Below are 44,670 nucleotides of genomic sequence, written 5' to 3'. Positions count from 1 at the left end.
ACAAGCACCCACACGAATTGCTTGATTCAGTTGTTAAAGAGCGGTTGGTTAAGATCTTTCGTCTCAACCGAGGCGCGCATTCTACAGCAGCCTCATTTGCTGTCAAGTGATTATTTTCAGAAGTTTTCGAAGATTTCTTCAACAACTTCAACCACTTGCGCTTCCGATCTCTCGTTAGCGGGAGGCGAATTCTACAGCGTTACACGCTGCTGTCAACACCTCTTTTTCTCCGCTTTCGACCGAGAAGATCGAAACGTTAATAGAGCCAAACAACACTGCTCTACCAACTCCTTCTGGGCTTCGATGAACTGAAGCGACCCACTGTCGAATCTCGCGTAACTCTTTGTTTACCAAGGAGTTTTCCGTTTCGACTGCGCCGGAAGTGGGGCGAATTATAGACTTCTGGAATCTGCCGTCAAGCGTTAATTTGCGTTTTCTATTAACCCCCATGAAAGAAGCCAAAAACACTCTATGTAGATAAGCGCCTCACTATTGTTGAGCAATATATTGCTCATCCGTATCTACTTGAGCATCATACCGTCCTCGCCTATCCAATATGATCTCGGACGACAACAAATGACCTCCTCTCCCCGCAGCCTGGCATCAACACTGTTTCCGGTCGGCCTGCTCTTGATTGCCATGGCATCCATCCAATCCGGCGCATCGCTCGCTAAGAGCATGTTCCAGGTCGTCGGGGCACAAGGTACTACTGCTTTGCGCTTGATTTTCGCCAGCGTGATCATGCTGGTTCTGTTACGTCCGTGGCGCGCCAGGCTGACTGCAAAGTCTCTGCGTACAGTGGTCGTCTACGGCATGGCACTGGGCGGCATGAATTTTCTCTTCTATATGTCATTACGCAGTGTCCCTTTGGGTATTGCCGTAGCACTCGAATTCACAGGGCCGCTGGCCGTAGCTATCTATGCCTCCCGGCGAGCGGTTGATTTTCTGTGGATTGCCTTGGCGATCGTCGGCCTACTCCTTTTGATTCCGATGGGAGAAGCCAGCAATGGCATCGACTTGTTGGGAGGTGCCTATGCGCTGGGTGCCGGTATCTGTTGGGCGCTTTACATAGTGTTCGGGCAGAAGGCTGGGAACGATAACGGCGTGCAAACCGCGGCCCTGGGCGTGATGATCGCTGCATTGTTCGTGGCACCTATCGGCATCGTTCATGCGGGAACGGCATTGCTGACACCCGCCTTGATTCCGGTCGCCATCGGTGTGGCTATCCTCTCTACCGCGCTGCCCTACACTCTTGAGATGGTTGCACTCACACGTCTGCCGGCCCGTACTTTCGGCACGCTCATGAGCATCGAACCTGCATTCGGTGCACTCTCTGGTTTGTTGTTCCTACAAGAACACCTCTCCATCCCCCAATGGCTGGCCATAACCTGCATTATCCTGGCTTCGGTAGGTGCAACACTGACGATGCGCAATGAGTCCAAGCCGTTGGTTCCGGCGGATTGATGCATCGTTGAACGTAGCTCTGGTATTTGCCGCTCATTTAAGCCATGTTTAGCCCTCAACGAATGTCACTCATGGAGTTTTTCGACAAGGACAGCGCGAACGCCAAGCTCGGCAGCGAGCACAGCCTGCTTCAACTCTTACGAGGCGGCTTTTTAAGGATAGGAATGAGAAGAATATTGATACTGTTGATGGTCGTGGCGATTGCAGGCTGTGCCGCGACCACAAAAACAGAAGTAAAACGGGGCAAGAAAGGGCTGCATATCAACTGTTCCGGCCTGTCCTCCTCTTGGGAGCAGTGCTACACCAGCGCAACAAATTCATGCGGCACTAAGGGCTATCGGGTGATCGCGAAGTCCGGTGACAATTCCGAAGAACCTGGCGATTACCCCTTCGGCCTCAACCCGGCGGGTTACACCAGCCGGAGCATGATTGTCATTTGTAAGTAGCCGACTTTCAAAACGTGGGTCGATTTTATAGCCGCCCACGCTTTGAGAACCACAACCTTTAAATGGCCGACGTGCGTACCAGCAACCACTCAAGACCAGCGCCACTGAGCAATGGACTCAAACGTTCACGCACCTGTTCGTGATAGGCATTGAGCCACTCGCGCTCATCCGTTGTCAGCAGCGAAGGCTCCAGACAACGGGTATCGATGGGACAGAGGGTCAACGTTTCGAATTTGAGAAACTCGCCAAACTCGGTCTTGCCGGCCTCACGGTTCAACACCAGGTTTTCGATGCGCACCCCCCAACGACCAGGCCGGTAGGTAGCCGGCTCGATAGAGGTGATCATCCCCGGCTGCATCGCTGTTTGCGGCGCGGTAGCCGCCTGATAGGCAATCACTTGCGGGCCCTCATGCACATTGAGGAAATAACCTACGCCGTGCCCCGTGCCATGACCATAATCCACGCCTTCGGCCCAGATAGGAGCGCGGGCAATGGCATCCAACAGCGGTGACAGGATCCCTTTGGGGAAGTGCGCGCGCGACAGTGCGATCACACCCTTAAGAACACGAGTGCAGTCACGTTTCTGCTCGTCGCTTGGCGTGCCGATAGGCACCATGCGCGTAATATCCGTGGTGCCGCCCAAGTACTGACCGCCAGAGTCAATCAACAGCAAGCCGTCGCCCTCGATAACCGCATGCTCTTCTTCAGTGGCGTGGTAGTGGGGCATCGCGCCATTGGCGTTGAATGCCGCGATAGTGTTGAAGCTCAGCGAAACATAATCGGGACGACGGGCACGAGCTGCCGTCAGGTGTTCGTCGATCGTCAGTTCAGTGACGCGCTCGCGCCCAAGCGCGCCGTCCAGCCAAGCGAAGAATTCGCACAACGCGGCGCCATCCTGTTCCATCGCGCGACGGATATGTTCGGCGTCCGCCAGACTTTTGCGGGATTTGGCCAGCGTCGTCGGGTTTAGCCCCTCAATCAGCTTGACGCCGGCATCCAGGTTTTCCAGCAAACCGGCCGTCACGCGCGCGGGATCAACTTGCAGGCTGGCACCCGACGGCACCGCACGCAGCGCCTGCGTTACCTCGCTGTAGTCGCGTAATGTCACACCGTCCTGCTGCAGCACCGCACGCAACTCAGCATCGACTTTAGTCAACGCCACGAACAATGTGGCCTGCTGCTGGCTGATCAGCGCAAAGGACACAAACACCGGATTGAACGACACATCACCGCCGCGCAGGTTAAACAACCAGGCGATGTCATCCAGGGTGGCGATAAAATGCCAATCAGCACCCTTCTCTTTCAGACTGGCGCGCAATGCGGCGAGTTTCTCGCCACGGCCAAGGGTCGCTTGGGGCGGCAGGTGCTGATAGATCGGTTGATCGGGTAAATTCGGCCGGTCTTTCCAAACCTCATTGAGCAAATCGATATCCGTGCGCAACCGTGCGCCGCGCTCTGCGAGCTTGGCGCTCAAGGTTCGCGCCGAAGCAACCGCCATCACCGCACCGTCCACTGCCACTACACCCCCTTCGGGTGTTTGCTCGGCCAGCCACTCCAATGGCCCAGGCTGACCTGGCTGCAGCTTGACCAGCTCGATACCACTGCCTTTAAGTTCCTTGGTGGCTTGCTCCCAGTAACGGCTGTCAGCCCATACACCGGCGAAATCCGCCGTAACGATCAACGTTCCCACTGACCCATGAAAACCAGACAGCCACTGGCGCCCCTGCCAGTAACCCGGCAGGTATTCGGATAGATGCGGGTCGGCCGACGGCACCAGCAAGGCATCGATCCCCTCGCGGCTCATCAGTTCACGGGTATGCGCCAGGCGCTGGGGAACCGTTCCATGGGTCAAAGGCTGCATGCTCATTGTGTCTCCTGCTAACCACAAATAATTGTTATGCGTTGCGAATAAATATTCAGATGGCCCAGAAGGCCGGCGCACTGGCGAGTGCGGCCTTGATCAACTGTGCCGCCCGATCGATGTCCTGCTCAGAGGTAAACCGTCCCAGGCTCAAGCGAATCGTGCGACCGGCGCTACGGGCATCATGTCCCAATGCAAGAAGCACATGAGAAGGCGTATTACTGGCCGAGTTACACGCCGAAGTCGCGGAAAACGCAATGTCCGCACTCAGCGCAGCCGAATTGAATTCACCTTCGCCAAACGTAAGGCTCAGAGTATGGGGAATACGTTGGGTTGGGCTGCCATTGAGGCGCATCCCAGGAACACTGTCCAACTGATCCAACAAGCGTTGACGCAAGGCCGCGATCTTAACCTGTTCTTCGGCGAACGATTCGGCGGCCAGGGCAAACGCCATCCCCATGCCGGCAATCTGATGGGTTGCCAGGGTGCCGGAACGCAAGCCGCCTTCATGCCCACCGCCGTGGATCTGCGCCAATACCTTCTGCTGCGCACGTGGGCCGACGTACAACGCGCCGATGCCCTTGGGCCCATACAACTTGTGCGCGGAAAACGACATCAGATCCACTGGCCACTGTGCCAGGTCAATCGCCACCTTGCCTGCCCCCTGCGCCGCGTCAACATGCAGCAATGCGCCATGCTTGCGCACGCGCGCGCCGATGGTGGGGATGTCATTGAGGGTGCCCAGTTCGTTATTCACCAGCATCAGCGACACCAGGAAGGTGTCTTCACGCAGCGCCTCACTGACCGCATCGGCGCTGATCAACCCGCCGGCGTCCGGTACCAAGTAAGTCACGGCCACGCCGGACTCCTGCAATTGCCGCGCGGTATCCAGAGTGGCCTTGTGCTCAATCTGGCTGGTGATGATATGCCCACCGGCCACTCCCCGCGCCTGGGTCACGCCCTTGATCGCCAGGTTGTTGGATTCCGTAGCGCCGGAGGTCCAGACGATCTGTTCGGGCCGTGCGCCGACCAACGCGGCGACCTGCTCGCGCGCCTGCTCCACTGTCTGCCTGGCGGCTTGGCCGAAGGCATGGGAGCTGGACGCAGGGTTACCGAAATTGGCATTAAAGCCCAGGCATTCGACCATCACCTGGATGACCCGCTCATCCACCGGCGTGGTGGCGGCGTAGTCGAAATACAACGGACGTTTCGTCATAACGTTCAAACACTCGCAGAGCAGGTTCCCGAGAACAGCGTCTCAGGGGCATCGACCAGAACAAGAGGTCGTCAGGTTTACCCAATCGGATGCCATTGAAAAAGGACCACGTTATTTAAATGTGCGTAGGAACGCTCCTGAAATTGAGCTTAACAGGCTCGGGCGGCGCCAAGGCAAACAAAAAGCCCGAGGTCCTTAAAGGAAACCTCGGGCTTTTTGCTACTGGACGCAGGCTCAACTGGGACGACCGTGCAGCGTGACGCTACGCTCGGCGTTCATTTCACCCTGGCGATCGAAGCCGAACGGTTGCTGTGGCTGCCCCATCAAAGCGGCGCGCTGGCGTTGGTACTCATCAAAGGACAGCCCGCGACGACTGAGGGTTTCCAGCGCCAACTGCTTGGTTTCTTCCGCCGTGTAGGGACGCAATTCGGGCGAAGGATGGCTCGCACAACCGCCCAACACAGAGGCTACAAGTAATAAAGAAACAGCGAGAAATCGGTTCATGGCGACGGTCCTGTTGGTGGGCTCAAGGCAATGAACACAGGCTACTCCCGCCAATTCACAGTGAAAAATCACCGTCTTCGATAGTTGCTATCAACCGCTCAGGCACCTTCGATAGCTACATCGTCTAATATTCTATTTTGATCTATCAATATGGAAATTGATTAATTTACGGAATAACAACAACCCTCTATAACAAGCCACAACATGTGCCCGCGCTCCCACCATCGACGACATAAACCAGTCCTGACGCGCACTGACAAGAGAGGTATCCATGCAGCTTCTGACCTTGCCCTCCTCCCCAGCCCTGGCGACCTCTATCCGCGCCACGGCCCAGGTTTTCGAGGACCCGAAGTCTCAGGCCCTGCTCGCCCATATCCATCAAGTAGCGCCCAGCGAAGCCAGCGTGCTGATTATCGGTGAAACCGGTACTGGCAAGGAGCTGGTGGCGCGCCACATCCATAACCTCAGCGCACGGCGTCACCGACCGTTCGTGGCAGTGAACTGCGGGGCGTTCTCTGAATCACTGGTGGAAGCCGAATTGTTCGGGCATGAAAAAGGCGCCTTCACCGGCGCCCTCACTGCCAAGGCCGGCTGGTTTGAGGAGGCCGATGGCGGCACGCTGTTTCTGGATGAAATCGGCGATTTGCCCATGGCGATCCAGGTCAAATTGTTGCGGGTGCTGCAGGAGCGAGAAGTGGTGCGCCTCGGTTCGCGTAAGAGCATTCCGATTGATGTGCGCGTAGTGGCTGCTACTAATGTTCAGTTAGAGAAAGCCATCAACGCCGGACATTTCCGCGAGGACCTCTATTACCGCCTGGATGTAGTCAGCCTTGAACTCAGCCCGCTTCGCGAGCGGCCCGGCGATATCCTGCCGTTGGTGCGCCACTTTATCCAAACCTACAGCCAGCGCCTGGGCTACGGGTCGGTCACTATCAACCACGAGGCGCAGCTCAAGCTGAAAAGTTACAGCTGGCCGGGCAATATCCGCGAGCTGGAAAACGTTATCCATCACACCCTGCTGATCTGCCGAAATGGCTTGATCGAGCGCGAGGATTTGCGCCTGTCGAATCTGCGCATCGAACGCCAGGACGACTCCGCGCACGCGCTCGACAACAGCGCCGAAGCCCTGCTGGAGCGCGCATTCCAGAAGCTGTTCGAAGAACAGGCCGGTGCCCTGCATGAAAAGGTTGAAGACGCCCTGCTGCGCGCCGCCTACCGATTCAGCCATTACAACCAGGTACACACCGCCAACCTGCTGGGCCTGAGCCGGAATGTGGCCCGCAGCCGCCTGATCAAAATAGGTGAATTGGCGGTGAATAAACGTCGGCCAGGGGAAACCCTTCAAGGTGGGCGGATGCTGCACCTATCCGTTTAGACGACAGTGCAAAGCGTTATCGGGGCCACGTTCGAAACTCTGCAACACTTGGAAAGAACCAAAGGTCACCGCAGTGGCGCGATGGGTGCGAATCAGCATCCAGAAGTCCTCATCGCCCTGCTCGAAACGCTGGAACGCCGCCTCGCCCTCCTCACGCGATTGCCATTGCAGGTAATTAAGCACGCGTCGCCCGTCAGCACTGATCTGGACGCTGGCGCTCAGAAAACCCTCCTGGCTCTGGGCCAGGCGCTCACTCTGGGTAGACAAGGCCGCCACCAGTGCCAATTGTTGCGGGGGCTCGACGTGGAATTCGATCAGTTGAGTGAAGCTGCGACTTTTCTCTATTACCTGCATGGACTGTCTCCTTTCTATGTAGGCAGAATCTTGCGATTAGATGCCACGCAGGGTAAAACCTCGAGTTAAGTCAAGGTCAAGCACTGATTCGGAGTTTTCATGCTCAATAAAGAACTGACCGTCGGCCAATTGGCCGCGCGCAGCGGTGTGGCCGTCACAGCCCTGCACTTTTACGAAACCAAAGGGCTTATCAAAAGTCATCGCAACGCCGGCAATCAACGGCGCTACCCGCGGGACGTATTGCGTCGCGTGGTGGTGATCAAAATCGCGCAACGCCTGGGGATTCCGTTGGCGACGATCGGCGAGGCGTTGCAGGCCTTGCCAGATGGCCGTACTCCTACGGCGCAGGATTGGGAGCGCTTGTCGGCGCAATGGCGCGAAGACTTGGATGAGCGCATCCATAAACTGCAATTGCTGCGCGACAAGCTCAACGGCTGCATTGGGTGCGGATGCCTGTCATTGGAGGCGTGCCCGTTACGCAATCAGGGCGATCAGCTCGGCGAGCGCGGGCCAGGCGCGCACTTGCTCGAACCCGATTGACTGTCCTGGTCCACATCGCCGCCTCCCTGATTGGCGTGACCTATAGTGAAGTGGTCGGTAAACACCGGCGTCTTCCAACCCACCTGATCAAGGAGAGCGATATGAGCGTCAAACCTATCCCGGAAGGCTATCACCGCATCACGCCGTATCTGGGAATCAAAGAAGCCGCTGAGGCCATCGAGTTTTACAAGACAGCCTTCGGCGCCCAGCAAATCATGCGCTTGGACATGCCCGACGGCAGGGTCGGTCACGCCGAGCTGCGCATCGGCGATTCGGCATTCATGCTGGGCTCGCCCTGCGAAGAAAGCGCTCTACACAGCCCAAACAACGGTCATACCAGTGTTGGCCTGCATTTATATGTAGAGGATGTCGATGCGCAGTATCAAAAAGCCATCGACGCCGGCGCTAAAATCATCTCCAGACCAAGCGACCAATTCTACGGCGATCGTTCCGGCACACTGCGAGATCCTTTCGGCCATGTGTGGTTCGTAGCGACGCAAAAAGAGTCTTTGTCCGAAGATCAAATTAAAAAGCGCGCGAAGGCGTTGTTCCAGCAAAGCTGAGACCCTCGAGCTGTGTAGCACCAGGCTTGCTCGCCATGGAAGCCCGTTCGGCCATAGACGTCGCAGACCTGACTAGAGCAAGCCCCTCCCCCCATTTGTTGGGCGATATCAAGCAAGCGAAAAGGCACGACTGAAAGCTTGAAACATTTTCTTTCATTTGTGCCTTAGGGATTTCTCATTCTCATCCGTCTTAACTTAGATACAGCCTGTCGCGTCAGCAAAAGCTACGACTGGCCTTTTCCGGGCCCGCATTGCCCCTCCGATCAAGACCCTCATTCACATGTCGAAGAAGTCACGCTCCAAACTCTGGTTTCTCGTACACAGCTGGCTGGCGTTGCCCATCTGGTTTTTTGTACTGATCGTCTGCGTCACCGGCACCCTGGCGGTGGTCAGCCAGGAAATCGTCTGGCTGGCCAACCCTGACATCCGCGCGAGCAAACCGTCCGACGATGCCGAACCGCTGAGCTTTGACCAGGTGATCGCCGCCATCAAGCGCGACGATCCGCACGTCATCGTGCGCTCCATCATTCGCCCCGATGAATCGCACTTCGCCTTGAGTGTGGGCCTGAGCTATCCCGACGGACGTTCGGTGGAGGCGTATGCCAATCCTTACACCGGCGCGATCCAGGGCATCAGCCCTGCTTTCGATTTCCAGCAATTCACCCGCGCGCTGCACGGCTGGTGGCTGGTGCCGTTTACCAACGGCTACAGTTGGGGTTGGTACCTGGTTTCATTGCTCGGCTTGCCGTTGCTGGCGTCACTGATCACCGGCCTGGTGGTGTACAAGCGCTTCTGGAAAGGTTTCCTGCGCCCGACCTTGCGTATCCGCCACGGTGCGCGGATCTTCTGGGGCGACTTCCACCGCCTGAGCGGAATCTGGTCGATCTGGTTCATTGCGGTTATTTCCATCACCGGCACCTGGTTCTTGATCCAAGCGTTCCTGGGGGACAACCAGATCTCCATTTCCAGCGAACCCATCGTGCCGGTAATCGCCCGAGAGAAAGTACCGACATCCGCCCCTGGCGTACCGGCACCGATGATTCCCTTGGACGATGCCATCAAGATCGCCACCCAGCGCATTCCAGGGCTGGAAGCCAGCTTCGTATTCCTGCCGCTCAACGCTTACAGCCATCTGCAGATCGGCGGCCGCGGCTGGTACCCGCTGATGTTCCAGACCGCGCAACTGAACCCTTATGACGGCGATATCGCCGTTTCGCACCTGTTGTCCGACCGCACTGCCCTGGAGTTCGTCACCGAATCCATGCGCCCGCTGCACACCGGAGACTTCGGTGGCCTGTGGATCAAGCTGATCTGGGCGTTCTTCGGTCTGGTGCTGAGCATGATGGTATTGAGTGGCCTGCTGATCTGGACCAAGCGCACCGCCCTGGCCACCGCCAATGCCCTCAAACGCAGCCACAAAGCGCCGCGCCAGGCCGCGTCCATCCCGGCCATGCAGGCTGAAACTCCGGAGGCCAACCGATGAGCAAAGTCGCTGCCGCTGCACCGCCGTCGCCGCTGCGGGCGTTCTGGCTGAAATGGCGTTTCCATATCAACATCCTCCTCGTGCTGGTGCCGTTGGGCTTTATGCCCAAGTACTTCGCCGACGCCGCACTGTTTCGCGGGGACACCGGTATCGGCGAACGGGTAGCCGGTGAAGTGCAGGTCGGCCCCTGGAGCCTGACCCTCGCCGAGTTCCGTAACGAGGGCCCGCGCCCCGACCCGGCGGGCCCGATGAAATTCTTCAATGCTGCCCTGTGTGACGTCTGCGCCGATCAGGTCAAGGCCACCTATCTGCGTATCGGCAAACCCCGCAGCCTGCGCGCCGCCGGCGTGATCTTCTTTGGCACGCCGTATCGCATGGGGGCCGGTCTGCCGGTGCCGGAGCGCACGCCGGTAGACGCCGAACTGTGGGTCACCATGGAAGGCTGGGACGGCACGATGCACCAGGGTTCCATCCCGCTGAGCCAGGCCTCCCCTGCCACCATTGCCTGGCTGAACAAGCAAGGAGTCAAACCATGAACTCGTTCCTGCGCACCTATATCGCGCTGCTGTGTGTGGGCTTCAGCGCCACCGCCGTGGCCCACAATCCCATGTGCGAATGCAAGGAAATACCCGGCGAGCAAATCCAGTGCAAGGGCGGATTCTCCGATGGCAGCGGTGCACCCGGCGTGACCCTGGACGTGATCGGCTACGACGAGACCATCCTTATCCCCGGCAAACTCGGCGGGGATTCGACCCTGACTTTCAAGAAACCCGACGCCGAGTTCTACGTGCTGTTCGATGCCGGCCCCGGCCATGTGGTGGAAATCGACCAAGCGGATATCCAACCTCAATGAGTACCACACAGGTTGTACGCCCCGCCGGTGCCGGCCACGAAACCCTCTACGTGCTGCTGCTATGCCTGATCATCCTGGCGGTCGCCGGCACGGTGGTGGCCCTGCACGGCGAGTCCCAGCAGGTCGCGACTCTGCCCAGCCATCAATTGGACGCGCGGCGCGACCTGAGCGCCGCCGAGCAAGGCATCTACGCCGACCTGCGCGTGACCCTGGATGAAATCCATCTGTTGCAACAAGAGCAGAGCGCCCTGCCGACGCCCGAGCAACTGGCCGAGGAAGGCTTCGCTCCATTTGCTCAGGATGCCAGCTCGGTCAGCCGTGGCGATCACCGCTGGCAGTTGCTGGCACCGGCGGCTTATCTGGGAGTGAGCCAGGCACCTGGCGTGAGCGGCTCATTGCTGATGCGCGTGCAAGGCAGCGAACCGGATATCTGGCTCAACCGCTCCAACGACATCGCCTCCCCTTCCGACCTCACTGACCAGGCGCTGATCGCAGCCGGCTGGCAACAGGTGGTCGCGCAATTCGATGCCGGCGTGACCCGCCAGCACCGTCACTGAACGAGAAGACCGATTACCCATGTCTATTTCATCTCCCCTGTTGCGCCTGCTGCTGGTTGGCCTGCTCAGCCTGATGCTCACCCCTTTCGCCAACGCCGAAGCGGCCAAGCGCCTGCGCATCGGCATCACGCTGCACCCTTATTACAGTTACGTGGCCAATATCGTCGGCGACAAGGCCGAGGTGGTGCCGCTGATTCCGGCCGGGTTCAACCCCCACGCCTACGAGCCGCGCGCCGAGGACATCAAGCGCATCGGCACGCTGGACGTGATCGTGCTCAATGGTGTCGGCCATGACGATTTCGCCGACCGCATGATCGCCACCAGCGAACGCCCGGACATCCCGGTGATCGAGGCCAACGCCAACGTGCCGTTGCTGGCCGCCACCGGCAACGCCGCGCGCGGCGCGGGCAAGGTGGTCAACCCACATACCTTCCTGTCGATCAGCGCGTCGATTGCCCAGGTCAACAACATCGCCCGCGAACTGGGCAAGCTCGACCCCGACAACGCCAAGACCTACACCCAGAACGCCCGCGCCTACGGCAAGCGCCTGCGCCAGATGCGCGCCGACGCCCTGGCCAAGCTCACCAGCGCACCCAACCCTGACCTGCGTGTCGCCACGGTGCACGCGGCCTACGACTACCTGCTGCGTGAGTTTGGCCTGGAAGTCACCGCAGTGGTCGAGCCAGCCCACGGTATCGAACCCAGCCCAAGCCAGTTGAAGAAAACCATCGATGAACTGCGCGCCTTGGATGTGAAGGTGATTTTCTCGGAGATGGATTTCCCGTCCACCTACGTCGATACCATCCAGCGCGAATCCGGGGTCAAGCTGTACCCGCTTTCGCATATTTCCTACGGTGAATACAGCGCAGAGAAGTATGAGGTGGAAATGACCGGCAACCTCAACACCGTGGTCCGTGCCATTCAGGAGTCGGGCGCATGACCGCCGCCGAACAGCTGAATGTCGCCAGCATCGGGCCGACCCTCGACTTCGACAAGGTGTCGCTGACCCTGGGCCGTACCGCGATCCTGGCCGAGGTGAGTTTTCAGGTCCAGCCGGGCAGCATCCACGCGCTGGTGGGACCAAACGGCGGCGGGAAAAGCTCGCTGATCAAGACCTTGCTGGGGCAGACACCGCACCAGGGCCGCTTGAGTCTGGCGTGGCCGTCCTCACCCGGCACCATCGGCTATGTCCCCCAGGCCTTGGAGTTCGACCGAGGTTTGCCGATGACCGTCGACGATTTCATGGCTGCAATGTGCCAGCGGCGCCCGGCGTTTCTTGGCCTGTCCCGGCATTACGCGGCAGCCATCGGCGAAGCGCTGGAGCGAGTGGGCATGCAGGATAAGCGCAAGCGCCGCATGGGGGCGTTATCCGGCGGCGAACGCCAGCGCGTGCTGCTGGCCCAGGGCCTGATCCCGGCCCCCCAATTGCTGGTGTTGGATGAACCGATGTCGGCCCTCGATGAGGCCGGTATCCAGGTGTTCGAACGCCTGCTCAACGACTGGCGCCTGGCTGGCATCACCGTCCTGTGGATCGAACACGACCTGGAAGCGGTTGGCCGCCTGGCCGATCGGGTAACTGGTCTGAACCGCCGCGTGCTGTTCGATGCCACGCCCAAAGAAGCGCTGACGCCCGACCGCCTGCTGACCCTGTTCTCTACTCACCCTCGGAGCACGGCGCCATGAGTTATGAAGCATTTCGCCTGATGGTCCAGGGCTGGGCTTCTTCGGGTTACCTGCCGGAAGCCTTGGCCTACGGCTTTGTAGTCAACGCATTGCTCGCGGGCCTGCTGATCGGCCCGGTACTGGGTGGACTGGGCACCCTGGTGGTAGTCAAACGCTTTGCGTTCTTCTCCGAAGCGGTCGGCCACGCCGCGCTGACCGGCGTAGCCGTGGGCATTTTGCTCGGCGAGCCCTACACCGGGCCGTACGGCAGCCTGTTCGGCTACTGCCTGTTGTTCGGCATCCTGCTCAACTACTTGCGCAACCGCACCGGGCTGGCGCCGGACACCTTGATCGGCGTGTTCCTGTCGGTTTCCCTGGCATTGGGCGCGAGCCTGCTGTTGATCCTGGCGGGCAAGATCAATGTGCACATCCTGGAGAACGTGTTGTTCGGTTCGGTGCTGACGGTTAACGGCAACGATCTGCTGGTGCTGGCGATTGTCGGTTCCCTGGTGATGGCCCTGGCATTGCCGCTGTACAACCGCATCATGCTCGCCAGCTTCAATCCCCAACTGGCGGCCGTGCGTGGCGTGGCAGTGAAGACTTTGGATTATCTGTTCGTGATCCTGGTGACACTGATCACCGTGGCGGCGGTCAAGGTCATCGGCGCGATCCTGGTGGGCGCGCTGCTGGTGATTCCGGCGGCGGCGGCGCGGCTGTTGAGCCAGTCGCTCAAAGGGTTTTTCTGGATCTCGGTGGTGATCGCCACCGTCAGCACCCTCTGCGGCATTCTGCTACCAATCATATTTGACCTGCCCATCCCCTCCGGCGCCGCGATCATCCTCGTCGCCGGTATCGCCTTCGCCTGCGCGGCCATCGCGCGCGGCGTCGTCCCCAGCCTGAAAGGGAACCTTGGATAATGCGCTTCGTTCTACACCCTCTGACTCTGGCCTTCGCCTGCCTGATCGCCACACCGCTGATGGCGACCGAATCGGTGAAACCGGCGGTGCATGCCGCCAAACCTGTGAAAGTGCTGGCCTCGCTACCCATCACCTATGGCCTGGCGGACGTGTTGCTCAAAGGCACCGACGTGCAGCTGGAACGTGCCGCGCCGGCCAACCTACCCGGCACGCGACAGGTCTCGTATTTCACGGGGCGTGGCGCATCGGCGCTCAGCACATTGGCCCAAGACGCCGACGCCGCCATCGGCCTGCGCTCGCTATGGCCGGATGACCCGCTGTACCCGGTGGCGCGACGCAGCAATATCCGTATCGTCGAAGTGGATGCCGCGCGTCCAGTGGACGGGGGGTTGCCGGGGATCGCCGTGCAACCCGGCGCCTCCGACGGTTTGAATAGCCAGCCCTGGCAATCGAGTAACAACCTGGGCCGCATGGCCGATGTAGTGGCCGCCGACCTGAGCCGTCTGGCGCCGGGGGCCAAAACGAAGATCGACGCCAATCTCGCCGCCCTCAAGCAACGCCTGCTTAAATTCAGCGCCGACAGCGAGGCACGCCTGGCCAAGGCGGACAACCTGAGCGTGGTCAGCCTGAGCGATCATTTCGCCTACCTGATCAGCAGCCTGAACCTGGAAGCGCTCAGCACGGACGCCCGCCCCGACGCCGAGTGGACGCCCGACGCGTTGCGCAAACTCACCGCTGACCTGAAGGACAATGACGTCGCCGTGGTGCTGCATCATCGTCAGCCGAGTGAGGCGGTAAAAGCCGCAGTGACAGCAGGTGGCGCGCAGCTTCTGGTACTCAACGTCGACGGAGCGGATCCGGTGACGGAGTTGGAAAACAATGTGGATCAGGTGATCAAAAGCCTTACGCCGCGCGGCTAAATGACAGCGGTCTTAAGGGGACTTGGATTGGCCGCTGTTCACTCAGACGACATCCACCCCCACGTGAATCGCGTCATGCCGCCAAAACTCCAGATCGCAGTCGATCAGGCGCTGGTGCTGGTCATAGTTGACCCGGGCAATGCGCAGGCCGGGGCTGCCCACCGAGACGCGCAACGCAGCGGCCGCCTCCACGGGCAGTGAGGTCGGGACGATCTCGAAACGCACCCGCCCGTAATGCACGTCGTACTTGCGTGCGTACAGCTCAGTCATCGACTGGGTCAAATCACACGCCAGGATTCCGGGAAAATACTGCGGGTTCAGGTAGTGCTCTACATACAACACCAAGCGCCCATCGATCCGCCGGCCCCGGCAAATCTGGATCACGCTGGACAACGCCGGCAACTGCAGCCAGGCGCACACCGCCGCCGAGGCCGGTTGCAAGCGTGCGCTGAGTACTTCGGTGGACGCCACCCGGCCCTGGTCACTGACCATCGCGTGAAAGTGGCTGCGCTGCATCAGGTTGTAGGCCAGTCGCGGCGGCGATACAAACCAGCCACGGCGTTCCTCGCGATAGATCTGCCCTTGAGCCTCCAGTTGTAACAAGGCTTCCCGCACGGTTATGCGAGTGGTACCAAACAACTCGCTGAGCTTGCGTTCGGCAGGCAATTTGTGGCCGGGGGGCAATAGACCGTGATCGATCTGCTCCTGCAGCGCCAGGCCGATGGAAGTCACCGCCTTGATTGCTTCATCACGCATCAACGTTACCTATCTGGACTAGACCAGCACCGTTCAGGTGCATAAAGCGCTCGATAAATGGGCCCTTGTTACTGCGTGTCAGCCTAGGCATTACAAATGACCGAGAGATGACAGCACCTGCCGCGGTGGCATACCACACTCTGCAATACATCGGCCAAGTCCAGTCAATGCGGGCCCTGGGGCATGGTCTACGCTAAGTTTGCGCTGACCGACATCAGCGCTTTAAAAACGACATCGACATGAAACTGTCATCCATCGAGCCTAGATTGGCTCAGGTATTGCTGACCTAGACCAAACCACCGCAATCGTTCGTAAAAACGCAGCGTTGTTAACGCCCATAGGAGCTTCGGATGAAACAGCTTTTCCTGGCATCACTGTTAGGCTCGACCATTGCCATGTGCACCGCCGCCATGGCTGCCGATACCGATCTAAAAACCCTGGAAGCCGCCGCGAAAGCGGAAGGCGCCGTCAACAGCGTCGGCATGCCCGATGACTGGGCCAACTGGAAAGGCACCTGGGACGATCTGGCCAAGACCTACGGCCTCAAGCACATCGACACCGACATGAGTTCCGCCCAGGAAATCGCCAAGTTCAAAGCCGAGAAGGACAACGCCAGCGCCGATATCGGCGACGTCGGCGCTGCCTTCGGCCCGATTGCGGTGAAGCAGGAAGTGACCCAGCCTTACAAACCGTCCACCTGGGCACAGGTGCCGGATTGGGCAAAAGACAAGGACGGCCACTGGGCGCTGGCGTACACCGGCACTATCGCGTTTATCGTCAACAAAAAGCTGCTGCACGGCTCTGAAGTCCCCCACAGCTGGGCCGACCTGCTAACCGGCAAGTATAAGGTTTCCGTGGGTGACGTCAGCACAGCGGCACAGGCGGCCAACGGCGTATTGGCAGCAGCCATCGCCAACAAAGGCGACGAGAAGAACATTGCCCCCGGCCTGCAGTTTTTCACCAAGATCGCCCAGCAAGGGCGCCTCTCACTGTCCAACCCGACCATCGCCACCATGGAAAAAGGCGAAGTCGAAGTGGGCATCGTCTGGGACTTCAACGGCCTGAGCTACAAAGCCAAAATGGCCAACCCGGATGACTACGTGGTGCTGATCCCATCGGACGGCTCGGTGAAATCCGGCTACACCACCATCATCAACAAATACGCCAAGCACCCGAACGCGGCCAAGCTGACCCGCGAGTACATCTTCAGCGATGCCGGCCAGCTCAACATGGCCCGTGGCAATGCGCGCCCGATCCGTGCCGAAACCGACCTGAAACTGCCGGCCGATATCGCCAAGAACCTGATCCCGGGCGAGCAGTACACCAAGGCCAACCCGCAGCCGATCAAGGATGCCGATGCCTGGGAAAAAACGTCCAAAAAGTTGCCTCAGCTGTGGAACGAGCAGGTCATCGTAGAGATGAAATAAGCCTGTCGCCCACATTGGAAATCCACTGGAGATCCAATATGAGAGGGGGCTAGCCCCCTCCCATACTTTTGACCTCGTTCCTCCTGAGGAATTGAGTCAAGTCTATTGCTGCGGAGCGCTCTCCCCCATGAAGCACAACGTCATCCTTGTCGTGCTCGACGGCCTGAACTTCGAGGTTGCAAGGCACGCCATGGGACATTTGCAAGCGTATGTCAGCGCAGGACGCGCAGCCCTCTACAAACTGGATTGTGAACTGCCCGCGCTGTCCCGCCCGTTGTACGAATGCATCCTCACCGGCGTACCGCCGATCCAGAGCGGTATCGTCCACAACAACGTCTCGCGCCTGTCCAACCAGCGCAGCCTGTTCCATTACGCCACCGACGCCGGCCTTAGTACCGCAGCGGCGGCTTATCACTGGGTCAGCGAGCTGTACAACCGCACGCCGTTCATGCCCGCGCGGGACCGTCATACCCACGACCCGGCGCTGGCGATCCAACACGGGCATTTCTACTGGAATGACCACTACCCGGACTCCCACCTGTTCGCCGATGCCGAAAGCTTGCGGCTCAAGCACACGCCGAACTTTCTGCTGGTGCACCCGATGAACATCGACGACGCCGGCCACAAACATGGCCTCGACACCGCGCAATATCGCAACAGCGCGCGCTCGGCCGACATCATCCTGGCCGACTACCTGCAAGGCTGGCTCGATGCCGGCTACCAGGTGCTGGTGACCGCCGACCACGGCATGAACAACGACCGCTCCCACAACGGCCTGCTGCCGGAAGAGCGCGAAGTACCACTGTTTGTGCTGGGCGATGCCTTCAGCCTGGATGCCGGCGCAGCGCCGAAACAAACCGAGCTGTGCGGCACTGTCTGCGAACTATTGGGCGTGCCCCACGACAAACCTGTCTGCCGGGAGTTGCTCAAGTGAATGCCATGACCCGCGGCAAATGGCTGGCCCTGCTGTGCCTGATGCCTTTTGCACTGTTCTTTATCGTGTTCGAAATCGCGCCGTTGGTATGGGTGCTGATCAACAGCCTGCAAACCGAAGAGTCCGGCTGGGGCGTGGACAACTTCACGCGGATCTTCAGTTCGAAGTTCTACCTGCAGGCCATCCAGTACAGCCTGGAGATCAGTTTCTACTCCAGCGTGTTCGGGATCATCATTTCCGTGCTGGGCAGCTACTCGTTGCGCCGGGTGGACTCGCCCCTGCGCAATTTCGTCACCGCCTTCGCCAACATGACCAGCAACTTCGCCGGCGTCCCCCTGGCCTTCGCCTTCATCATCCTGTTGGGGTTCAACGGCAGTATCACGATCATGCTCAAGCAGGCGGGCATCATCGAAGACTTCAACCTGTACTCGAAAACCGGGTTGATCATCCTCTATACCTATTTCCAGATTCCCCTCGGCGTGTTGCTGCTTTACCCGGCCTTCGATGCCTTGCGCGAGGACTGGCGTGAGTCGGCAGCGCTGCTGGGCGCCAGTGGCTGGCAGTTCTGGCGACACATTGGCCTGCCGGTGCTCACGCCCGCGCTGCTCGGCACCTTCGTGATCCTGCTGGCCAATGCCCTGGGCGCCTATGCCACGGTGTACGCATTGACCACCGGCAATTTCAACGTCTTGCCGATCCGCATCGCCGCGATGGTGTCCGGGGATATCTCCCTGGACCCGAACATGGCCAGCGCCCTCGCCGTGGTACTGGTGGCGTTGATGACCGTGATCACCGTGGTCCATCAATTGCTGCTCAAGAGGAGCTACCATGTCTCGCGCTGAAGCCGGCCCGGCCTCCCTCTACCATCGCGTGATGGTGTACCTGCTGTTTGCCATTCTGGTACTGCCGTTGGTGGGCACGTTTGTCTATTCGATTGCCAGCAGTTGGTCGGCGACCATTCTGCCGGCCGGATTTACCGTTAAATGGTATGTGCAGCTGTGGAGCGACCCGCGCTTTCTGATGGCCTTCGGCCAATCATTGGTAGTGTGCGTGGGCGCGCTGATCCTGTCGGTGGTGTTGATCCTGCCGCTGCTGTTCGTGGTGCATTACCACTTTCCCAAACTCGACGCGCTGATGAATATCCTGATCCTGCTGCCGTTTGCGGTGCCGCCGGTGGTGTCGTCGGTAGGCTTGCTGCAGCTTTACGGCTCCGGGCCGATGGCGATGGTGGGCACGCCGTGGATCCTGATCGGCTGCTACTTCACGGTCGCGCTGCCGTTTATGTATCGGGCGATCACCAACAACCTGCAGGCCATCAACCTGCGCGACCTGATGGACGCCTCGCAACTGCTCGGCGCCAGCACCTGGCAAGCCGCGATCCTGGTGGTGCTGCCCAACCTGCGCAAAGGCCTGATGGTGGCGCTGTTGCTGTCGTTCTCGTTCCTGTTCGGTGAATTCGTGTTCGCCAACATCCTGGTGGGCACCCGCTACGAAACCCTGCAGGTGTACCTCAACAATATGCGCAACAGCAGCGGCCACTTCACCAGTGCCGTGGTCATTTCCTACTTCTTCTTTGTGCTGGTACTGACCTGGGCCGCCACCTTCTTGAACAAGGACAAAAGCCAATGAGCTTCGTCAGCGTGCAACACCTGCAGAAAAGCTACGCCGGCACGCCGGTGTTCAGCGACATCAATTGCGAAATCGCCAAGGGCGAATTCGTCACCCTGCTCGGCCCGTCCGGTTGCGGCAAATCGACCCTGCTGCGCTGCATCGCCGGCCTGACCGCCGTGGACAGCGGGCAAATCCTGCTGGATGGCCAGGACATCGTTCCGCTGAGCCCACAGAAGCGCCACATCGGCATGGTGTTCCAGAGCTATGCGCTGTTCCCCAACATGACCGTCGAGCAAAACGTCGCGTTTGGCCTGCGCATGCAAAAGGTCAACGCCGCTGACAGCCACAAGCGCGTGCAGGAAGTACTGCAACTGGTGGAACTCAAAGACCTGGCCGGCCGGTATCCGCACCAGATGTCCGGCGGCCAGTGCCAGCGTGTCGCCCTGGCCCGCTCTCTGGTGACCCGCCCACGCCTGTTGCTGCTGGATGAACCGCTGTCGGCGCTTGATGCCCGGATTCGCAAGCACCTGCGCGAACAGATCCGCGAGATTCAGCGCGAGCTGGGGCTGACCACGATTTTCGTGACCCATGACCAGGAGGAAGCGCTGACCATGTCCGACCGCATCTTCCTGATGAACCAGGGCAAGATCGTGCAGAGCGGCGATGCGGAGACGCTCTATACGGCGCCGGTGGACGTATTCGCCGCCGGTTTTATCGGCAACTACAACCTGCTGGACGCCGACAAGGCTAGCCGCTTGCTGCAACGCCCGATCAGCGGCCGCATTGCGATTCGCCCGGAATCCATCGAACTGAGCCGCAGCGGCGAACTCGACGCACTGGTGCGCAGCCACAGTCTGCTGGGCAACGTGATCCGCTATCGTATCGAAGCCCGCGGCGTAGAGCTGGTGGTGGATGTGCTCAACCGCTCGGCGCAGGATCTGCACCCTGACGGCCAGCGCCTGGCACTTTCCATCGACCCCAGCGCGCTATGTGAAGTAGCCTGAGCAGTGATTTATTGAGAGAGCGTAACGGATGGCATTGGTAATTTTTGATTTGGACGACACCCTGATCCACGGCGACTGCGCCACCTTATGGAGCGAGCAGATGGGCCGTCTGGGCTGGGTCGACCCCGAGTCGTTCATGCGCAGGAACAACGAACTGATGGACGCCTACAGCCAGGGCAAACTGGCGATGGAAGACTTTATGGACTTCAGCCTGGAGCCGATGATCGGCCGCACGCCGGAGGAAATCGAGCACTTGGTGGAGCCGTGGGTCGAAGACGTGATCGAACCGCTGATCTACAGCGACGCCACCAAAACCATTGCCCGCCACCGAGCTCAGGGCGACCGGATTCTGGTGATCTCCGCGTCGGGCACGCATTTGGTCAAGCCGATTGCCGCGCGCATCGGTATCGATGAGGTGCTTGGCATCGAGCTGGATGTCAGCCATGGCGTTTACAGCGGCAAAACCGTAGGGGTCCTCACCTACCGTGAGGGTAAGATCACGCGCTTGCTGGATTGGTTGGCGCAGGAAGAGCAAACCTTGGACGGCGCGTACTTCTATTCGGATTCGCGCAATGATTTGCCCTTGCTGTTGAAGGTCGATCATCCCCAGGTGGTGAACCCCGACCCAGTGTTAAGGGCCCATGCCGAACAGGCGGGTTGGCCGATTCATCATTGGGATTGATGCGTGTGGAACGCGCGCCGATCGAAGTGCAAGCGTCACTGTCAGACAATGGCAAAAAGAGCCGCCCATGCTGTCATACATCGGCGCGATCAAGGTTCGAAGTCATCATTGAAATGCGAAACGAGCCTACATCGTATGTAGGACTCGAGACGCCAAGCACATCACATGATCTTCAACGCCTTGCAATGCTTTCACAGTGCCTCCATAGTGAGTCTGGACTGAGCCCGTAGCAGTAGCGTCGGGCTTTTTGCATTATGCGACCGGCCCACACGGAACCGGCGACTTCAAAGACGGCCTAATATGCGTTATCAATTGCCCCCGCGTCGAACCAGCATGAAGCATCTGTTCCCCAGCACCGCCCTCGCTCTTTTCATTGGTCTCGGCTTTGCGTCGATGTCGACCCATACGTTCGCAGCCAACAGCTGGGACAACCTTCAGCCGGATCGCGATGAGGTGATCGCCAGCCTAAACGTCGTCGAGTTGCTCAAGCGCCATCACTACAGCAAGCCGCCGCTGGACGACGCGCGCTCGGTGATCATCTACGACAGCTACCTCAAGCTGCTGGATCCGTCGCGCAGCTACTTCCTGGCCAGCGATATCGCTGAGTTCGACAAGTGGAAGACCCAGTTCGACGACTTCCTCAAGAGCGGCGACCTGCAACCCGGTTTCACCATCTACAAGCGCTACCTGGACCGCGTCAAAGCGCGTCTGGACTTCGCGCTGGCTGAACTGGACAAAGGCGTCGACAAACTTGACTTCACCCAGAAAGAAACTCTTCTGGTGGACCGCAAGGACGCCCCTTGGCTGACCAGCACCGCTGCCCTCGACGATCTGTGGCGCAAACGCGTCAAAGACGAAGTGCTGCGCCTGAAGATTGCCGGCAAAGAGCCCAAGGCCATCCAAGAGCTGTTGACCAAGCGTTACAAGAATCAGCTGGCGCGTCTGGACCAGACCCGCGCCGAAGATATCTTCCAGGCGTACATCAACACCTTCGCGATGTCCTACGACCCGCACACCAATTATCTGTCGCCAGATAACGCGGAAAATTTCGATATCAATATGAGTCTGTCGTTGGAAGGCATCGGTGCCGTCCTGCAAAGCGACAACGACCAAGTCAAGATCGTGCGTCTGGTGCCAGCAGGTCCGGCCGACAAGACCAAGCAGGTCGCACCGGCCGACAAGATCATCGGCGTGGCCCAGGCCGACAAAGAGATGGTCGATGTGGTCGGTTGGCGCTTGGACGAAGTGGTCAAGCTGATCCGTGGTCCGAAAGGCAGCGTGGTGCGCCTGGAAGTGATTCCACACACCAATGCCCCCAACGACCAGACCAGCAAGATTGTGTCGATCACCCGTGAAGCGGTGAAGCTCGAAGACCAGGCCGTGCAGAAGAAAGTCCTTAACCTCAAGCAGGATGGCAAGGATTACAAACTGGGCGTCATTGAGATCCCGGCTTTCTACCTGGACTTCAAAGCCTTCCGTGCTGGCGACCCGAACTACAAGAGCACCACCCGCGACGTTAAGAAAATCCTGACAGAATTGCAGAAGGAAAAAGTCGACGGCGTGGTCATCGACCTGCGCAACAACGGCGGCGGTTCCTTGCAAGAAGCCACCGAGCTGACAAGCCTGTTTATCGACAAAGGTCCGACCGTGTTGGTACGCAACGCCGACGGCCGTGTCGACGTGCTGGAAGACGAAAACCCGGGCGCGTTCTACAAAGGGCCGATGGCGTTGTTGGTCAACCGCCTCTCGGCGTCGGCTTCGGAGATTTTCGCCGGTGCCATGCAGGACTATCACCGCGCGTTGATCATCGGTGGCCAGACCTTCGGCAAAGGCACCGTGCAGACCATCCAGCCGCTCAACCATGGCGAGCTGAAGCTGACATTGGCCAAGTTCTACCGGGTGTCCGGGCAGAGCACCCAGCATCAGGGCGTGCTGCCGGATATCGATTTCCCATCGGTCATCGATACCAAGGAAATCGGCGAAAGCGCTCTACCGGAAGCCATGCCGTGGGACACCATCCGCCCGGCGATCAAACCGGCGTCCGATCCGTTCAAGCCGTTCCTGGCGCAGCTCAAGGCTGATCACGACACCCGCTCCGCCAAGGACGCCGAGTTCGTGTTTATCCGCGACAAGCTGGCCCTGGCCAAGAAGTTGATGGAAGAAAAAACCGTCAGCCTCAACGAAGCGGACCGCCGCGCTCAGCATACCGATATCGAAAACAAGCAACTTGTACTGGAAAACATCCGCCGTAAAGCCAAGGGTGAAGATCCGCTCAAAGAGCTGAAGAAAGAAGACGAGGACGCCTTGCCAACCGAGGCGGATAAAACCAAGCCTGAAGATGACGCTTACCTGGCCGAAACGGGCCGGATCCTGTTGGACTACCTCAAGATCAGCAAGCAGGTAGCCAAGCAGTAAATGATGGCGATTTAATGTGAACGCTCTCCGGAGTGTCATCAAATAGACATCATTCTGTCGTGAAATAAAGGACCCCAGGCATCATGCCTGGAGTCCTTTTTTTTCGATCGAGATCGCCATGACCATGACCGAACAGCTGAACGCATTGGGCTCAATCCTGGCTCAAGGCAGTTTGCACAGCCTGTTCCAGCCGATCCTCTGCTTATCCGAACGCCGTATTCTGGGCTACGAAGCGCTCAGCCGCGGCCCCTCCAACAGCCCCCTGCACTCCCCCGTCGCACTGTTCGCCGTGGCCAGCCAGGCTGGACGCCTGAGCGACCTGGAAATGGCATGTCGCGAAAGTGCCTGCCGACGCTTCAGCGAACAGCAACTGCCGGGCAAGCTGTTCCTCAACATCTCGCCGGAATCCTTGATGGAAACGGCGCACCAGCCGGGCCGCACCCTGCAATTGCTGCACGACTTCGGTATTCCGCCGAGCCAGGTGGTGATCGAACTCACCGAGCAAACCCCCACTGACGATTTCGATCTACTGCAGACCGCCCTGCACCACTATCGCAACATGGGTTTTTCCATTGCCCTGGATGATCTGGGCGCCGGGTACTCCAGCCTGCGCCTGTGGTCGGAACTGCGTCCCGACTACGTGAAAATCGATCGACACTTTATCGACGGCATCCACCAGGATGCGCTCAAGCGTGAGTTTGTCGGCTCGATCCTGCAAATCGCCAGGGCATCGCGCGCGCAAGTGATCGCCGAAGGTATCGAGTTGCCGGAAGAGCTGGCGGTATTGACGGAAATGGGCGTCGACCTGGTCCAGGGCTATCTGCTCTGTCGGCCACAGGAACAGCCACCGCAGGAAGCGCGGTTGATGCTGCCCAAACCTGAGAGCGCCAACGTGTCCCTCAACGAAGAAGGCAGCGACCTCAGTGCCCTGCTGAGCGAACAACCAGCGGTGGATCAAGACACCGCCACCGCCCAGGTCCTGGAGGCCTTTCGCCGCCAGGCCAATCTCAATTCACTGGCGGTGCTCGATGGCCGCGGCCATCCGGTGGGCATCGTGCACCGGCATTCGCTGTCCGACGCGCTGCTCAAGCCGTTCGCTACCGATCTGTTTGCGCGCAAGCCCATCAGCCGCCTGATGAGCAGCGACTTCCTGGCGGTGGAACTGAGCCAATCACTGCAACAGGTCAGCCGTCTGCTGACCAGCCGTGCACGGCAGCGGATCGAGGAAGATTTCATCATCACGCTCAATGGCGACTACCTGGGCCTGGGCCGAGTGATCGACGTGCTGAAGTTGATCACCGAGCTGAAAATCCAACAGGCGCGCTACGCCAATCCACTGACCTTGCTGCCGGGCAACGTGCCGATTCAGCAATGCCTCACGCGCCTGTTACAACAGCAACGGGAGTCGGTGATCTGTTACGTGGACATCGACAGCTTCAAGCCCTTCAACGATATCTATGGCTACGGACGGGGGGATGAGGTGTTGCTGTGCCTGGCACAGTGCCTGAACGACCGAGTTGACCCAAGCCGCGACTTCGTCGGGCATATCGGCGGCGATGATTTTTTGCTGGTGCTGGGGCCGCAGGATTGGCGCAAGCGGCTCAACCAGTTGCTGGATGATTTTCACACCCAATGCCGGCGCTTCTACCGCGCCGAACACCTGGATGCCGGCTGCTTCGTCGCATTGAACCGCCAGGGTGTGCGCCAGGAGTTTGCCCTGCTTTCGCTGTCGATCGGCGTTGTCCATCTACATCCACAGGCCTGTGAACAGCTCGACGCCAGCCAGTTGGCAGAGCTGGCGTCGCAGGCCAAGCATCATGCCAAGGACATGGAGGGCTATAGCGTCCATGTGATCAACAGCATGGACATGCTCTCGGCAGCGGTTTAAGCCTCGGCGGATTCCGGATACTCGTATTCGAACACCCGTACCACTTCGGAAGCATGCCAGGAGGCAGCGGCCACACCGTCGGACGGTCCGCTGAAACGTCCCAGACGCTCCACGCATTCAAAAAAACCAGTACGCGGCAGGCGACTGGCGCCCTGGCTGATCACCAAGGAGCTACGCAGCGGCTGATCGGCCTTGGCATCCAAGGCCGCCAGGTGCTCCAGGGCGGCGGCCAAGGTCTGCATGGCCGGTGAGGGAAACTGCAAACGCTCCAGCAGCGCCCGATACGTCAGTAGATGGCGCTGGCGGCGCGCCTGGTCCAGCTCGTTGAGCAACCCATCCCAGTGTTGACGGCTGATACGTAGGCTCAAGATTCATCCCTCCAACCTGCCACACCCAATTCCCAGGCCAGGCTGCGGCGGATCGCAGCATCCGGCTGACGCTCGCTACTCTCGATCAATCCAAGATACGAGGGGCTGATACCCACGGTGCGGGCCAGCACTTCAATAGCAAGGCCCTTGGCTTCACGTAGGCCGCGCAGGTCGGCGAGCGGACGCAGATCCTGATCGACCGTGCTCTGGGCAGGAGAGGAAACAACTGACGGAGGCTGTTGCTGACCGGCCGCTTTAAGCAGCGCCTGGTACTGCTCCCATGGCAACACCGCGTATTCGGGTGCGCCGTCGCGTGAAATTATCTGAATATCCATGACTGCCCCGTAGGATAACAACACTTACAACGTAAGCACTTTCCTTAGGAGTGTAATCCTAACAGCCATAGAGGTCGCAGGGGGATAGCGATGCCATCAGTTTTTTTGCGGGTTTTCCTGGGCGAGCAGCGCCGGTGTGGCAGGCAGGCGCTCGACTACGGCGAGCTTCTCCGGGCGCTGCGCCTCACGCCAAGCGCGGAAGGCGTTAAGTTCGCCGTCCAGCGTCTTCATGATCCATGCTAGTACGGCGATATCATCGAACATACCAAACATCGGGATAAAGTCCGGGATCGCGTCGACCGGGCTCAGGAAGTACATCAGCCCCGCCACGATCGAGATCAGTGCCTTGGGGCTGATGGCGCGGTATTCGCCGCGCCAGTAAGCCAGGCAAAGGGCCTGAAGCAGCTTGAGGTCATCTTTGAGTTTGCCCAGGCGGCCGCCTTGGCTGGAACCCTTGGCAGCGACGGCAAACAACAGGGTCGGCAAGCGCCCACGCCCTAGCAAGCGTGCCGCCATGGGCAGAAAGCGGGTGAAATTGAAGGGTGGTTTCATCGGTCACTCCAGTTCCAGTCGACACACAAGGTTATCCACACAAATTGTGGATAACCTTGTGAACAGAGCCTGTTTTGCGGCCTGAAAGCCACGGGTTACAAGGCTTGCAGTCAGATCGGGCGTTTTTTGCGCACCTCAAAAAAACCCAAGATTTCATTGACTTGGCGTTGCTGTGCGGTTACCCGTGCTCGAGTGTTATATCAGACTGTTACAGGTTGCGGACGTTCGTTTGGATGTACGCGAACCGCAGAAACAACAACGCCCCGTCGAGACGGGGCGTTGTGTGTTCAGGCGCCGATTACTTCTTGGCGGCCGGTGCGGCAGGAGCTTCAGCCTTGGCTGGGTCCTTGATGCCCAGCAGCTCCAGGTCAAATACCAGCACGGAGTTGGCTGGAATCGCCGGGCTCGGGCTCTGAGCGCCGTAGGCCAGGTCGGACGGTATATACAGCTCGACCTTTTCGCCAACGTGCATCAGTTGCAGGCCTTCGACCCAACCCGGAATCACGCCGCTGACCGGCAGGTCAATCGGGCTGCCGCGATCCACGGAGCTGTCAAAAGTGGTGCCGTTGGTGAGTTTACCGGTGTAATGCACGGTCACCACGTCGGTTGGCTTAGGCTGCGGGCCGTCGGCCTTCTTCACGATTTTGTACTGCAGGCCGGACGCAGTGGTGACGACGCCGTCTTTCTTGGCATTGTCTTCGAGGAATTTCTTGCCGGCGGCTGCCGACTCTTCGCTCATCTTGGCCATGCGTTCTTCAGCACGTTTTTGCAGTGCGGCGAACGCTTCAACCAGTTCGTCGTCTTTGAGCTTCTGCTCTTTCTTGCCGACGGCATCTTCGATGCCTTGGGCTACTGCTTTTGAATCCAGATCATCCATGCCTTCCTGGGCAAGGCTTTTGCCCATGTTCAGGCCGATGCCGTAGGAAGCTTTTTGCGCCGGGGTTTTCAGCTCTACGCTGGTCTGCGAATCACAACCCGCAAGTACCAGGCTAACCAGGGCCACCGCCGCCGCCAACCGATGCTGTTTCATGCTATTTCCTTGTTCATGCGCCAATAGGGCATTTGAATAAAGTCGCGAGCTTATCAGGCGGCCACGACCAATGGCTACCGGCATGTGAGCAGGAAACTTCCGATAAGTTCACGTGTTTAAAAGCATTTTCATTCATTATGAGGGCCCGCGACGGACTGCGGGACCGCCTTTATCCAGGCTCATGGCCACTTGCCGCACCTCTGGCGTAGTGGCATAACAACGCAACCCCTCGACAAGGATAGTTATCTTGCGCATTTTTTCCCGTATTTTGCTGCTGATCGGGCTCGTGCTGGGTCTGATTCTGGCTGTGGTGATCTATTACACCGCCAATCCCAAGCTGCCGGATCCTGTGCCGGTGAAGCAGGTGCATTACCAAGACCAATGGAGCGCCGCCGACCGCCAGACCTACTACTTCACGCCTCAGGGCACCCAGGTAAAAGGCCTGCATTACGATTGGTTCACTGCCCTGGAATTGCCGTTCTCCGAGCGACGTTTCGCCACACCAGAATACCTGGCGCGCTTCGGCTTTCTGGTCGACCCCAAGCAAGAGCCCACCGCACAAAACCCCGGCAACCTGCCGGTGGGGTTCGCCCGTCATAAAAATGCCGACAGCAAGGTTGAATACCTGGATATCACCTGCGCCGCGTGCCATACCGGCGAGTTGCATTTCCAAGGCCAGGCGCTGCGTATCGACGGCGGCTCAGCCCAACACGTTTTGCCATCTAGCGTACCCACCCTGCGCGGCGGCAGCTTCGGCCAGGCCCTCGTCGCCAGCCTGGCGGCAACCTATTACAACCCCTGGAAATTCGAGCGCTTCGCCCGTCAGGTGCTGGGGGATCGATATGAAACCGACCGCAGCCAACTGCGTCAGGACTTCAAACAGTCGCTGAATCAATTTCTCAAAGTAGCCTGGAACGATACCCACCGCGGCCTCTATCCCACCGAAGAGGGCCCCGGTCGCACCGACGCCTTTGGGCGCATCGCCAACGCCAGCTTTGGCGATGGGATTTCGCCGGACAACTACCGCGTCGCCAATGCCCCCGTGGACTACCCGCAGCTGTGGGACATCTGGACCTTCGACTGGGTGCAATGGAACGGCTCGGCGCAACAACCCATGGCACGCAACATCGGCGAAGCCCTGGGCGTCGGCGCGACCCTGACCTTCTTCGACAGCGCCGGTCAACCCCTGCAAGGCGAGGCGCGCTACCCTTCCAGCGTACGGGTGCGCGACCTCAACCTGATTGAAGAAACCCTGCAACGCCTCAAACCGCCCACCTGGCCGGAAGACCTGTTCGGCGCCATCGACAAGCCTCTGGCCGCCCAAGGTCGCGCGCTGTTCGCCGAAAACTGCGCAGGCTGCCACGTACCGAATGTGACCGAGGAAAATGGTCGGCCAGTGCAGCACTTGAAAATGCTGCCGGTTGAGTACATCGGCACCGACCCCGGTACCGCCAGCAACATTGCCGATCAACGTTACGACCTCAGCACCCTGCAATGGGACCCGGCCGAACTGGCCCGACTGAATGTCGAACTGCACCCCACCCCGACCGAACCGTTGGACCTGAAGAAAATGTCGGTGGCCAAGGGCCTGGCCTACGTCACCGCCTTCGTCGAAGACCACGCCTACCGCGCCGCCGGCGTGACTCCGGCCGAGCGCCCACGCCTGGATGGCTATGGCCTGCCGATCGGCGTGCGCGAGTTGCGTGCCTACAAGGCGCGCCCACTGGCCGGCGTGTGGGCCACGCCACCGTTCCTGCACAATGGTTCGGTGCCGACTATTTACCAACTGCTCTCGCCCCAGGATGAGCGCAGCACCACTTTTTATAAGGGCACCTTCGAGTACGATCCGCGCCATTTGGGCTTTGAGACCGCGGCGTTCAAGAATGCCTTCCTGTTCGACACCCGGGTGACGGGTAACCATAACAGCGGCCACGAATTCCGTGCCGGCCAACGAGGCAACGGCGTGATTGGCCGTGGCCTGCTGCCCCAGGAACGCTGGGCGCTGCTGGAATACCTCAAAGTACTGGGCGGCCCTTTGGAGCAACAACTGCCATGATGATTCGATCTCAATATGACCGCCCTTCCCTGTTTGCACGCCTCTGGTTGTGGGTTGGCCGCTTTCTTGGCAAGACGTTGCTCTGGCTGGTAACGCTGGGCCTGATTGGCTGGCTGGCGACCACGGCCTGGTATGCGTGGCAACATAGCGGCCCGGTGTCGGCGGATGAGCAAGTGCCGCCGGGTGAAGCAGCGATGACCCAAGGCATCATCCAGACGGCGGTGCGCATCGTCGATCAGCATCGCGAAGGCACGCGCTACCTGCGCGACGCCCACGCCAAAGCACATGGCTGCGTGAAGGCCGAAGTCAGTGTATTGAGCGATCTGGACCCTGCGCTGCGCCAGGGCGTGTTCGCCGAACCCGGTAAGACCTGGCAGGCCAGCATGCGGCTGTCAAACGGCAATGCCTACCCACAGTTCGACAGCATCCGCGACGCGCGGGGCATGGCGCTCAAGTTACTCGACGTACCGGGCAAACAACTGCTGGCGGATCAACAAAGCCGTACCGAACAAGACTTTGTGATGTTCAGCCATCCCAACTTTTTCGTCAGCGACGTCGCGGAGTACGCTCAGAACATCGGCGCCCAGGCGGACGGCAAGAAAGTGCTGGCGTTCTTTCCCAAGATCGACCCACGCACATGGCAAGTGCGCCATCTGTTTATCGCCCTGGCAACTCTGGCGCCGGCACCGGCCAGCCCGACGCAGACCACCTACTTTTCGGTATCGCCCTACAAGTTCGGCGCGGCCAATGCCAAATTCCGCGTAGCGCCCGCCCCACAGAACTGCCCGGAGTACGTGCTGCCCAAACAGAACCAGGACCTGCCGAACTTCTTGCGCAGTGCCTTGAGCCAGCAGCTGTCGACAGATCGTGTACCGGCGTGCTTCGTCTTGCAGATCCAGCGGCAGAATCCGCAGAAGTTCATGCCCATCGAAGACACCAGCATCGAGTGGAAAGAGAGCGACGCGCCCTATGAAACCGTAGCCACCGTCCGGATTCCCGCTCAGGACTTCGACACCCCGGCGCAAAACCTGGCGTGCGACAACCAATCGTTCAACCCCTGGTTTGGCGTCGCGGAGCACCGCCCCATCGGCGGTATCAACCGCCTGCGCAAGGCGGTGTATGAAGCAGTCAGCGACTACCGCCATAGCCGCAACGCACCGTAAAGAGTACGTAATAAAGGGCCCGACGCTGTAAGGATTGCGTCGGGTCTATTGAGGAGTTTTCGCCATGCACTTAGCGTGATTTCCTATCCCATCATTTAGGAAATCACTGTGGAAAGCTCAACCCTCGGCATGATCGTACTCACCCTTATCGCGGTTTTCGGCACGGCCTCGTTTTGCTTCGAGCACCTGGCTATCCGTCAGCCGCGCAAGGAAAAGCGGGCTAACCAAATCCCAGACACAAAAAAGCCCGCTCAATGAGCGGGCTTCTTGTGGTGACCTGGCGTTCAGTGGTCCAGGTTACCGAATATGGCGCAGCGGACGGGACTCGAACCCGCGACCCCCGGCGTGACAGGCCGGTATTCTAACCGACTGAACTACCGCTGCGCGTAACACTTGAAGCGAATGGTGGGTGATGACGGGATCGAACCGCCGACCCTCTGCTTGTAAGGCAGATGCTCTCCCAGCTGAGCTAATCACCCTTCACTTTCGGTGTGGGCGGCATCATACAGCAAAATTTCGCAATGTCTTGATTTAAATGCACTTTATTTAAAAATTTTTCTTATGACCGGAAAAGGCCCGTAAAAACAGGCTCCACTCCCCTTCAAACGCGAGTCTATTGCGTTTACCTGCTGCTTGGCCGCACAATTAAAAACCATTCTCAATAACGCCTGAGTCACGCCTATGTCTGTGGGTGAACCGCCATTCCAACGGGAAATTTCCCAGCTCTACAGCGAGCATCATGGCTGGCTGCTCACTTGGCTGCGACGCAAACTGCGCTGCCGGCATCATGCGGCCGACCTGGCCCAGGATACGTTTGCACGCATCCTGGACGCGCGCGAATCCGTGGCCGGCATTCGCGAACCCCGGGCTTATCTGAGCACCACTGCCCGGCGCCTGATCATTGACCAGACGCGGCGCCGACAGATTGAACAAGCCTACCTGCAGGAATTGGCCCTCACGGTGGACGCATTGGAGGGGTTTCAATCCCCGGAGCAGATCCACACCACCCTTGAAGCCCTTGAACAGATCGCGTTTATCCTGGAAGGCATGCACGAATACGCGCGTCAGGCATTCGTGCTGTATTACCTGGAAGAAATGACCCAGCAGCAAATCGCCCGCCAGCTCAAATTGTCGGAACGCACTGTACGCAAATATCTGATCCAGGCGCTCATGCACTGCGGCCATAGCATGGATACTTGATAAAGCATGTCGGATAGCCACCCAGAGATCGAAGAGCAAGCCGCCGAATGGCTCCTGCACCTGCATGAAGGCGAACTGAATGAGCCCCAGCGCCAGGCGTTCGAACGCTGGAAACAGCAAAGCCCGCATCACGCTGCGGCCGCCGCTCGAATGGAAGTAGTCATTGCCCGCATGCAGGCCCTGCGCGGCAAAAAAAACCTAGCCAAGGCGGCGCTGAACGCGGCTTTCGCGCAGCCTAGAAACCGCCGTAGCAAGAACGCCGTGCGCGCATTGGTATTGGCGTGCAGCCTGGCGATTCCAACAACCGCATTGCTTGTCAGCCCTTACCCCCAGCAATGGATGGCCGATGTACGCAACGGTCCGGGCCAATGGAAAACCCTGCAATTGGCAGATGGCTCGACGCTGGCCTTCAACGGCGTCAGCGCGGCGAACCTGCATTTCGATGGCAAGCAGCGCCGTATCGATTTGCTGCAAGGCGAAATCCTGGTGGAAGTGGCCCACGACAGCACGCGGCCGTTTGTCGTGCAGACACCTCAAGGCACATTGCGCGCGCGGGGCACACGGTTCGTGGTCAAGCGAGACGGTGATGTCACCGTGCTGAGCATGCTCGAATCCCGCGTAGCCGTACACAGTGCCGATGGCGAGCAGACGCTGGAGGTCGACGCAGGCTCGCAGGCCCTGATGCGCTCGAATGACGTCCGCCTGAGCGGCACGGTCGACCCGGCCAGCATCAACGAGGCGTGGCGCCGTCATCAATTGGTGGTCGAGAATCGGCCATTGCCCGAGGTGCTGGACGAAATCGCCCGGCATCGCGCCGGCCGTGTGCAATTCGATCGCCATGCGCTCCAAGGCATACGAGTGTCTGCCGTCATACCGCTGGATGACAGCGACCATGCCTTGCAACTGTTGGCGCAAACACTGCCGATACGGGCCCAGGCTTTCACCCCTTGGCTGATCGTCGTCACACCCGAAATGCCGCCCAATGAATAATTATTCGCATTTGCTTCCGGTTTTTGTGAAGCTGCCCGTCAAGGAAGGTAATTCAGCACATAAAGGACTACCTTCACCATGCCTACCCCCTCCCCCGCGGGCAGACGTTTTCGACTCCTGAAAAGCGCGCCACTGTCGCTGGCGCTGATCACCACCATCACATTAAATATGAGTCTGGCCCATGCAGACGTCGCCAGCATCACCACTCGGACTTACGACATTCCAGCCGGGCCGCTAGGCAGCTCGCTCAATCGGTTTGCCCAGCAGGCGGGCGTCGCCATCGTGTTCCAGTCCCACGAACTGGAAGGCCTTCAAGGGCAAGGTCTGAAAGGCACCTACGGCATCCAGGACGGTTTCGACAGTTTGCTGCAAGGCAGCGGCTACCGTGCGGTAAAAAGCGATCAAGTCTATGCGCTGGAACCCGCGCCCGTCAGCGGCGGCGGCACCATGGAGCTGAGCCCGACCCAAGTCAGCGGTAACCAGCTCGGTAACGTCACCGAGGGCACCGGATCCTACACGCCCGGCACAATCGCGACCTCGACACGGCTGGTGCTGACGCCCAAGGAAACGCCGCAATCGGTCTCGGTAGTCACCCGCCAGCACATGGATGATTTCGGCCTGAACAACGTCGACGATGTGATGCGCCATACACCCGGCATCACTGTGTCAGCCTTCGACACCGAGCGTACCAACTACTATGCCCGGGGTTTTTCCATCAACAACTTCCAGTACGACGGCATTCCGTCCACGGCGCGCAATGTCGCTTACTCAGCGGGCAACACCCTGAGCGACATGGCGATCTACGATCGCGTCGAAGTGCTCAAGGGTGCCACCGGCCTACTCACTGGCGCAGGCTCGCTGGGGGCGACAATTAACCTGGTGCGTAAGAAACCTACCGCAGACTTTCAAGGACACGCCACCCTCGGCGCCGGCTCCTGGGACAACTACCGCAGCGAGCTGGATGTCAGCGGTCCGCTGACCGAAAGTGGCAACGTGCGCGGCAGAGCCGTGGCGGCGTACCAGGACAAGCATTCGTTCATGGACCACTACTCGCGCCAGAGTCCCACGTACTACGGCATCATGGAGTTCGATCTGTCACCCGACACCCTGCTGACCGTAGGCGGCGACTATCAGGACACGCTGCCAAAGGGTTCTTCATGGTCGGGCAGTTTTCCGCTGATCAACGCCAAAGGCGATCACAATAGCGTCAAGCGCTCGTTCAACAACGCCGCCGACTGGAGCAGTTGGGAGCAATACACGCGCACCGTATTTGCCGTGCTTGAGCACGATCTGGGTGATGGATGGGTGACCAAGCTGCAATTGGATCACAAGATCAACGGCTACCACGCGTTGATGGGTTCGATCCAAGGCGATCAGCCTCAACCGGATGGCACCGCGCAACTCACGTCGGGCAAGTACACCGGGGAAACTGTCAGCGATTCCGCCGATCTATACGTGAGCGGCCCGTTCAGCCTGGGAGGTCGAGAACATGAACTGGTGCTGGGCGGCTCCATCAGCGCCTCCGAATGGAAAGGTAAAGGCTACTGGAATCTCTCGCCGAATATCGTCGATTTCAATAACTGGCACGGGCACGCCGCCATACCGGATTGGGGTCAGGCACAATCGCTGACCGATGACACCGTGCGCCAGACAGGCGCTTATGTCACCACGCGCCTGAACCTTGCCGACGACCTCACGCTGCTGCTGGGCGGACGCGTGGTCAACTACCAGGTCACAGGCTACAACCCCAATTACCGTGAGTCTGGACGTTTCGTGCCTTACGTCGGTGCCGTGTACGACCTTAACGACACTTACTCGGTGTACGCCAGCTACACCGATATCTTCATGCCGCAGGAGAATTACAACCGCGACCGCGACAACAAGCTGCTTGAGCCCGACGAAGGCCAGAACTGGGAGCTGGGCCTGAAAGCCGACTTCCTCGACGGTCGCGTGAACGCCAGTGCAGCCTACTTTGAAATCCATGAATCCAATCGCGCGCTTTCGGATGACGAGTACAACAACCAAACGCCAATCCCAAACAACTACGCCTACAAAAGCAGCAAGGCCGTTACCAAAGGTTATGAGTTGGAGATGTCCGGCGAGATTGCTCCCGGCTGGCAACTTCAGGCCGGCTACACCCACAAGATAGTGCGCGACGACAAGAACGAAAAAATCTCCACCTTCGAGCCTGAAGATCAGGTCAAGCTGTACACCACCTACCAACTCAAGGGCCAATTGGACAAGTTGACCGTCGGCGGTGGCGTACGCTGGCAGAGCGTTGGCTGGCAGGACATCTACAACAACCCGCATAAGCAATACGAAGAGTTCTCCCAGGACGCTTATTGGCTGGTGGATGTGATGACCAAGTACCAGGTCACTAAGAATCTGTCGGCCACACTGAACGTCAACAACCTGTTCGACAAGCACTACTACACCAATATCGGCTTCTATAACTCCGCCGCTTACGGCGAGCCGCGCAATTTTATGGTGACCACGCGCTGGGATTTCTAGAGCCCCAATAAAAAACGCCGCTGATCAAACCTGATCGGCGGCGTTTTTCAGTTTATGCAAAGTCCAGACAGCAAAAAGCCCGCTCAATGAGCGGGCTTTCTGTGGTGACCTGGCGTTCAGTGTTCCAGGTTACCGAATATGGCGCAGCGGACGGGACTCGAACCCGCGACCCCCGGCGTGACAGGCCGGTATTCTAACCGACTGAACTACCGCTGCGCGTAACACTTGAAGCGAATGGTGGGTGATGACGGGATCGAACCGCCGACCCTCTGCTTGTAAGGCAGATGCTCTCCCAGCTGAGCTAATCACCCTTCGTTTCGGTGTGGCGCGCATTCTACGGAGCGCCCCTAAGTCTGGCAAGCACTTTCTTAAATCTTTTTTTTGATAGCTTCCAATGGCTTAGGCAGGGTTGGCCTGGCGCGATATGAAGAGAATAATGCCCCCCTTTGTATAAAGGAGAGACTCACCCCATGTGGTTCAAGAACCTGCTTATCTATCGCCTGACCCAAGATCTGCCTGTTGATGCCGAGGCGTTGGAAGCGGCCATGGCCACCAAGCTGGCGCGCCCATGTGCAAGCCAGGAGTTGACCACTTACGGTTTTGTCGCCCCGTTCGGCAAAGGTGAAGATGCGCCCCTGGTGCACGTCAGCGGTGACTTCCTGCTGATCGCCGCGCGCAAGGAAGAACGCATTCTGCCGGGCAGCGTGGTGCGCGATGCGCTCAAGGAGAAAGTCGAAGAGATCGAGGCCGAGCAGATGCGCAAGGTCTATAAGAAAGAACGCGACCAGATCAAGGATGAGATCATCCAGGCCTTCCTGCCCCGCGCATTTATTCGTCGCTCGTCGACCTTTGCCGCCATCGCGCCGAAACAGGGTCTGATCCTGGTGAACTCGGCCAGCCCCAAGCGCGCCGAAGATCTGCTCTCCACCCTGCGTGAAGTGATCGGCACCCTGCCGGTACGTCCGCTGACGGTGAAAACCGCACCGACCGCCATCATGACCGACTGGGTCACCACCCAGAGACCGGCCGATGACTTCTTCGTCCTCGACGAGTGCGAGCTGCGCGACACTCACGAAGACGGCGGCATCGTGCGTTGCAAGCGTCAGGACCTGACCAGCGAAGAAATCCAGCTGCATCTGACCACCGGCAAAGTCGTGACTCAGTTGGCCCTGGCCTGGCAAGACAAATTGTCCTTCATGCTCGACGACAAAATGACCGTCAAGCGCCTGAAGTTCGAAGACCTGCTGCAGGACCAGGCGGAACAGGACGGCGGCGACGAAGCCCTGGGCCAGTTGGATGCCAGCTTTACCCTGATGATGCTGACCTTCGGCGACTTCCTGCCGGCGCTGATCGAAGCGCTGGGCGGAGAAGAGACCCCGCAGGGCATCTAAGCCGTGTGAGGTTCGGGAGGCGTTAGGGGCGCGTGTTCTGGATTGCGCTGTGTCGGTCAACTTATTCATTGGCTGACACAGTGCGATCGCGGGCAAGCCTCCTCCCACATTTGACCGTATCAACCCCTCAAAAAAAGACCAACGAAAAAGGACATTCCCATGCGCGCCCTCGCCAGCCTGAGCCGCTTCGTCGGCAATACCTTCGCCTATTGGGTGTTGATTTTCGCCGTTGTGGCGTTCTTCGAACCGTCCTGGTTCATTGGCCTGAAAAGCGCCATCGTGCCGTTACTGGGGCTGGTGATGTTCGGTATGGGGCTGACCCTGAAGCTGGATGACTTCGCTGAAGTCGCCCGGCACCCATGGCGCGTGGCGCTGGGCGTGGTGGCGCACTTTGTGATCATGCCCGGCGTGGCCTGGTTGTTGTGCCAGGTGTTTCATCTGCCGCCGGAGATTGCCGTCGGTGTGATCCTGGTGGGCTGCTGCCCAAGCGGTACCTCGTCCAACGTCATGACCTGGCTGGCCCGTGGCGATCTGGCGTTGTCGGTGGCCATCGCCGGCGTCACCACCCTCCTCGCCCCGCTGCTGACGCCGGCGCTGATCTGGTTACTGGCGTCAGCCTGGTTGCCGGTGTCGTTCATGGAGCTGTTCTGGTCGATCCTGCAAGTGGTGCTGCTGCCGATCGTGCTCGGCGTGGTGGCGCAACGCGTGCTTGGTGAGCGCGTGCGCCATGCGGTGGAGGTACTGCCGCTGGTGTCGGTGATCAGCATCGTGACGATCGTCGCGGCGGTGGTTGCGGCGAGCCAGGCCAAGATTGCCGAGTCGGGCCTGTTGATCATGGCAGTGGTGATGCTGCATAACAGCTTCGGCTACTTGCTGGGTTACTTCACCGGTCGCCTGTTCAAACTGCCCTTGGCACAACGCAAATCCCTGGCGCTGGAGGTGGGCATGCAAAACTCCGGGCTGGGCGCCGCGCTGGCCAGCGCGCACTTCTCGCCATTGGCGGCGGTGCCGAGCGCGCTGTTCAGCGTCTGGCACAATATTTCCGGGGCATTGCTGTCGACTTACTTCCGCCGGATGAGCGAAGCGCAAGACCGTCTCCCACTGGAGAGCACCCCGCCAACTTGATCGCGTGATCGATGTTCGGCACTCTAACGCCCTTCGCGGGGACGACCCCGCGACGCTTCCAAGCGCCAATTCCGGGGACGACCCCATCCACAGAAGGGGTTACCCATGTCTTGGATCATTCTTTTTTTTGCCGGGTTGTTCGAAGTGGGCTGGGCCGTCGGCTTGAAGTACACCGATGGTTTCAGTAAGCCGCTGCCCACCGTCCTGACGCTTGCCGCCATGGCCGTGAGCCTTGGCCTGCTGGGGCTGGCCGTAAAAGAGCTGCCGCTGGGTACTGCCTATGCCGTATGGACGGGCGTGGGTGCCGTCGGGACGGTCATCGCCGGGATTATCCTGTTTGGCGAATCCATGGCGTTGTTCCGGCTGGCCAGCGTGGCATTGATCATCTTCGGGTTGATTGGTCTCAAGCTCAGCACCTAGGTCGCCAGCGCTTACCGTGGGCAAACCCGACCGCGGTAAGCGCTGATTAGCCGTACAAATCTAACGGACCGTGCCGCGCAGTCCCGCTACCACTTCCTGCAACTGCGCAGGTGTAGCCGCCTCCACCGCAACCGGCTCGCCGGCCACCAGCACCACCCGCGACCAGATGCGATGGAAGAAGCCTTTATTCGGATCGCGACTGAAGAAACTGCCCCATAACCCCTGCAACGCCATGGGAATCACCGGCACCGCCGTCTCTTCCAGAATGCGCGTCACACCACCGCGAAACTCATTCATATCACCATCGGCGGTCAGCTTGCCCTCCGGAAAGATACACACCAACTCCCCTTCTTTCAGGTACTCGGCAATCCGCTTGAAGGCTTGCTCATAGATCTGGATATCTTCGTTGCGCCCGGCAATCGGAATCGCCCCGGCGGTGCGGAAGATAAAGTTGAGCACCGGCAAACGGTAGATCTTGTAGTACATGACAAAACGAATCGGCCGACGCACCGCGCCACCGATCAGCAGCGCATCGACAAACGACACATGATTGCACACCAGTAACGCCGCGCCTTCGTCCGGGATGGCCTGCAGGTTGCGGTGCTCCACGCGGTACATGGAATGGCTGAGCAGCCAGATCATGAAGCGCATGGTGAACTCGGGGACGATTCGGAAGATGTAGGTATTGACCGCGATATTGAGCAGCGACACCACCAGGAACAGCTGCGGAATCGACAGCTTGGCCACGCTCAACAGCAGAATCGACACCAGCGCCGACACCACCATGAACAGCGCATTGAGGATGTTGTTGGCGGCGATCACCCGTGCGCGCTCATGTTCAACCGTGCGCGACTGGATCAACGCATACAGCGGCACGATATAGAAACCGCCGAACACACCCAGGCCGAGAATATCCGCCAGTACCCACCAGGCCTGCCCGTAGCTGAGCACCGCCAGCCAATCGTTGGCCTGGACGTTCTGCGGGAAGCCGCCGGAATGCCACCACAGCAACAGGCCGAACACCGTCAGGCCGAATGATCCGAACGGCACCAGACCAATTTCCACCTTACGGCCGGAGAGCTTTTCGCACAGCATCGAACCCAGGGCGATGCCCACCGAAAACACGGTAAGAATCAGCGTCACCACGGTTTCGTCGCCGTACAGCCACTCCTTGGCATAGGCCGGGATTTGCGTCAGGTAGATCGCGCCGACAAACCAGAACCACGAGTTGCCTACAATCGAGCGCGACACCGCCGGCGTTTGCCCCAGGCCCATGCGCAAGGTGGCCCACGATTGGCTGAAGATATTCCAGTTCAGGCGCAATTGCGGCGTGGAGGCCGCCGCGCGCGGGATGCTGCGGCTGGCCAGGTAACCCAGCACCGCCACGCCGACAATCGCCACCGACACCACCTTGGCGTAATGGGTGGACGACATCATGATCCCAGCGCCGATAGTGCCCGCCAGGATCGCCAGGAAGGTGCCCATTTCCACCAGGCCGTTACCGCCGACCAACTCGTCGTCGCGCAATGCCTGGGGCATGATCGAATACTTCACCGGGCCGAACAGCGCCGAGTGCGTGCCCATGGCGAACAGCGCCAGCAGCATCAATTCCAGGTGGTTGAACAAAAAACCGGTGGCGCCCACGGCCATGATCACGATCTCGGCGATCTTGATCACCCGAATCAGCGCGTCCTTATTGAATTTTTCGCCGAACTGCCCGGCCAGCGCCGAGAACAGGAAGAACGGCAGAATAAACAGCAGCGCGCACAGGTTGACCCAAATGGCGCGATCGCCGTCGATTGCGAGTTTGTAGAGGATCGCCAGGATCAGCGATTGCTTGAAGATGTTGTCGTTGAACGCACCCAACAACTGGGTGATGAAAAACGGCAAAAATCGCCGAGTGCGCAGCAAGGTGAATTGGGAAGGATGGCTCATCGTCGTCCGTGTTCCTGCGTGGCCTGAAGGCTTATCGATTATCAGGCCACGACTTTACCTAATCCTGGTTACTTATTCCCTAATCCTGCAATACACGGTGAAACAAAAAGCTCACCTTTATAGGCCCCCACCACGGTGCGCTTGGTCACGATCAACCACATCCATGCCAACGCCGCCACCAGCACGCTGCCCACTACATTGAAGAACGCCAAGTGCAACACGTTCGCCAGTTTCAGAGTGGTCAATGCGTACACCCCCAGAGGGAAGGTAAAGCCCCACCAGCCCAGGTTGAAGGGGATTTCGGCGCGCAGGTAACGCAGCGTGATCAACACGGCGATCAGCATCCACCACAAACCGAAGCCCCACAGCGTAATACCGGCCACCATGCCGAGGCCGTTGGCGATGTCACCGATGCCTGGCAAGCCGTTGGCGGCGAAGATCGCCGGTGCATCGCCCCCCAGCAGCAACATGCCGAGGGCGCCGGTGCCGATGGGACCTAAGGCCAGCCAGCTGGATGCGGCCATGTTGGCGTGGGGCAGTTTGTGCAAGGCCATGCGCAGCATCAGAATGGTCAGGATGCTGAATGCCACCGGCAGGGAAAACGCCCACAGCACGTAGCTGGTCACCAACATCACCAGTTGCGAATGGGCATCGGCCAGGTGCGGCGCCAACAGCCCACCACTGGCAGCAGCGACCTCGGCGGCGACCACGGGCAACAGCCACACGGCGGTCATCTGGTCGATGCTGTGCTCCTGGCGCGTGAACATCATGAACGGGATCAGCACGCCGCAGGCCAAGGCCATAGCCACATCCAGCCACCACAGCACCTCGGCCAACGGCACCACGGCACTGCCCCCGCGCGGCAGACCGAACAGCAGCAAGCCGTTGAGAATCGTGGCCAGGCCCATGGGGATGGTGCCGAAGAACATCGAAACCGTGGAGTGCCCGAAGATCCGTCGCGCTTCATGGAAGAACATCACCCAACGCGCGGCATACAGCCCACTGAACAGCATGAACAAGACGATGGTGAACAGCCACAGCGCTTCGGCCAAAACATGCAGGCCCGGCAGCGCCACCGGCAATTGGGCCAAGGCCAGCGCGAGCACGCCGGTGCCCATGGTCGCGGCGAACCAATTGGGTGTGAACTGGCGAATCACTTCCCGAGGCCGGGTCAGGTGACTGAAAGGTTTATATCTAAGCGTTGTGGAGCAGGTCATCGTGTCAGTCCTCTTCCTCTTATGAGGTTGATTTCATGATAGAACCTGTTCACATATCTATATAACGGGTAATTTCTCTAACTGTTATCTATTTAACCGATAAGCATCAGACACTGCCTTCACTTTCGATCACCAGGATGCGTGCCGGACCTTGGGGATGGGCGACATGCTCGGTACCGACGCTGGCATAAAAGATGTCCCCCACCGCCAACTCAGCTACCTGTTCAAAGCCGTTATCGCGGTAGTGCATCAGCACCCGACCGTCGAGCACGACAAATACTTCTTCGCCGTCGTTGATGTGCCAGCGGTATGGTTGATCGGTCCAGTGCAAACGGGTGGTAATGCCGTTCATAGTGGCGATATCCAGCGCCTCCCAGGCACGGCTGCCGGTGAAGTCTTTGCTGCGGATAATCTTCATCGTCGAACCCTTCGGCTGTTGAAGTCGCGGATTATGACCGGATCACCGACTGGATGTCGCGCGGCTCCTGGTGCAGTCCTGGAGCAGCAACACCATCAAGGCACTGAGGGCCAACACGATCAACGAGGCGCCATAGCCGTCGGTGGTGGCGATCAGGCCGAACGTGCGCGTCAGGGTGCCCGCCAACAACGAGGGTATGCAGAACGCCAAGTAGCTCAGGACGTAAAACGCCGACATCAAGCCTGCGCGCTCGTGGGGCTGAGCCAATGGCACGACGCTGCGCACAGCGCCCAGAAACCCGGCGCCGAACCCGCTGCCGGCGATCAGGGTGGCGACGAAGAACAGCGGCAGGCTGGCTGTGTGTACGGCGCCGAGGATCAGCGCCACGCCCAGCGCCAACAGCATGGCGCCCAGACGCAGGACTTTGTCAGCCGCACGGTGGCGCAGGCCGTAAATCATCAGCGCTCCGCTGACGGTCAGCACCGCCACCAATCCACCGCCGATCAGGTTCGATGTCGACCCGGTCGCCGCCCGCACCAGAGAAGGCGCCAGGGATAAATAGAAACCGCCCATGGCCCAAACCGCGATATCCACCGGCAATGCAATCCACAATGCGCGGCGCGCCTGGGCAGGCACATGCAACGTAGGCCACAACGACGCCAACGCCCCGGCGATGGGACTGACGGTTTCCGGCAGGCGCAACACAAGCAAGGCTTGTAGCAGCATCGCGCCGAACAGCACCCAGTAAATCAACTGGGTCGGAAATGGCGCGAACTCCACCAGCAGGCTGCAGCCCATCGCTCCGCAGGCCATGCCCAGCAACGGCGCAAGGCTGTTGATCAGTGGGCCCTGTTCGTGATCGGTATCCAGCAGCGCTGCGCCCAGCACTGCGGTGGCCATACCAGTGGCGAAGCCCTGTAATGTGCGCGCGACGATCAGCCAGGCCACACTGCTTTCATTGATAAACAGCAGCATCGCCAGCATTTCAAGGATCAGTGCGGCGAAGATCACCGGCTTGCGCCCCAGGTAATCCGACAGCGAGCCCACGGTCAGCAGCGCCGCTAACAAGCTCAGGGCGTACACACCAAAGATCAGCGTGAGCATGCCTGCGGAAAAGTCCAAGTGCTGCTGATACAGGTGATACAACGGCGTCGGCGCGCTGGAGGCGGCGAGAAACGTCAGCAAGGTGATCGCCAGGAACACCAGGCTGGGGCGATGGGAAGTGAGACTGGACATGGGCACGCTCCGCTAAAGCTAATATTTTGCTTTTGCGCAGTGTGCGACTCGCCGACGCTTAAAGCAAATTCTTTGTGTTAAGGTCGCGTCCATGGTGATTAAAGAAGGCCTTCGCCCGGGAGGCCGCAGTGCCCGGGTACAAGCATCGGTACATTGTGCCGTGCGTGAACTATTGGAAGCCCACGAGCGATCCAGCGTGACTGTGCCGATGATTGCCGCGCGCGCCGGGGTGACGCCGTCGACCATCTACCGACGCTGGGGGGACCTCTCCGCCCTGCTCGCCGATGTGGCCGTGGCACGCATGCGCCCGGACAGCGAGCCGGCCGATACCGGCAGCCTGCGCGGCGACCTGCGAGCTTGGGCCGAGCAGTACCTGGATGAGATGAGTTCGGAACCGGGGCGCATGATGATGCGCGACGTGCAATGCAGCCCAACGCCAGGCTACTGCGTTAGCATTCTGAGCGGGCAGTTGCAGACAATTGTCGATCGCTACCCCGGCGAAACAGCGCCAAGCGTGGACCGCTTGATCAACCTGCTGGCGGCGCCGACAGTGTTTCGTATTCTGTTCTCGAGCGCGCCGTTGGCAGTTGAAGAACTGCACGAGCTGATCGAGCTGGCACTGAAGACCTGATGCAAAACCATAGGTGGGAGAGCGCTTGGCCCTCCCACATTTTCACTGCGTTCGGAGCAGCTTAGGTGCGCATCCCGCGCCCACTGACCAGCAACCGTGCACACCCGATGTAAAGCACCACAGTGGCCACGATCATAAAAGTGATCGCCACGCTGATCTTGATATCCGATACGCCGAGGATGCCGTAACGGAAGGCATTGACCATGTGCAGGACAGGGTTGGCCAACGATACGGTCTGCCAGAACGGCGGCAGCAGGCTGATGGAGTAGAACACCCCGCCCAGGTACGTCAGCGGTGTCAGCACGAAAGTCGGGATGATCGAGATGTCATCGAAATTGCGCGCAAACACCGCGTTGATAAAGCCCAGCAGCGAGAAAATCGTCGCCGTTAGCACCACCACCAGAATCGTCACCCCCAGGTGATGCACCTGCAGATGGGTAAAGAACAGCGACAACAGCGTCACGATCACGCCCACCATCAAACCGCGCAACACACCGCCCAGGGTGTAACCGATAAGGATGGTGTGGGGCGACACCGGCGACACCATCAGTTCCTCGATGGAGCGCTGAAACTTGCTGCCAAAGAAGCTGGAGACCACGTTGCCGTAAGAGTTGGTGATCACCGACATCATGATCAGGCCCGGCACGATGTACTCCATGT

Annotated in this window: 44 protein-coding genes and 4 tRNA genes (1 of these 48 cut by a window edge); 30 read left to right on the top strand and 18 right to left on the bottom strand. The window is 59.4% G+C overall.

The window, feature by feature from the left end; genetic code table 11:
• The first annotated feature begins 576 nt into the window (after window positions 1-576).
• Both rhtA and FIV35_RS13920 read left to right on the top strand, forming a co-directional pair.
• Complete coding sequence (gene rhtA / locus FIV35_RS13925; protein ID WP_034137666.1) at window positions 577-1,464, top strand: threonine/homoserine exporter RhtA; 888 nt, start codon at window positions 577-579, stop codon at window positions 1,462-1,464.
• Window positions 1,465-1,628: 164 nt separating this feature from the next.
• Entirely contained in the window at window positions 1,629-1,910 is a 282-nt protein-coding gene (locus FIV35_RS13920; protein WP_034096797.1) for a hypothetical protein, read from the top strand.
• A 58-nt stretch (window positions 1,911-1,968) separates the two neighbouring features.
• Here FIV35_RS13920 and FIV35_RS13915 read toward each other — a convergent pair whose 3' ends face one another.
• The 3 genes from FIV35_RS13915 to FIV35_RS13905 all read right to left on the bottom strand — a co-directional run bounded on the left by FIV35_RS13915 (window position 1,969) and on the right by FIV35_RS13905 (window position 5,491).
• On the bottom strand, window positions 1,969-3,777 hold the full coding sequence (locus FIV35_RS13915) for an aminopeptidase P family protein (protein WP_083377889.1): 1,809 nt from the start codon (window positions 3,775-3,777) through the stop codon (window positions 1,969-1,971).
• A 49-nt stretch (window positions 3,778-3,826) separates the two neighbouring features.
• Window positions 3,827-4,987, bottom strand: coding sequence for a cysteine desulfurase family protein (locus FIV35_RS13910; RefSeq protein WP_034137656.1), 1,161 nt, complete (start codon window positions 4,985-4,987; stop codon window positions 3,827-3,829).
• 234 nt (window positions 4,988-5,221) lie between these two features.
• Window positions 5,222-5,491: a hypothetical protein gene (locus FIV35_RS13905; protein WP_034137655.1), complete on the bottom strand. Its 270-nt coding sequence runs from the start codon at window positions 5,489-5,491 to the stop codon at window positions 5,222-5,224.
• Window positions 5,492-5,762: 271 nt separating this feature from the next.
• On the opposite strand from FIV35_RS13905, the gene FIV35_RS13900 reads away from it, so the two are divergent.
• Complete coding sequence (locus tag FIV35_RS13900; RefSeq protein WP_034137654.1) at window positions 5,763-6,866, top strand: sigma-54 interaction domain-containing protein; 1,104 nt, start codon at window positions 5,763-5,765, stop codon at window positions 6,864-6,866.
• On the opposite strand, the gene FIV35_RS13895 is transcribed toward FIV35_RS13900, so the two are convergent.
• A complete protein-coding gene (locus tag FIV35_RS13895) occupies window positions 6,855-7,220 on the bottom strand; it encodes an antibiotic biosynthesis monooxygenase family protein (RefSeq protein WP_034137653.1) in 366 nt (121 codons plus the stop codon). The two genes, FIV35_RS13900 and FIV35_RS13895, sit on opposite strands and share 12 nt — an antisense overlap.
• A 99-nt stretch (window positions 7,221-7,319) precedes the next feature.
• On the opposite strand from FIV35_RS13895, the gene soxR reads away from it, so the two are divergent.
• The 10 genes from soxR to FIV35_RS13845 all read left to right on the top strand — a co-directional run bounded on the left by soxR (window position 7,320) and on the right by FIV35_RS13845 (window position 14,715).
• Complete coding sequence (gene soxR / locus FIV35_RS13890) at window positions 7,320-7,760, top strand: redox-sensitive transcriptional activator SoxR (RefSeq protein ID WP_034096748.1); 441 nt, start codon at window positions 7,320-7,322, stop codon at window positions 7,758-7,760.
• A 101-nt stretch (window positions 7,761-7,861) separates the two neighbouring features.
• Window positions 7,862-8,323: a VOC family protein gene (locus FIV35_RS13885; protein ID WP_034137652.1), complete on the top strand. Its 462-nt coding sequence runs from the start codon at window positions 7,862-7,864 to the stop codon at window positions 8,321-8,323.
• A 280-nt stretch (window positions 8,324-8,603) separates the two neighbouring features.
• Window positions 8,604-9,806, top strand: a complete 1,203-nt coding sequence (locus FIV35_RS13880) for a PepSY-associated TM helix domain-containing protein (protein ID WP_034137651.1) — start codon at window positions 8,604-8,606, stop codon at window positions 9,804-9,806.
• The gene (locus FIV35_RS13875; RefSeq protein WP_034096745.1) at window positions 9,803-10,342 is read left to right on the top strand and encodes a hypothetical protein; all 540 of its coding nucleotides are present in this window, start codon (window positions 9,803-9,805) and stop codon (window positions 10,340-10,342) included. Before FIV35_RS13880 ends, FIV35_RS13875 begins: the two co-directional genes overlap by 4 nt.
• Window positions 10,339-10,659, top strand: a complete 321-nt coding sequence (locus FIV35_RS13870) for a hypothetical protein (RefSeq protein WP_034137650.1) — start codon at window positions 10,339-10,341, stop codon at window positions 10,657-10,659. The genes FIV35_RS13875 and FIV35_RS13870 overlap by 4 nt, the downstream gene beginning before the upstream one ends.
• Complete coding sequence (locus FIV35_RS13865) at window positions 10,656-11,216, top strand: DUF6162 family protein (protein WP_034137649.1); 561 nt, start codon at window positions 10,656-10,658, stop codon at window positions 11,214-11,216. Before FIV35_RS13870 ends, FIV35_RS13865 begins: the two co-directional genes overlap by 4 nt.
• Window positions 11,217-11,235: 19 nt before the next feature.
• Window positions 11,236-12,156: a metal ABC transporter substrate-binding protein gene (locus FIV35_RS13860; RefSeq protein WP_034137648.1), complete on the top strand. Its 921-nt coding sequence runs from the start codon at window positions 11,236-11,238 to the stop codon at window positions 12,154-12,156.
• Complete coding sequence (locus tag FIV35_RS13855) at window positions 12,153-12,899, top strand: metal ABC transporter ATP-binding protein (RefSeq protein WP_034096741.1); 747 nt, start codon at window positions 12,153-12,155, stop codon at window positions 12,897-12,899. Before FIV35_RS13860 ends, FIV35_RS13855 begins: the two co-directional genes overlap by 4 nt.
• Window positions 12,896-13,795 (top strand): metal ABC transporter permease, encoded by a 900-nt coding sequence (locus FIV35_RS13850; protein WP_034137647.1) that lies wholly within the window; start codon window positions 12,896-12,898, stop codon window positions 13,793-13,795. Before FIV35_RS13855 ends, FIV35_RS13850 begins: the two co-directional genes overlap by 4 nt.
• Window positions 13,795-14,715 carry a metal ABC transporter solute-binding protein, Zn/Mn family gene (locus FIV35_RS13845; RefSeq protein WP_034137646.1) on the top strand — a complete coding sequence of 307 codons (921 nt, stop codon included), beginning with the start codon at window positions 13,795-13,797 and terminating at the stop codon, window positions 14,713-14,715. Before FIV35_RS13850 ends, FIV35_RS13845 begins: the two co-directional genes overlap by 1 nt.
• A 42-nt stretch (window positions 14,716-14,757) precedes the next feature.
• Here the strand turns inward: FIV35_RS13845 and FIV35_RS13840 are convergent, their stop codons facing one another.
• A complete protein-coding gene (locus tag FIV35_RS13840; RefSeq protein WP_034112756.1) occupies window positions 14,758-15,471 on the bottom strand; it encodes a UTRA domain-containing protein in 714 nt (237 codons plus the stop codon).
• Window positions 15,472-15,821: 350 nt separating this feature from the next.
• Between FIV35_RS13840 and FIV35_RS13835 the strand changes: the two genes are divergently transcribed.
• The 8 genes from FIV35_RS13835 (at window position 15,822) to FIV35_RS13800 (ending at window position 25,432) form a co-directional block, all read left to right on the top strand.
• Window positions 15,822-16,898 carry an ABC transporter substrate-binding protein gene (locus tag FIV35_RS13835; RefSeq protein WP_034137645.1) on the top strand — a complete coding sequence of 359 codons (1,077 nt, stop codon included), beginning with the start codon at window positions 15,822-15,824 and terminating at the stop codon, window positions 16,896-16,898.
• A gap of 127 nt (window positions 16,899-17,025) precedes the next feature.
• The gene (locus FIV35_RS13830; protein WP_034137644.1) at window positions 17,026-17,832 is read left to right on the top strand and encodes an alkaline phosphatase family protein; all 807 of its coding nucleotides are present in this window, start codon (window positions 17,026-17,028) and stop codon (window positions 17,830-17,832) included.
• A gap of 5 nt (window positions 17,833-17,837) precedes the next feature.
• Complete coding sequence (locus FIV35_RS13825; protein ID WP_162276720.1) at window positions 17,838-18,674, top strand: ABC transporter permease; 837 nt, start codon at window positions 17,838-17,840, stop codon at window positions 18,672-18,674.
• Window positions 18,661-19,461 (top strand): ABC transporter permease, encoded by an 801-nt coding sequence (locus FIV35_RS13820; RefSeq protein WP_034137642.1) that lies wholly within the window; start codon window positions 18,661-18,663, stop codon window positions 19,459-19,461. Before FIV35_RS13825 ends, FIV35_RS13820 begins: the two co-directional genes overlap by 14 nt.
• Entirely contained in the window at window positions 19,458-20,447 is a 990-nt protein-coding gene (locus FIV35_RS13815; RefSeq protein ID WP_034137641.1) for an ABC transporter ATP-binding protein, read from the top strand. Before FIV35_RS13820 ends, FIV35_RS13815 begins: the two co-directional genes overlap by 4 nt.
• Before the next feature lie 28 nt (window positions 20,448-20,475).
• Window positions 20,476-21,129 (top strand): HAD family hydrolase, encoded by a 654-nt coding sequence (locus tag FIV35_RS13810; RefSeq protein WP_034137640.1) that lies wholly within the window; start codon window positions 20,476-20,478, stop codon window positions 21,127-21,129.
• Between the two features lie 333 nt (window positions 21,130-21,462).
• Window positions 21,463-23,544, top strand: a complete 2,082-nt coding sequence (locus FIV35_RS13805) for a carboxy terminal-processing peptidase (RefSeq protein WP_173603440.1) — start codon at window positions 21,463-21,465, stop codon at window positions 23,542-23,544.
• 118 nt (window positions 23,545-23,662) lie between these two features.
• The gene (locus FIV35_RS13800) at window positions 23,663-25,432 is read left to right on the top strand and encodes a bifunctional diguanylate cyclase/phosphodiesterase (RefSeq protein WP_034137638.1); all 1,770 of its coding nucleotides are present in this window, start codon (window positions 23,663-23,665) and stop codon (window positions 25,430-25,432) included.
• Here the strand turns inward: FIV35_RS13800 and FIV35_RS13795 are convergent.
• The 4 genes from FIV35_RS13795 to bamJ form a co-directional block, all read right to left on the bottom strand.
• Window positions 25,429-25,800 (bottom strand): hypothetical protein, encoded by a 372-nt coding sequence (locus FIV35_RS13795; protein ID WP_034096729.1) that lies wholly within the window; start codon window positions 25,798-25,800, stop codon window positions 25,429-25,431. The genes FIV35_RS13800 and FIV35_RS13795 overlap by 4 nt on opposite strands.
• A complete protein-coding gene (locus tag FIV35_RS13790; RefSeq protein WP_034137665.1) occupies window positions 25,797-26,135 on the bottom strand; it encodes a helix-turn-helix domain-containing protein in 339 nt (112 codons plus the stop codon). Before FIV35_RS13790 ends, FIV35_RS13795 begins: the two co-directional genes overlap by 4 nt.
• Before the next feature lie 96 nt (window positions 26,136-26,231).
• A complete protein-coding gene (locus FIV35_RS13785) occupies window positions 26,232-26,687 on the bottom strand; it encodes a YkvA family protein (RefSeq protein ID WP_034137637.1) in 456 nt (151 codons plus the stop codon).
• A gap of 298 nt (window positions 26,688-26,985) precedes the next feature.
• Window positions 26,986-27,717: a BamJ family beta-barrel-assembly machinery protein gene (gene bamJ / locus FIV35_RS13780; RefSeq protein WP_034137636.1), complete on the bottom strand. Its 732-nt coding sequence runs from the start codon at window positions 27,715-27,717 to the stop codon at window positions 26,986-26,988.
• A 247-nt stretch (window positions 27,718-27,964) separates the two neighbouring features.
• Here bamJ and FIV35_RS13775 point away from each other — a divergent pair, with 247 nt between their 5' ends.
• Together FIV35_RS13775 and FIV35_RS13770 are read left to right on the top strand one after the other, a co-directional pair.
• Window positions 27,965-29,773 carry a di-heme-cytochrome C peroxidase gene (locus FIV35_RS13775; RefSeq protein WP_034137635.1) on the top strand — a complete coding sequence of 603 codons (1,809 nt, stop codon included), beginning with the start codon at window positions 27,965-27,967 and terminating at the stop codon, window positions 29,771-29,773.
• Window positions 29,770-30,936, top strand: a complete 1,167-nt coding sequence (locus FIV35_RS13770) for a catalase family protein (RefSeq protein WP_034137634.1) — start codon at window positions 29,770-29,772, stop codon at window positions 30,934-30,936. The genes FIV35_RS13775 and FIV35_RS13770 overlap by 4 nt, the downstream gene beginning before the upstream one ends.
• 307 nt (window positions 30,937-31,243) lie before the next feature.
• Here the strand turns inward: FIV35_RS13770 and FIV35_RS13765 are convergent.
• A tRNA-Asp gene (locus FIV35_RS13765) sits at window positions 31,244-31,320 on the bottom strand.
• A 19-nt stretch (window positions 31,321-31,339) separates the two neighbouring features.
• Window positions 31,340-31,415 (bottom strand) — tRNA-Val (locus FIV35_RS13760).
• A 202-nt stretch (window positions 31,416-31,617) separates the two neighbouring features.
• On the opposite strand from FIV35_RS13760, the gene FIV35_RS13755 reads away from it, so the two are divergent.
• The 3 genes from FIV35_RS13755 to FIV35_RS13745 all read left to right on the top strand — a co-directional run bounded on the left by FIV35_RS13755 (window position 31,618) and on the right by FIV35_RS13745 (window position 35,637).
• Window positions 31,618-32,136, top strand: a complete 519-nt coding sequence (locus tag FIV35_RS13755; protein WP_034137633.1) for a sigma-70 family RNA polymerase sigma factor — start codon at window positions 31,618-31,620, stop codon at window positions 32,134-32,136.
• A gap of 6 nt (window positions 32,137-32,142) precedes the next feature.
• On the top strand, window positions 32,143-33,126 hold the full coding sequence (locus FIV35_RS13750) for a FecR family protein (RefSeq protein ID WP_034137632.1): 984 nt from the start codon (window positions 32,143-32,145) through the stop codon (window positions 33,124-33,126).
• A 78-nt stretch (window positions 33,127-33,204) separates the two neighbouring features.
• Window positions 33,205-35,637, top strand: a complete 2,433-nt coding sequence (locus FIV35_RS13745; RefSeq protein ID WP_034137631.1) for a TonB-dependent siderophore receptor — start codon at window positions 33,205-33,207, stop codon at window positions 35,635-35,637.
• A gap of 139 nt (window positions 35,638-35,776) precedes the next feature.
• Here the strand turns inward: FIV35_RS13745 and FIV35_RS13740 are convergent.
• Both FIV35_RS13740 and FIV35_RS13735 read right to left on the bottom strand, forming a co-directional pair.
• Window positions 35,777-35,853, bottom strand: a tRNA-Asp gene (locus FIV35_RS13740).
• 19 nt (window positions 35,854-35,872) lie between these two features.
• Window positions 35,873-35,948 (bottom strand) — tRNA-Val (locus tag FIV35_RS13735).
• A gap of 159 nt (window positions 35,949-36,107) precedes the next feature.
• Between FIV35_RS13735 and rdgC the strand changes: the two genes are divergently transcribed.
• The 3 genes from rdgC to sugE all read left to right on the top strand — a co-directional run bounded on the left by rdgC (window position 36,108) and on the right by sugE (window position 38,573).
• Window positions 36,108-37,028 carry a recombination-associated protein RdgC gene (gene rdgC, locus FIV35_RS13730; protein WP_034096720.1) on the top strand — a complete coding sequence of 307 codons (921 nt, stop codon included), beginning with the start codon at window positions 36,108-36,110 and terminating at the stop codon, window positions 37,026-37,028.
• Window positions 37,029-37,187: 159 nt separating this feature from the next.
• Window positions 37,188-38,153 carry a bile acid:sodium symporter family protein gene (locus tag FIV35_RS13725; protein WP_034137630.1) on the top strand — a complete coding sequence of 322 codons (966 nt, stop codon included), beginning with the start codon at window positions 37,188-37,190 and terminating at the stop codon, window positions 38,151-38,153.
• A 105-nt stretch (window positions 38,154-38,258) separates the two neighbouring features.
• Window positions 38,259-38,573, top strand: coding sequence for a quaternary ammonium compound efflux SMR transporter SugE (gene sugE, locus FIV35_RS13720; protein WP_034096718.1), 315 nt, complete (start codon window positions 38,259-38,261; stop codon window positions 38,571-38,573).
• A 60-nt stretch (window positions 38,574-38,633) separates the two neighbouring features.
• Here the strand turns inward: sugE and FIV35_RS13715 are convergent, their stop codons facing one another.
• The 4 genes from FIV35_RS13715 to FIV35_RS13700 form a co-directional block, all read right to left on the bottom strand.
• Window positions 38,634-40,508 (bottom strand): MFS transporter, encoded by a 1,875-nt coding sequence (locus FIV35_RS13715; protein ID WP_034137629.1) that lies wholly within the window; start codon window positions 40,506-40,508, stop codon window positions 38,634-38,636.
• A gap of 68 nt (window positions 40,509-40,576) precedes the next feature.
• The gene (locus FIV35_RS13710) at window positions 40,577-41,725 is read right to left on the bottom strand and encodes a TDT family transporter (RefSeq protein WP_034137628.1); all 1,149 of its coding nucleotides are present in this window, start codon (window positions 41,723-41,725) and stop codon (window positions 40,577-40,579) included.
• Window positions 41,726-41,831: 106 nt separating this feature from the next.
• Window positions 41,832-42,143, bottom strand: a complete 312-nt coding sequence (locus tag FIV35_RS13705) for a cupin domain-containing protein (RefSeq protein WP_034112745.1) — start codon at window positions 42,141-42,143, stop codon at window positions 41,832-41,834.
• 42 nt (window positions 42,144-42,185) lie between these two features.
• Window positions 42,186-43,379 carry an MFS transporter gene (locus tag FIV35_RS13700; protein WP_034137627.1) on the bottom strand — a complete coding sequence of 398 codons (1,194 nt, stop codon included), beginning with the start codon at window positions 43,377-43,379 and terminating at the stop codon, window positions 42,186-42,188.
• Window positions 43,380-43,470: 91 nt separating this feature from the next.
• Between FIV35_RS13700 and FIV35_RS13695 the strand changes: the two genes are divergently transcribed.
• Entirely contained in the window at window positions 43,471-44,010 is a 540-nt protein-coding gene (locus FIV35_RS13695) for a TetR/AcrR family transcriptional regulator (protein WP_034137626.1), read from the top strand.
• 61 nt (window positions 44,011-44,071) lie between these two features.
• Here FIV35_RS13695 and FIV35_RS13690 read toward each other — a convergent pair whose 3' ends face one another.
• Window positions 44,072-44,670 carry the 3' portion of an ABC transporter permease gene (locus tag FIV35_RS13690; RefSeq protein WP_034096712.1) on the bottom strand. Its footprint extends 181 nt past the window's final position, so only the last 599 of its 780 coding nucleotides appear in the window; the start codon falls outside the window, past its right edge; the stop codon is at window positions 44,072-44,074.

This window comes from Pseudomonas rhodesiae, from assembly GCF_007858255.1.
GTDB classification, from domain to species: Bacteria; Pseudomonadota; Gammaproteobacteria; order Pseudomonadales; family Pseudomonadaceae; genus Aquipseudomonas; species Aquipseudomonas rhodesiae.
Note: the sequence above shows the minus strand (reverse complement) of the source record. Positions and strands in the feature narration are given on the sequence as shown.

What these genes read in the sequence shown, in the direction of transcription:
- FIV35_RS13745 (WP_034137631.1), top strand. Translation starts at nt 33,205, where the DNA reads ATGCCTACCCCCTCCCCCGCGGGCAGACGTTTTCGACTCCTGAAAAGC.
- FIV35_RS13710 (WP_034137628.1), bottom strand. Translation starts at nt 41,725, where the DNA reads ATGACCTGCTCCACAACGCTTAGATATAAACCTTTCAGTCACCTGACC.
- FIV35_RS13700 (WP_034137627.1), bottom strand. Translation starts at nt 43,379, where the DNA reads ATGTCCAGTCTCACTTCCCATCGCCCCAGCCTGGTGTTCCTGGCGATC.
- FIV35_RS13815 (WP_034137641.1), top strand. Translation starts at nt 19,458, where the DNA reads ATGAGCTTCGTCAGCGTGCAACACCTGCAGAAAAGCTACGCCGGCACG.
- FIV35_RS13855 (WP_034096741.1), top strand. Translation starts at nt 12,153, where the DNA reads ATGACCGCCGCCGAACAGCTGAATGTCGCCAGCATCGGGCCGACCCTC.
- FIV35_RS13910 (WP_034137656.1), bottom strand. Translation starts at nt 4,987, where the DNA reads ATGACGAAACGTCCGTTGTATTTCGACTACGCCGCCACCACGCCGGTG.
- FIV35_RS13750 (WP_034137632.1), top strand. Translation starts at nt 32,143, where the DNA reads ATGTCGGATAGCCACCCAGAGATCGAAGAGCAAGCCGCCGAATGGCTC.
- FIV35_RS13785 (WP_034137637.1), bottom strand. Translation starts at nt 26,687, where the DNA reads ATGAAACCACCCTTCAATTTCACCCGCTTTCTGCCCATGGCGGCACGC.
- FIV35_RS13840 (WP_034112756.1), bottom strand. Translation starts at nt 15,471, where the DNA reads ATGCGTGATGAAGCAATCAAGGCGGTGACTTCCATCGGCCTGGCGCTG.
- rdgC (WP_034096720.1), top strand. Translation starts at nt 36,108, where the DNA reads ATGTGGTTCAAGAACCTGCTTATCTATCGCCTGACCCAAGATCTGCCT.
- FIV35_RS13860 (WP_034137648.1), top strand. Translation starts at nt 11,236, where the DNA reads ATGTCTATTTCATCTCCCCTGTTGCGCCTGCTGCTGGTTGGCCTGCTC.
- FIV35_RS13845 (WP_034137646.1), top strand. Translation starts at nt 13,795, where the DNA reads ATGCGCTTCGTTCTACACCCTCTGACTCTGGCCTTCGCCTGCCTGATC.
- soxR (WP_034096748.1), top strand. Translation starts at nt 7,320, where the DNA reads ATGCTCAATAAAGAACTGACCGTCGGCCAATTGGCCGCGCGCAGCGGT.
- FIV35_RS13870 (WP_034137650.1), top strand. Translation starts at nt 10,339, where the DNA reads ATGAACTCGTTCCTGCGCACCTATATCGCGCTGCTGTGTGTGGGCTTC.
- FIV35_RS13820 (WP_034137642.1), top strand. Translation starts at nt 18,661, where the DNA reads ATGTCTCGCGCTGAAGCCGGCCCGGCCTCCCTCTACCATCGCGTGATG.
- FIV35_RS13825 (WP_162276720.1), top strand. Translation starts at nt 17,838, where the DNA reads ATGACCCGCGGCAAATGGCTGGCCCTGCTGTGCCTGATGCCTTTTGCA.
- FIV35_RS13875 (WP_034096745.1), top strand. Translation starts at nt 9,803, where the DNA reads ATGAGCAAAGTCGCTGCCGCTGCACCGCCGTCGCCGCTGCGGGCGTTC.
- FIV35_RS13810 (WP_034137640.1), top strand. Translation starts at nt 20,476, where the DNA reads ATGGCATTGGTAATTTTTGATTTGGACGACACCCTGATCCACGGCGAC.
- FIV35_RS13920 (WP_034096797.1), top strand. Translation starts at nt 1,629, where the DNA reads ATGAGAAGAATATTGATACTGTTGATGGTCGTGGCGATTGCAGGCTGT.
- bamJ (WP_034137636.1), bottom strand. Translation starts at nt 27,717, where the DNA reads ATGAAACAGCATCGGTTGGCGGCGGCGGTGGCCCTGGTTAGCCTGGTA.
- FIV35_RS13715 (WP_034137629.1), bottom strand. Translation starts at nt 40,508, where the DNA reads ATGAGCCATCCTTCCCAATTCACCTTGCTGCGCACTCGGCGATTTTTG.
- FIV35_RS13905 (WP_034137655.1), bottom strand. Translation starts at nt 5,491, where the DNA reads ATGAACCGATTTCTCGCTGTTTCTTTATTACTTGTAGCCTCTGTGTTG.
- FIV35_RS13900 (WP_034137654.1), top strand. Translation starts at nt 5,763, where the DNA reads ATGCAGCTTCTGACCTTGCCCTCCTCCCCAGCCCTGGCGACCTCTATC.
- FIV35_RS13755 (WP_034137633.1), top strand. Translation starts at nt 31,618, where the DNA reads ATGTCTGTGGGTGAACCGCCATTCCAACGGGAAATTTCCCAGCTCTAC.
- FIV35_RS13695 (WP_034137626.1), top strand. Translation starts at nt 43,471, where the DNA reads ATGGTGATTAAAGAAGGCCTTCGCCCGGGAGGCCGCAGTGCCCGGGTA.
- FIV35_RS13805 (WP_173603440.1), top strand. Translation starts at nt 21,463, where the DNA reads ATGAAGCATCTGTTCCCCAGCACCGCCCTCGCTCTTTTCATTGGTCTC.
- FIV35_RS13865 (WP_034137649.1), top strand. Translation starts at nt 10,656, where the DNA reads ATGAGTACCACACAGGTTGTACGCCCCGCCGGTGCCGGCCACGAAACC.
- FIV35_RS13790 (WP_034137665.1), bottom strand. Translation starts at nt 26,135, where the DNA reads ATGGATATTCAGATAATTTCACGCGACGGCGCACCCGAATACGCGGTG.
- FIV35_RS13915 (WP_083377889.1), bottom strand. Translation starts at nt 3,777, where the DNA reads ATGAGCATGCAGCCTTTGACCCATGGAACGGTTCCCCAGCGCCTGGCG.
- FIV35_RS13880 (WP_034137651.1), top strand. Translation starts at nt 8,604, where the DNA reads ATGTCGAAGAAGTCACGCTCCAAACTCTGGTTTCTCGTACACAGCTGG.
- FIV35_RS13885 (WP_034137652.1), top strand. Translation starts at nt 7,862, where the DNA reads ATGAGCGTCAAACCTATCCCGGAAGGCTATCACCGCATCACGCCGTAT.
- FIV35_RS13850 (WP_034137647.1), top strand. Translation starts at nt 12,896, where the DNA reads ATGAGTTATGAAGCATTTCGCCTGATGGTCCAGGGCTGGGCTTCTTCG.
- sugE (WP_034096718.1), top strand. Translation starts at nt 38,259, where the DNA reads ATGTCTTGGATCATTCTTTTTTTTGCCGGGTTGTTCGAAGTGGGCTGG.
- FIV35_RS13895 (WP_034137653.1), bottom strand. Translation starts at nt 7,220, where the DNA reads ATGCAGGTAATAGAGAAAAGTCGCAGCTTCACTCAACTGATCGAATTC.
- FIV35_RS13725 (WP_034137630.1), top strand. Translation starts at nt 37,188, where the DNA reads ATGCGCGCCCTCGCCAGCCTGAGCCGCTTCGTCGGCAATACCTTCGCC.
- FIV35_RS13800 (WP_034137638.1), top strand. Translation starts at nt 23,663, where the DNA reads ATGACCATGACCGAACAGCTGAACGCATTGGGCTCAATCCTGGCTCAA.
- FIV35_RS13705 (WP_034112745.1), bottom strand. Translation starts at nt 42,143, where the DNA reads ATGAAGATTATCCGCAGCAAAGACTTCACCGGCAGCCGTGCCTGGGAG.
- FIV35_RS13770 (WP_034137634.1), top strand. Translation starts at nt 29,770, where the DNA reads ATGATGATTCGATCTCAATATGACCGCCCTTCCCTGTTTGCACGCCTC.
- FIV35_RS13835 (WP_034137645.1), top strand. Translation starts at nt 15,822, where the DNA reads ATGAAACAGCTTTTCCTGGCATCACTGTTAGGCTCGACCATTGCCATG.
- FIV35_RS13830 (WP_034137644.1), top strand. Translation starts at nt 17,026, where the DNA reads ATGAAGCACAACGTCATCCTTGTCGTGCTCGACGGCCTGAACTTCGAG.
- rhtA (WP_034137666.1), top strand. Translation starts at nt 577, where the DNA reads ATGACCTCCTCTCCCCGCAGCCTGGCATCAACACTGTTTCCGGTCGGC.